Annotated in this window: 54 protein-coding genes (1 of these 54 only partly in view); 43 read left to right on the top strand and 11 right to left on the bottom strand. The window is 60.7% G+C overall.

Annotated features, from left to right (window positions below; all coding sequences use genetic code 11):
• The 35 genes from J5M72_RS18190 to recX all read left to right on the top strand — a co-directional run.
• Window positions 1-1,317, top strand: a 1,317-nt coding sequence (locus J5M72_RS18190) for a phage tail protein (protein ID WP_207866702.1), incomplete at its 5' end; no start/stop codon positions are given.
• Window positions 1,318-1,326: 9 nt separating this feature from the next.
• Window positions 1,327-1,857: a DUF4376 domain-containing protein gene (locus tag J5M72_RS18185; protein WP_207866701.1), complete on the top strand. Its 531-nt coding sequence runs from the start codon at window positions 1,327-1,329 to the stop codon at window positions 1,855-1,857.
• Window positions 1,858-1,970: 113 nt separating this feature from the next.
• A complete protein-coding gene (locus tag J5M72_RS18180) occupies window positions 1,971-2,156 on the top strand; it encodes a hypothetical protein (RefSeq protein WP_085612311.1) in 186 nt (61 codons plus the stop codon).
• A gap of 2 nt (window positions 2,157-2,158) precedes the next feature.
• A complete protein-coding gene (locus J5M72_RS18175; protein WP_064379034.1) occupies window positions 2,159-3,325 on the top strand; it encodes a hypothetical protein in 1,167 nt (388 codons plus the stop codon).
• Window positions 3,325-3,831, top strand: a complete 507-nt coding sequence (locus J5M72_RS18170) for a phage major tail tube protein (RefSeq protein WP_207866700.1) — start codon at window positions 3,325-3,327, stop codon at window positions 3,829-3,831. The genes J5M72_RS18175 and J5M72_RS18170 overlap by 1 nt, the downstream gene beginning before the upstream one ends.
• 195 nt (window positions 3,832-4,026) lie before the next feature.
• Window positions 4,027-4,608 carry a phage tail assembly protein gene (locus J5M72_RS18165; RefSeq protein ID WP_207866699.1) on the top strand — a complete coding sequence of 194 codons (582 nt, stop codon included), beginning with the start codon at window positions 4,027-4,029 and terminating at the stop codon, window positions 4,606-4,608.
• Window positions 4,609-4,736: 128 nt separating this feature from the next.
• Complete coding sequence (locus J5M72_RS18160; RefSeq protein ID WP_207866698.1) at window positions 4,737-6,938, top strand: phage tail tape measure protein; 2,202 nt, start codon at window positions 4,737-4,739, stop codon at window positions 6,936-6,938.
• Complete coding sequence (locus J5M72_RS18155) at window positions 6,935-7,318, top strand: phage tail protein (protein ID WP_085683333.1); 384 nt, start codon at window positions 6,935-6,937, stop codon at window positions 7,316-7,318. The genes J5M72_RS18160 and J5M72_RS18155 overlap by 4 nt, the downstream gene beginning before the upstream one ends.
• Complete coding sequence (locus J5M72_RS18150) at window positions 7,311-7,523, top strand: tail protein X (RefSeq protein ID WP_207866697.1); 213 nt, start codon at window positions 7,311-7,313, stop codon at window positions 7,521-7,523. Before J5M72_RS18155 ends, J5M72_RS18150 begins: the two co-directional genes overlap by 8 nt.
• A gap of 9 nt (window positions 7,524-7,532) precedes the next feature.
• Entirely contained in the window at window positions 7,533-8,561 is a 1,029-nt protein-coding gene (locus J5M72_RS18145; protein ID WP_207866696.1) for a phage late control D family protein, read from the top strand.
• Between the two features lie 64 nt (window positions 8,562-8,625).
• Entirely contained in the window at window positions 8,626-9,210 is a 585-nt protein-coding gene (locus J5M72_RS18140) for a hypothetical protein (RefSeq protein ID WP_207866695.1), read from the top strand.
• Window positions 9,207-9,386 (top strand): DUF2635 domain-containing protein, encoded by a 180-nt coding sequence (locus J5M72_RS18135; protein ID WP_007954893.1) that lies wholly within the window; start codon window positions 9,207-9,209, stop codon window positions 9,384-9,386. The genes J5M72_RS18140 and J5M72_RS18135 overlap by 4 nt, the downstream gene beginning before the upstream one ends.
• On the top strand, window positions 9,386-10,882 hold the full coding sequence (locus J5M72_RS18130) for a phage tail sheath subtilisin-like domain-containing protein (protein ID WP_207866694.1): 1,497 nt from the start codon (window positions 9,386-9,388) through the stop codon (window positions 10,880-10,882). Before J5M72_RS18135 ends, J5M72_RS18130 begins: the two co-directional genes overlap by 1 nt.
• 67 nt (window positions 10,883-10,949) lie before the next feature.
• On the top strand, window positions 10,950-11,297 hold the full coding sequence (locus J5M72_RS18125; protein WP_007908779.1) for a phage tail tube protein: 348 nt from the start codon (window positions 10,950-10,952) through the stop codon (window positions 11,295-11,297).
• On the top strand, window positions 11,294-11,590 hold the full coding sequence (locus tag J5M72_RS18120; RefSeq protein ID WP_003222226.1) for a phage tail assembly protein: 297 nt from the start codon (window positions 11,294-11,296) through the stop codon (window positions 11,588-11,590). Before J5M72_RS18125 ends, J5M72_RS18120 begins: the two co-directional genes overlap by 4 nt.
• 130 nt (window positions 11,591-11,720) lie before the next feature.
• On the top strand, window positions 11,721-13,493 hold the full coding sequence (locus J5M72_RS18115; RefSeq protein WP_207866693.1) for a phage tail protein: 1,773 nt from the start codon (window positions 11,721-11,723) through the stop codon (window positions 13,491-13,493).
• Window positions 13,480-14,715, top strand: coding sequence for a DNA circularization N-terminal domain-containing protein (locus tag J5M72_RS18110; RefSeq protein WP_169429098.1), 1,236 nt, complete (start codon window positions 13,480-13,482; stop codon window positions 14,713-14,715). The genes J5M72_RS18115 and J5M72_RS18110 overlap by 14 nt, the downstream gene beginning before the upstream one ends.
• A 3-nt stretch (window positions 14,716-14,718) precedes the next feature.
• Window positions 14,719-15,762 carry a phage baseplate assembly protein gene (locus tag J5M72_RS18105; protein WP_169429099.1) on the top strand — a complete coding sequence of 348 codons (1,044 nt, stop codon included), beginning with the start codon at window positions 14,719-14,721 and terminating at the stop codon, window positions 15,760-15,762.
• A gap of 157 nt (window positions 15,763-15,919) precedes the next feature.
• Entirely contained in the window at window positions 15,920-16,429 is a 510-nt protein-coding gene (locus J5M72_RS18100; RefSeq protein WP_207866692.1) for a phage baseplate assembly protein V, read from the top strand.
• Entirely contained in the window at window positions 16,429-16,827 is a 399-nt protein-coding gene (locus J5M72_RS18095; protein ID WP_207866691.1) for a phage GP46 family protein, read from the top strand. The genes J5M72_RS18100 and J5M72_RS18095 overlap by 1 nt, the downstream gene beginning before the upstream one ends.
• Window positions 16,817-17,863, top strand: a complete 1,047-nt coding sequence (locus J5M72_RS18090; RefSeq protein ID WP_207866690.1) for a baseplate J/gp47 family protein — start codon at window positions 16,817-16,819, stop codon at window positions 17,861-17,863. The genes J5M72_RS18095 and J5M72_RS18090 overlap by 11 nt, the downstream gene beginning before the upstream one ends.
• Window positions 17,851-18,450 (top strand): putative phage tail protein, encoded by a 600-nt coding sequence (locus tag J5M72_RS18085; RefSeq protein ID WP_169429103.1) that lies wholly within the window; start codon window positions 17,851-17,853, stop codon window positions 18,448-18,450. The genes J5M72_RS18090 and J5M72_RS18085 overlap by 13 nt, the downstream gene beginning before the upstream one ends.
• 11 nt (window positions 18,451-18,461) lie before the next feature.
• Entirely contained in the window at window positions 18,462-19,613 is a 1,152-nt protein-coding gene (locus tag J5M72_RS18080; protein WP_207866689.1) for a phage tail protein, read from the top strand.
• Entirely contained in the window at window positions 19,610-20,125 is a 516-nt protein-coding gene (locus J5M72_RS18075; protein ID WP_207866688.1) for a phage tail protein, read from the top strand. Before J5M72_RS18080 ends, J5M72_RS18075 begins: the two co-directional genes overlap by 4 nt.
• A 128-nt stretch (window positions 20,126-20,253) precedes the next feature.
• A complete protein-coding gene (locus J5M72_RS18070) occupies window positions 20,254-21,345 on the top strand; it encodes a phage tail protein (protein WP_207866687.1) in 1,092 nt (363 codons plus the stop codon).
• A 10-nt stretch (window positions 21,346-21,355) separates the two neighbouring features.
• A complete protein-coding gene (locus J5M72_RS18065) occupies window positions 21,356-21,922 on the top strand; it encodes a tail fiber assembly protein (protein ID WP_169429107.1) in 567 nt (188 codons plus the stop codon).
• 230 nt (window positions 21,923-22,152) lie between these two features.
• Window positions 22,153-22,893 carry a hypothetical protein gene (locus tag J5M72_RS18060; protein ID WP_169429108.1) on the top strand — a complete coding sequence of 247 codons (741 nt, stop codon included), beginning with the start codon at window positions 22,153-22,155 and terminating at the stop codon, window positions 22,891-22,893.
• Window positions 22,894-22,895: 2 nt separating this feature from the next.
• Window positions 22,896-23,327, top strand: coding sequence for a phage tail assembly chaperone (locus J5M72_RS18055; RefSeq protein WP_169429109.1), 432 nt, complete (start codon window positions 22,896-22,898; stop codon window positions 23,325-23,327).
• A gap of 46 nt (window positions 23,328-23,373) precedes the next feature.
• Entirely contained in the window at window positions 23,374-24,573 is a 1,200-nt protein-coding gene (locus tag J5M72_RS18050) for a carbohydrate-binding protein CenC (protein ID WP_207866686.1), read from the top strand.
• 8 nt (window positions 24,574-24,581) lie between these two features.
• Entirely contained in the window at window positions 24,582-24,800 is a 219-nt protein-coding gene (locus J5M72_RS18045; RefSeq protein ID WP_169429111.1) for a hypothetical protein, read from the top strand.
• A 33-nt stretch (window positions 24,801-24,833) separates the two neighbouring features.
• The gene (locus J5M72_RS18040) at window positions 24,834-25,397 is read left to right on the top strand and encodes a glycoside hydrolase family 19 protein (RefSeq protein ID WP_207866685.1); all 564 of its coding nucleotides are present in this window, start codon (window positions 24,834-24,836) and stop codon (window positions 25,395-25,397) included.
• The gene (locus tag J5M72_RS18035) at window positions 25,379-25,909 is read left to right on the top strand and encodes a lysis system i-spanin subunit Rz (protein ID WP_207866684.1); all 531 of its coding nucleotides are present in this window, start codon (window positions 25,379-25,381) and stop codon (window positions 25,907-25,909) included. Before J5M72_RS18040 ends, J5M72_RS18035 begins: the two co-directional genes overlap by 19 nt.
• Window positions 25,910-25,977: 68 nt before the next feature.
• On the top strand, window positions 25,978-26,478 hold the full coding sequence (locus J5M72_RS18030) for a CinA family protein (protein ID WP_085729865.1): 501 nt from the start codon (window positions 25,978-25,980) through the stop codon (window positions 26,476-26,478).
• Window positions 26,479-26,561: 83 nt separating this feature from the next.
• The gene (gene recA, locus J5M72_RS18025; protein ID WP_003222269.1) at window positions 26,562-27,620 is read left to right on the top strand and encodes a recombinase RecA; all 1,059 of its coding nucleotides are present in this window, start codon (window positions 26,562-26,564) and stop codon (window positions 27,618-27,620) included.
• Between the two features lie 8 nt (window positions 27,621-27,628).
• On the top strand, window positions 27,629-28,099 hold the full coding sequence (gene recX / locus J5M72_RS18020; RefSeq protein WP_096819568.1) for a recombination regulator RecX: 471 nt from the start codon (window positions 27,629-27,631) through the stop codon (window positions 28,097-28,099).
• Window positions 28,100-28,155: 56 nt separating this feature from the next.
• Here the strand turns inward: recX and J5M72_RS18015 are convergent, their stop codons facing one another.
• Entirely contained in the window at window positions 28,156-29,274 is a 1,119-nt protein-coding gene (locus tag J5M72_RS18015; RefSeq protein WP_169429114.1) for a TIGR00730 family Rossman fold protein, read from the bottom strand.
• Window positions 29,275-29,629: 355 nt separating this feature from the next.
• On the opposite strand from J5M72_RS18015, the gene J5M72_RS18010 reads away from it, so the two are divergent.
• Entirely contained in the window at window positions 29,630-29,824 is a 195-nt protein-coding gene (locus J5M72_RS18010; RefSeq protein WP_085712901.1) for a hypothetical protein, read from the top strand.
• Here the strand turns inward: J5M72_RS18010 and J5M72_RS18005 are convergent, their stop codons facing one another.
• A complete protein-coding gene (locus J5M72_RS18005) occupies window positions 29,825-30,250 on the bottom strand; it encodes a PA3611 family quorum-sensing-regulated virulence factor (RefSeq protein WP_169429115.1) in 426 nt (141 codons plus the stop codon).
• Window positions 30,251-30,439: 189 nt separating this feature from the next.
• On the opposite strand from J5M72_RS18005, the gene J5M72_RS18000 reads away from it, so the two are divergent.
• The 3 genes from J5M72_RS18000 (at window position 30,440) to J5M72_RS17990 (ending at window position 32,501) form a co-directional block, all read left to right on the top strand.
• Window positions 30,440-31,183: a tRNA-uridine aminocarboxypropyltransferase gene (locus J5M72_RS18000; protein WP_085712903.1), complete on the top strand. Its 744-nt coding sequence runs from the start codon at window positions 30,440-30,442 to the stop codon at window positions 31,181-31,183.
• A gap of 229 nt (window positions 31,184-31,412) precedes the next feature.
• Window positions 31,413-32,063, top strand: coding sequence for a response regulator transcription factor ErdR (gene erdR / locus J5M72_RS17995; protein WP_085647827.1), 651 nt, complete (start codon window positions 31,413-31,415; stop codon window positions 32,061-32,063).
• A gap of 75 nt (window positions 32,064-32,138) precedes the next feature.
• The gene (locus tag J5M72_RS17990) at window positions 32,139-32,501 is read left to right on the top strand and encodes a diacylglycerol kinase (protein ID WP_003222276.1); all 363 of its coding nucleotides are present in this window, start codon (window positions 32,139-32,141) and stop codon (window positions 32,499-32,501) included.
• Here J5M72_RS17990 and J5M72_RS17985 read toward each other — a convergent pair.
• Window positions 32,498-33,424 (bottom strand): LysR family transcriptional regulator, encoded by a 927-nt coding sequence (locus J5M72_RS17985; RefSeq protein ID WP_085729869.1) that lies wholly within the window; start codon window positions 33,422-33,424, stop codon window positions 32,498-32,500. The genes J5M72_RS17990 and J5M72_RS17985 overlap by 4 nt on opposite strands.
• Before the next feature lie 144 nt (window positions 33,425-33,568).
• On the opposite strand from J5M72_RS17985, the gene fpr reads away from it, so the two are divergent.
• Window positions 33,569-34,348, top strand: a complete 780-nt coding sequence (gene fpr / locus J5M72_RS17980) for a ferredoxin-NADP reductase (protein ID WP_003222277.1) — start codon at window positions 33,569-33,571, stop codon at window positions 34,346-34,348.
• 69 nt (window positions 34,349-34,417) lie between these two features.
• On the opposite strand, the gene tsaA is transcribed toward fpr, so the two are convergent.
• The 6 genes from tsaA to rimO all read right to left on the bottom strand — a co-directional run bounded on the left by tsaA (window position 34,418) and on the right by rimO (window position 39,331).
• The gene (tsaA, locus tag J5M72_RS17975; RefSeq protein ID WP_207866683.1) at window positions 34,418-35,116 is read right to left on the bottom strand and encodes a tRNA (N6-threonylcarbamoyladenosine(37)-N6)-methyltransferase TrmO; all 699 of its coding nucleotides are present in this window, start codon (window positions 35,114-35,116) and stop codon (window positions 34,418-34,420) included.
• A gap of 59 nt (window positions 35,117-35,175) precedes the next feature.
• Window positions 35,176-35,946 carry an SDR family oxidoreductase gene (locus tag J5M72_RS17970; RefSeq protein WP_207866682.1) on the bottom strand — a complete coding sequence of 257 codons (771 nt, stop codon included), beginning with the start codon at window positions 35,944-35,946 and terminating at the stop codon, window positions 35,176-35,178.
• A gap of 127 nt (window positions 35,947-36,073) precedes the next feature.
• Window positions 36,074-36,541, bottom strand: coding sequence for a DUF1456 family protein (locus J5M72_RS17965; protein WP_169429118.1), 468 nt, complete (start codon window positions 36,539-36,541; stop codon window positions 36,074-36,076).
• A 73-nt stretch (window positions 36,542-36,614) separates the two neighbouring features.
• Entirely contained in the window at window positions 36,615-37,325 is a 711-nt protein-coding gene (locus J5M72_RS17960; protein WP_207866681.1) for an rRNA pseudouridine synthase, read from the bottom strand.
• A gap of 83 nt (window positions 37,326-37,408) precedes the next feature.
• Entirely contained in the window at window positions 37,409-37,882 is a 474-nt protein-coding gene (locus tag J5M72_RS17955; protein WP_207866680.1) for a GNAT family N-acetyltransferase, read from the bottom strand.
• Between the two features lie 111 nt (window positions 37,883-37,993).
• Complete coding sequence (gene rimO / locus J5M72_RS17950) at window positions 37,994-39,331, bottom strand: 30S ribosomal protein S12 methylthiotransferase RimO (protein ID WP_007954955.1); 1,338 nt, start codon at window positions 39,329-39,331, stop codon at window positions 37,994-37,996.
• A gap of 289 nt (window positions 39,332-39,620) precedes the next feature.
• On the opposite strand from rimO, the gene J5M72_RS17945 reads away from it, so the two are divergent.
• From J5M72_RS17945 to J5M72_RS17935, 3 genes are all read left to right on the top strand, one after another.
• The gene (locus J5M72_RS17945; protein ID WP_207866679.1) at window positions 39,621-41,522 is read left to right on the top strand and encodes a potassium transporter Kup; all 1,902 of its coding nucleotides are present in this window, start codon (window positions 39,621-39,623) and stop codon (window positions 41,520-41,522) included.
• Window positions 41,523-41,695: 173 nt separating this feature from the next.
• Window positions 41,696-41,986 carry a Phd-YefM gene (locus tag J5M72_RS17940; protein ID WP_007954962.1) on the top strand — a complete coding sequence of 97 codons (291 nt, stop codon included), beginning with the start codon at window positions 41,696-41,698 and terminating at the stop codon, window positions 41,984-41,986.
• A gap of 11 nt (window positions 41,987-41,997) precedes the next feature.
• Complete coding sequence (locus J5M72_RS17935; RefSeq protein WP_169429122.1) at window positions 41,998-42,285, top strand: type II toxin-antitoxin system RelE/ParE family toxin; 288 nt, start codon at window positions 41,998-42,000, stop codon at window positions 42,283-42,285.
• Between the two features lie 58 nt (window positions 42,286-42,343).
• Here the strand turns inward: J5M72_RS17935 and J5M72_RS17930 are convergent, their stop codons facing one another.
• Window positions 42,344-43,636: a virulence factor family protein gene (locus J5M72_RS17930; RefSeq protein ID WP_169429123.1), complete on the bottom strand. Its 1,293-nt coding sequence runs from the start codon at window positions 43,634-43,636 to the stop codon at window positions 42,344-42,346.
• Window positions 43,636-45,979, bottom strand: partial view of a bifunctional lysylphosphatidylglycerol flippase/synthetase MprF gene (mprF, locus tag J5M72_RS17925; protein ID WP_169429124.1) — the 3' portion only. 296 nt of this gene lie beyond the right edge of the window; the window shows 2,344 of its 2,640 coding nt (coding positions 297-2,640); its start codon lies off the right edge, out of view — the gene reads right to left on this strand; it ends in the stop codon at window positions 43,636-43,638. The genes J5M72_RS17930 and mprF overlap by 1 nt, the downstream gene beginning before the upstream one ends.

Genomic DNA, 45,979 nt, shown 5'->3' with positions numbered 1-45,979 from the left:
CCTGAGGCGCGTGGGGAGTTCTTGCGGGGTTGGGATCATGGGCGGGGGGTGGATGCCGGTCGGGCGATTGGGTCATCTCAGATGGGGACAGTGACAGCCTTTGACAGCAACCCGAATCCGAACCTTACGGTTGAAGTTGTTCAGGCAACGGTGGCGGCAGCTCAGGCAGATGTATTCATACCCGCTGATTATCCCGGCGTCGCCAGATCGTACACCACTGCAGGTGCTGTATCTTCGCCTGTATTGGTCGATGGCGGTGTTGTGAGACCACGCAACATCGCCGTCATGTGGTGCATCAAGGCCTGGAACGCCCCGGTCAATCAGGGCAACATCGACGTAGCGGCACTGGTCAAGGAAGTCGAACGACTCAAGTCCGCCGTTCCAGTGGGTGCAGTTCTGGCATTCCCGACGGGGATTGTTGCGCCGGGTTATCTGGAGCTGGATGGCAGTGTGCAAAGCATTGCGACCTATCCGGATCTGGCAACTTATCTCGGTACGACTTACAACAAGGGCAATGAGGGCGCAGGTAACTTCCGATTGCCGGAGTCTCGTGGCGAGTTCCTGCGTGGGTGGGATCATGGTCGTGGCGTTGATGCAGGTCGAGCAATCGGTACTGCACAGGCCGAGGAGTTCAAGGCACACAACCATCGTTACTTTGACGGTACTGCCGCGACGATGGATCCCGCCGGAGGATGGCAGGCTGGCACGATCAACGGCGCGGCGGCATCAATCTCCGCCGGTGCATTTCTGTCCAGTGTAGATTCCGGCATCGCCATGCAAATGGTGAATGCCCAGAACACAGTCAACACTGGTGGTGGTGAAACCCGCCCCCGCAACCTCGCCGTCATGTGGTGCATCAAAGCCTGGAATGCTCCGGTCAATCAGGGAAGCATTGATGTCGCAGCGCTTGCCGTGCTCGCACAGCAAGCGTCTGAAACCAATCAAGGCACAACAAAAGTTGCCACCCAGGCGCAAACCAATGCCGGTGCCGATGACAGCGTCATTGTCACGCCGAAAAAATTGACGTGGGGCTTTCAGTTTCAGAAAAGCGGCATCGGTTACTGCGTTTTTCCGTCCTGGCTGGGTGGATTCATTATTCAGTGGGGGGTGTACACCATCGTCTCCAGTACGACTGACCAAACAATCGCTTTTCCTCTCACGTTTCCCTCTACGGCGCTATCAGCCGTCGCGCTCAGTGACTATACCCCCGGTTCCGGGTCAGTCGGATTCGTTGCGATGGGGGCTCTGAACAAGGCTGGTTTTACGGTTCGGTCTTCTTCCGGTACTTCTACTCGATGGCTGGCAGTCGGTTGCTAAGGGGAAAACATGACTAACAAATACATGACATTCGATGCGTCCGGGCATATCAAAGAGCGCCTGATTCAGGGCGTTTGCGACATTCCTGAAGGGGCGTTGCGCATCAGTGAAGAACTCTGGATGCAATCCGCGACCGACACGGCTGGACGTTGGTGCCTGATCGACGGAGTCCTTACCCGGGTTTCTGCTGAGGTCAAAGTTGATTTTGCACAGCGGATAGCCGCTGAGCGTTATCGTCGCGAAAGTTCTGGTGTGCTTTTTGAAGGCTATACAGCCGATACCACACGAGACGGCCAGGCGTTGATTGCCAGTGCAGTCATAGCGGCGTTACTCGACCCGGCCTACAAGTGCGCCTGGAAGTTTGCTCAGGGATTTGTCGAATTGGAGGCTGCGAAGCTCATTGCACTGGCGACATTGGTTCGCACCCATGTTCAAGATTGTTTTGATCGCGAGCGAGCCCTGTTGTCAGCCGTTGAAGCTGGAGAGTGCACAGAGGAAATGGTTCTGCAAGGCTGGCCGGATTCAATCCCGACGCCATAACGTTCCTTTGAATTTCAATTGGCGCCCCGCACCGTCGGGGCGTTTTCTTACCGGTTAAACACCCGCCAAGCCCCTCCCTTTGAGGGGCTTTCCCGTTTATGGAGAAACGAAAAATGGCAACCCGCCAAACCTACACCGTGCTCGTTCCATTCCCCACCGGCGGTGGGCACTGGTCGAGCGTCGGCCAGGAACTCGATCTGCTCGATGTCGAGGCCAGTGCCCTGCACAGCGCCGGTCGACTGGAGCTGAAAACATCTACCACCAAGGCCGTGAAGGCCGCTGCCAAGAAGGCTGACTGACTATGGCTGAGGTTCTGAACTTCGAGCACAACGGCATTACCGTCAATGCCACCGAATCCCCCGAGGCCATGGGTGGCCTGGGCGACAACGTCATCGGTCTGGTCGGCACCGCGCCGAAAGCCGATCCGCTGATTCCGCGTAACGCACCGTTTCGCATCAACAGCTTCACCACCCACGCGCTGCTCGATCCGACCGGTTCGGAAGAGGGCACCCTGTACCACGCCGTTTACCAGATCCTCAAAGTGGTCAAGGTGCCGGTATACGTGGTGATCGTCGAAGCGGGCGCGACCCCGGCCGATACCGTCAACGCCGTGATCGGCGGTGTTGAACCGGCCACCGGCCGCAAGCTCGGTCTGGCGGCACTGGGCAGCGTCCCGGAAGACCTGACCATCATCGGCGCGCCGGGTTTCACCGGCACCAAGGCTGTGGCCAGCGAGTTCGCCTCGTTCGGCAAACGCATCAAGGCCCGTGTGGTGCTGGACGGCAAGGACGTCTCGGTCGCCGATCAGGTGCTGTACAGCCAGGAACTGGGCGGTGCGGATCTGGGTTTCGACCGTTGCCTGGTGGTGCACAACATGCCGGCCGTGTACTCGAAAGCCGCTAAGAAAAACGTGTTCCTCGCGCCATCCAGTCTGGCAATTGCCGCGCTGGCCAAGGTCAAGCAGTGGGAAAGCCCGGGCAACCAGGTGACCTACGCCGAGGACGTGTCGCGGGTCGTTGAATACAACATCCTCGACACCTCCACCGAAGGCGATCTGCTCAACCGCTACGGCGTCAGCTACTACGCCCGCACCATCCTTGGCGGCTTCTCGCTGCTGGGCAACCGCTCGATTACCGGCAAGTTCATCAGCTACGTCGGTCTGGAGGACGCCATCAGCCGCAAGCTGGTGAAGGCCGGCCAGAAAGCCATGGCCAAGAACCTGACCAAGTCGTTCATGGATCAGGAAGTCAAACGCATCAACGACTGGCTGCAGACCCTGGTCGCCGACGAAACCATTCCCGGCGGCAGCGTGTATCTGCATCCGGAACTCAACAGCGTCGAGAAGTACAAGAACGGCACCTGGTACGTGGTCATCGACTACGGCCGCTACGCGCCGAACGAACACATGGTTTATCAACTCAACGCCCGCGATGAAATCATCGAGCAGTTCCTGGAGGACGTTCTCTAATGTTTACCAACCGCGTAAGACAGGCCATCGCGGCCACCCTGCAAGGCCTGCCGCTGTCGGCGACCGTTGAGGAATTCACTCCGCCGAAGATCGACTTCGAGATGGAAAGCATGACGGGCGGGCGCTTCATCGTCGAGGAAATGGCCAAGAGCGCCAAGCCGCTGAACGCCACGCTCAAGCTGCAAGGCACCGGCGCTGAAGTGCTGCTGGCGATGGGCGTGAAACTGGGCGACGACATTCTGCTGAACGTGCGTGAAGCCGGTCAGGATCAGGACGGCAACACCTGGTTCACCTATCACACCATTGGCGGCAAGCTCAAAACCATGGGTGAAGAAGCAATCAAAATGGGTAGCAAAGCCCTGACGACTCTTGAGTTCTCCTGCCGCACCTACAACCGCCTGGAAAACGGCGTGCCGGTGATCGACATCGACGTGCGCACCCAGAAGTTCGTGCTCAACGGCGTCGATATCCTCGGTGATGCCCGTCGTGCGGTGCTGATGCCGTAACGCTGTAAGCAAACCAGGCACTTGCCCCTGTGGGAGCGGGCTTGCTCCGGGTGGCGATCCGACGAATGCGGTGTGACAGTCGCCACACATTCATCTGATAGGCCGCCTTCGCGAGCAAGCCCGCTCCCACATTGGGCCAGTGTGACTGGCCGATGTTTAGCAACACCCCCTCAAGAATCACCAAGGAATTCATACATGTCGTGGATGCCACCCAAGCATGACCTGTTGTCGCCGATTACCGGTGACGACGGCTCGCAGATCGAATCGATTCAGCTCAAGCCGCTGTTCTACGCCGCCCAGAAAGAAGCGCTGGAACGCGCTGGCGACGATGAAGACGATCAGTTCTTCGAACTGGTGCTGCTGGCCACCGGCTTGTCGGTCAAGGAACTCGACCAGCTCAAGCGTCCGGACTACGTGACCATCGCGCAATACGTGCACGAGATGTCGACCCGTCCGGCGTCGTACTTTCTCGACCAGGTCGAAGACGCGGAAAAATCCGACGATCCCGATCAGGTGCAACTGCTGCAACCGCTCGCCGTCACCGGCCGCACCGTGACTTCGCTGAGCCTGGAAATGCCGGCGCTGCGGGCCACCAAAGTGATGAAGAAACTGAAAACGGCCAAGGAACGCGCCGAGTTCATCACCGCCCATTGCACCGGCCTGATGATCCCCGATCTGGCCCTGTTGAGCGTGCCGGACTGGACGCAATTGCAGGTGCGCATCGACGATTTTTTAAACCAGCCGGCGGCCTTCTTTCAGAGCGCGACATCGAAGTAATCCTCGATATCGTGCCGCTCATTTACCCGGTAAGTGAGGCGGAAATTCTGGAGTGGGACGCCGAAAAGGCGTTGCGCCGCTACGACATAGCGATCACTCGCCTTGGCGTGAAAAGGGAGTAGAGCGGCATGGCAGAGAGTAAAAATACGCTCATGAATGCCGGTGACAGCACAAGCGCAGGATTCGGCAGTATCACCCTGAGCACTGCCGCGCTGAACGCAGGAGCCGGGCAGTTTGCCGTGGAACAGACCAGCGGCCTGCGCCAGGCACTGATGACGGCCAGCGGTAAAATCGAGCTGCTGACGACGGCAATCGATGCATTGAGCGTGACACTGTCCGCCTTGCGTGCGTTGCCGCAGGCAGTGAGTGCCGGAGCCAGGAGTGAGTCGTCCGGCGGACAGAAAACACCGGAAAAATCCTCCGGGGGAGCTGAGCTTCCCGAGATGCGCAAGGCCGCGATGGCCATGGATTCGGCGGCGGCCACTCTCGCCAGTGTGGCGCAGCTTTCCCGCGATGGCGGGAAAGACATGGCGCTCACGAGCCTGAAAATGGCCAGTGCCACCCTGGTGGCTGCCGGAGGTACGACCGGGGTCGAACTGGTCAGGATTGAAACCCTGGCAGCCAAGGCGGGAATCGGCAGCGAAGCGGTGAACGAGGAGGGCAGAAAGCACGAGTTGCTGACCTTTGCCAGCGATGCGGCCATCACTGCATCGGCATTCAAGGTTTCGGGGCTGGAAGCCGGCGAAATGTTGAAGGTCTGGCGCACCTCGATGAAGCTCTCGCGCGATCAAGCCCTTGATCTTGCGGATGCGGCCAACCATCTCGGCAAAATGCCCGGAGATGTGCAGACAGCGGATATCGGTACTGTCTTGCAGCAGTCGGGCGAGGCGGCAATCAGCGCAGGCTTGCAGCCTGAACAGGCTGCGGCGTTGACGGCAGCGTTGCTTAACAGCGGCGCGAAAAAAGACGATGCTGGCAATGCGCTGAAGAACATTTCCAGTGCGCTGGGCAAGGGCGATCAAGCATCCATAGCCGAAAAAGGTGCCTGGAAGCAGTTGGGTCTGGATCCCAAGGCAGTGGCCGAAGCCATGCGTGATCCTGACAAACAGAATGCCCAAGGCGCCGTTCTATCAGTGCTTGCGGCGCTGAATGCCAGACCGGTAGAACAGCGCTCGACATTGGCCCGGACCTTGTTCGCGGACAGTGGAGAGGCCGCGTTGTCGCTGTCCCAGGACCTGGGCAAGGTGAATGAAGCCTTTTTCCTTGTGAGCGACAAAAGCCAATACGCGACATCGAAGCTGGGTGACAAAAGCTCGGTAAGACAGTCCGCACTGGCACTTGCCGATACTCAGCAGGGGCAGTGGAACATCAAGAATGCCCGTGAGGAACGTTTGTCGGTCGCCAAAGGCAATGCACTGGCGCCGGATATCGAAAAAACCGGTGAGAGCCATTCGATAGACGCGCTGAGCGATTTGGCCGAAACCTACCCGAAAACCACGGGTGCTGTTCTGACGGCGACGGCCTGGATCAAACCGGTGTTCGACGCCGTGACCGATGCGGTGGTCGGTGAGCTAAAAGATCGGGGAGGTAAATGGATCGTTGATAAAGCTGCCAGTTACCTTCCCGGTCGTTCAAAGCTCGGCTTGTCTGCAGCAACCTCTGCGACGGCCGTGGTTGAAACTCAGGGCTTGGCTCTGGCCAGTCGCAGTGCCAGCGCTGGCAACGGTCTGAAAATACTCGAACAGACTGCAAGGGTTGCTGCCCCGGGGCTGGAGCCTGTGCTCGCATCGGTGCAGCCGGCCTCGCGCTGGATGCCTTGGCAGGCGAAGGCGGCGATTGGTGCTTCGGCTGTCGCCGCAGGTATTGCCAGCGGTGACAAACAGCAGATCGCGCAAGGTCTCGGTGCCGCTGGTGGCGCCTGGGCCGGTGCGGTCGCCGGCAGCTCGATCGGCGCCTCCATAGGAAGTGTGGGGCTGGCGCCGGGCATTGCACTTGGCGGTTTGATTGGTGGACTGGTCGGGGGATGGCTGGGCGCTGAGGGAGGAGGCTTTTTAGGTGAGAAGCTCATGTCCAGCGCGCCGGACAAACTCGCCCCGCCGGCCGAAGTCGCCAAAGACCTGGCTGGCGCACAGACGCAAAACCAGCAGGTTTCCTTCTCTCCGACGATCCAGGTCACCTGTCCTGCCCCCGACACTGCCCAACAGATTCAGTCGATTATCGAGCAACAGATTTCCGGTCAATTCCATGGCCAATTCATGCCGCTGCTGATGGGCGCAAACCCACTCGGGACGCGTCGTGATGCAGCCCTGACTGACGGAGCCGGTACATGAAACAACAAATGGCACTGGGCAGTTTCATCTTCGGCCTGTCTCGGGATTTTGCCTACAGCACGCTGTCGCGAAAATCCGAGGGGGGCTGGACTGACCTGCAGATTCTCAACAGCAAACCCAGGTCCCATCAGACAGGACAGAAGCCTGAAACCCTGACCATCTCCGGCACCTCGATGTACGCCGTGGCGATGGAGCGGCTCGATGAACTGCGTGCGCTGCAAGCGTTGAGAGTACCGCTGCCGTTGATTGACGGCATTGGTCGCAACTGGGGTTTGTGGCGGATCAACAGCATCGACGAAAACCAGAGCGAGGTCATCGATGACGGCACCGCGATGGTGATCAAGTGGGTCATCGGATTGTCGGAGTTCAACAATGCGTAAGGTACGAAGCCTGGCCGGTGATTCGGTGAATCTGTTGCTGTACCGCGAAACCGGTCGCAGCGATGACACCGCCGAAGAAGCCCTGTGGACACTCAACCCGACCCTGGCCGAGCAGGGCCCGATCCTGCCGGCGGGTGTCTGGGTGACGCTGCCGGAACTCGACTCGAAACCCGCCGCGATCAAACCGGTTCTGGCCTGGGATTAAGGAGGCTGCATGGCACAGGGATTTACGCCGGCGATCGAAATCTACGGCGCCAACGCGGCTCTGCTTAATCAGCGCCTGATCAGTTGGGAACACATCGATGCCGCCGGTATGGAGTCCGATCAACTGACGCTGGTGCTCGACCTGGAAGGCCTCGAAGGCTTGCCGACCCTGGGCGGAACAATCGGCCTGCGGGTGGGCTATCTGGAGACCGGACTGGTCGAAAAGGGCCAGTTCAAGGTGACTCGACTGACACCGACGCTGTTCCCGCTGCGCCTGACGCTGGTCGCGACCGCCGCGCCTTTCAGCGGCAAGGACGAGACCCGATTCAAGGAGCGGCGCACGGCCAGTCATGGCCCTACAACCCTTGGCGGACTGTTTCGCGAGCTGGTCTCGAGACACGGATTCTCGCCGCGCGTGGATCCCGAACTGGCGCTGATCAGGATCGCTCATGTCGACCAGTCGAACGAAACCGACATGAGCTTCATCACACGCCTGGCGAAAAAGTACGACGCGGTGGCCAAACCGTTCAACGACCTCTACGTACTGGCGAAACCGGCGCAACTGAAAAACCTGTCGGGCCAGGTGATACCGGATGTCAGGCTGTCGGTGACCCACAACAATCGGCCGGGCGATCACGCCTTCATCAGCGCCACGCTGGAAGAGACTGCCCGCACCCAGAATCAGGGTTGCAAAACCTCATTCTGGGACGGTGCTCTCGGCAAGCTGCGGGAGGTGATCACCGGGTCCGAACCCTACAAGGTCATGCGTCAGAAACTGGCCAGCGAAGAAGAAGCCAAAGCCATCGGCGAGGCCGAAGTACGCAAGATGCTGCGCGAGAAATACAAGCTGAAGGTCACCTGCCCGGGCGATCCGCTGCTGGCAGCCGAAGGCTTGTTGGTGCTCGATGACACCTGGCCGGACTTCATGCGCGGTCGCTGGTCGATTGAAAAGGTAACTGCCAGCGGCAAGCCCGAAGAAAGTTATCGCTGCCTGATCGAAGCAAACGGCCGGGATCCCGAGGCAAAAGCCAAGGACTGATCCCCCCCGGTCTCACCCGCCACACGCATCACTGTGGCCACTCACACATCCTGGAACGCTCCCCATGAAGATCTCCCCGATCCTCACGCAGCTGCGTGCGCAATGCCCAAGCCTTGCCGGCCATATCGCGACAGGTGTCGACCTGGCGCTGCTGCAAGGCGACCCGAATCTGCCGGTGCCCTCGGCCCATGTTTTACCGCTGGCTGACGTAGCCAGCGCCAGCACCGCCCAGAACTCCCCCAGCCAACCGATCCGCGACCGTTTCGAAATCATCCTGGCACTCGATGCCACGGACGGCACAAAAGCGCTGGATCTGTTGCACGACCTGCGCGCCGAACTGTGGCGTGCGCTGGTGGGTTTCAAACCCGATTCCAACGACAGCGCCATCGTTTACGACGGCGGCGAAACGGTCTCGATCAACAGCAGCCGCGCGTTCTACCGGCTGCGCTTTTTTGCCGAGTTCCAGCTGGGCCGCAATCTGCCAAGTCAGCCTGCGGAGAGTTGGCACGAACGCGAACTGGACGGTTTGTCGTCCTTTACCGGGGTCACCGTGCGGGTCGATGCGATCGACCCGGCCGACCCCAATCTGAAACGCCCGGGCCCTGACGGGCGCGTGGAAATGACTTTCTCTGGAGACGTAACCCCATGAGCAACCGCATCACCGTAGTGCCGGCCGCCGGCCGTGCCGTGCCGGACCCTGAAGCCGGCGACCTGCTGCCACTGGAAGGCCGTGAAGTGCTGGACAGCGCCTGGTGGCGCCGACGTCTGGCCGACGGCGATATCACCCTCAAAACCGCAACAGCCAAACAAAAGGGAGCCAAATAATGGCGATCGGATTCAGCAACATCCCTGCGGACATTCGTGTACCGCTGTTCTATGCCGAAATGGACAACTCGGCCGCCAATAGCGCGTCCTCGTCCATGCGCCGCCTGATCGTGGCGCAGGTCAACGACAACATCGCCCCGAGCGAAGTCGGCAAACTGGTGCTGGTCTCCAGCGTGGCACTGGCCAAGAGCATTGGCGGCCAGGGTTCGATGCTGGCCTCGATGTACGAGACCTTCCGCAAGGCCGACCCGATCGGTGAGATCTGGTGCCTGCCGCTGCACAACGCCACCGGCGCCATCGCCAAAGGCGTGCTGACCCTGACCGGCACCGCGACTCAGGCGGGCGTGCTCAACCTGTATGTCGGCGGCGTTCGCGTCCAGGCCACCGTGGTCAACGGTGCCACTGCTGCCCAGGCGGCCACCGCCCTGGCACAGAAAATCAACGCCACCGCCGATCTGCCGGTGAGCGCAGCCGCCGCCGAAGGCGTCGTCACTCTGAGCGCCAAATGGACTGGCGAGAGCGGCAACGACATCAGCCTGCAATTCAATCGCCTGGGCAAGAGCAACGGCGAAGAAACCCCGGCTGGCCTGACCACCGCCATCACCGCCATGACCGGCGGCGTCGGTGTGCCTGACCAGGTTGAAGCGGTTGCGGCACTGGGCGACGAGCCGTTCGAGTTCATCACACTGCCGTGGTCCGACCTGGCCACCCTCAACACCTGGCAAGCGGTGATGGATGACAGCACCGGTCGCTGGTCGTGGGCCAAGCAACTGTTCGGTCATGTCTACAGCGCCAAGCGTGGCACCGTCGGTACTCTGGTGGCGGCCGGTCAGGCGCGCAACGACCAGCACATGACCATTCAGGCGCTGGAGCCGGGCGTTCCGCAACCGGTGTGGGTACAAGCTGCGGCACTGGCTGCGCGCACCGCGGTGTTCATCTCCGCTGACGCCAGCCGTCCGACCCAGAGCGGCAGCCTGCCAGGCGTCGATCCGGCCCCGGCCAGCGAACGCTTCACCCTGACCGAGCGTCAGTCGCTGCTTAACTACGGCATCGCCACCGCGTACTACGAAGGCGGCTACGTGCGTATCCAGCGCTCGATTACGACCTACCAGAAGAACGCTTACGGCCAGGCCGACAACTCGTACCTGGACAGCGAAACCATGCACCAGTCGGCGTTCATCGTGCGTCGCCTGCAAAGCGTGATCACCAGCAAATACGGTCGCCACAAACTGGCCTCCGACGGCACCCGTTTCGGCGCCGGCCAGCCGATCGTCACCCCGGCGACCATTCGCGGTGAGCTGATCGCCCAGTACGCCAAGCTCGAACTCGAAGGCCACGTGGAAAACGCCGAGCTGTTCGCCGAGCACCTGATCGTCGAGCGCGACGTGCAGGACCCGAGCCGCGTGAACGTGCTGTTCCCGCCGGATTACATCAACGGTCTGCGCGTGTTCGCACTGCTCAACCAGTTCCGTCTGCAGTACGACGACGTCGCCTGATCGGCTCGTTTGACACTGTGATTTCAGCCCACCTCGCGTGGGCTTTTTATTTGAAGGGAGTAACACCATGGGTCAACTGATTGCAGGCACCTGCTACGTCAAGGTCGACGGTGCACAACTGACTATCAACGGCGGCTGCGAAGCCCCGCTGATGGCCGTCAAACGCGAAACCGTCGTACCGGGTTTCTACAAGGAAACCGACATCGCGCCATCGTTCAAGGTGACCGCGCTGCACACCGCCGACTTCCCGCTGAAGAAGCTGATCGAAGGCACCGACATCACCGTCACCTGCGAATTCAGCAACGGCAAAGTCTACGTGCTGGCCGGTGCGTACCTGGTCGAAGAGCCAGTCTCCAAGGGCGATGACGCCACCATCGAACTGAAATTCGAAGGCATCAAGGGGACCTGGCAATGAGCGGCGCCGTGAAGCTTCAAGTTGCGATCGAAGCTCACGGCGAGCCCCTGACCGAACTCGTCCTGCGCCGTCCGACGGTGCAGGAGGTGCGAGCGATCAAGGCGCTGCCGTACAAGATCGACAAGAGCGAAGAGGTCAGCCTCGACATGGACGTGGCGGCCAAATACATCGCCGTGTGCGCCGGCATTCCGCCGTCGTCGGTCAACCAGCTCGATCTGGCTGACCTCAACGCGCTGAGCTGGGCCGTTGCGAGTTTTTTCATGAGTGCGGCGTCGGAGCCATCACCGACCTGATTTCGGTCGCCTATGACCTGGCCTGGTTCTGGAAGGTTGACCCCGAACAGATGATGGCCAGGCCACTGGATGTGCTTCGCGAATCGCTGGAGCACGCGCAACGGATCAATGCGATGCAGCAGGTGCAGTGATGGCAGAAGAAACCAAAGCTAAAGCGTCGGTGCTGCTTACCGGCATCGACGAACTGTCACCCAAACTCGGCGCCCTGCGAGTGAAGGTCGATGACTTCAAGAAAAACCTCGAACAGACCGGCCTCGGCAAACTGGACATCAGCGGTCTGTTCAAGGGCGGCAGCGTGATTACGCCGTTCGTGGACGGCATCAAATCGGCTGCGGCGTTTCAGGGCAAGCTTGCCGAGGTCAGCGAGGCGGCGAAAACCGTCGACCTGCCGGAAACACCGAAAGCCGCCGCGCAGAACATGAATGTGTTCAGCGCATCCATGGAGAAGGTGTCCGCTGCGGTGGACGCCGCCCTGGTGCCGGCGGTGGGCGCATTGGTGGTCGGGCTGGAGCCGATGCTGACCCAGGTCGGCAGTCTGCTGGCCGACAACCCGAAACTGGTCGAAGGGCTGGCGGCGGGGGCGATTGCGTTTTCCGCCATGCAGACCGCCGTCACCGGCATGACCCAGGTGATGGACGTTATGAGCATGGTGCTCAAGACCAATCCGATCATGCTGATCGCCATGGGCGTTGCGCTGGCGGCCGGTTTGATCGTGGCCAACTGGACACCGATTTCCGCGTTCTTCACCGGATTGTGGGAGGGCGTGAAAAACGCCGGGGCCAGTGCAATGGCGACGTTGCGCTCGGTGCTCGACTGGCGGCCGCTGGAGGCACTGGCGGCGTTGTGGGAGCCGGTCACGGGGTTCTTCTCGGGAATCTGGAACAAGGTCAAGGTCGTGACCGCGCCGGTGATCGACTTCTTCAAGTCGGTTTTCTCGTGGTCGCCCGCAGGCATGATCCTGGAAAACTGGGGGCCGTTGACCGGTCTTTTTTCGGCGATCTGGGAGCTGCTCAAGGCCTTGAGTGTGCCGATGATGGCGTTCCTCAGAAACCTGTTCGACTTCTCGCCGATGCAGATGATCGCCAGTGCGTGGGGCGGTGTTGTTGCGTACTTCCAGCCGGTGTGGACGACGCTGCAATCGGCCGTGCAAAGCACCCGGGATACGTTGCGCGCACTGTTCGATTTTTTCCCGATGGAAATGATCACCAGCGCCTGGGGTGGTGTCGTCGGATTCTTCGAACCGATCTGGACGGCACTGCAAACGTCAGTGCAACAGGTCAAAGGTTTTTTCACCGGTCTGTTCGAGTGGTCGCCGCTGGAGCAGGTTGCGCAGTACTGGCAGCCGATCGGTGAGGTTTTCTCGGCGCTGTGGGGTGTTGTGCTGGCGCTGTCCGCGCCGGTCGTGGACTTTTTGCACGGCCTGTTCGAATGGAAACCCCTGGATCAGATCATCGAGAGCTGGGGGCCGATTGTCGGGTGGTTCGGCGAGTTGTGGCAAAAGCTGCAAACCGTCATCGCGCCGATCAAGGAGTTGTTCGACGGCGGCTTCGCCGGGCTGATCGCCAAGGTCACCGGCAAGGTCGAAACCCTGACCCAGGCGCAGCGCCAGACCAATGCCGAAGGCAAGGGTGAACTGGCGCCGGCATTCTTCGGTGCCAGCTCGAAACCCGAGGGCGGCAGTGCGTTGCAGGGCGGTTCGTTGCCGCAATCCTCCAGCGCCCTGATCCAGCAAAGCGCCGCCAACAACCGCACGCAACTCGAAGGCGGCCTGACGGTGCGCTTCGAAAACGCGCCGGCGGGGCTGCGCACCGATCAACCGCAAACCAATCAACCGGGGCTGGCGCTCAGTTCGCGCATCGGCTATCGCTCGCTATCGGCAGGAGGTTCCAATGAACTGGCGTGACCGTTTGTTGCCGGCATCCTTTCGTGGTGTCGGCTTCTGGATCGACCAGGCGAAAACTCCGGTCGGTCGCAAGGGGCAGTTGCACGAATACCCGCAACGGGACCTGCCGTTCTTCGAGGATCTCGGCCAGCAGGCCAAGACCCACGATCTGACGGCGTTCATCATCGGTGCCGATTGCCTGGAGCAGCGCGACAAGCTGCTCCAGGCTCTGGAGCAGGGCAGCGGCGAACTGGTGCATCCGTGGCTGGGCCGCCTGCAGGTCAAGGTCGGCGAATGCGACATGACCCACACTCGCCAGGACGGCGGGATGGTGACCTTCACCCTGAAGTTCTACCCGGACCGACCGCTGCCGTTTCCGACGGCGACGGTCAGCACGCAAAAAGTCCTGTTGATCAAGGCCGACGGTTTGCTCGGTTCGGCGGTGGCGCGCTTCGAACAGGCCATGACCCTGATCAAGGCGGCGCGGATCGGCATCGCCAATCTGCGCAACAGCCTTACCGGCGTGTACGACGTGATCAAGGAGCAGCTCAAGCCGCTGATCGCGCAGTACAAGCAGATCACCGAACTGGTCAGGGCCGTCAAGGAGCTGCCCAAGGAAGTGGCAGCGGAGTTCAAGGGCTTGCTTGGCGATATCAAGGAGCTGAAGGCATTCGCGAAGGAGGGCTACCGTGGCGTGATTGCCGACGTGTCCCAACAGATCGAAGCCATCCGCAAGGCCGACGCCCCGAAAATCACCACCGGCAAGGACACCACCGCCGCAGCGCAGGCCCTGGCCAATCTGGTGCAGGACACCCTGATCGTCAAAGCGGCGCAATGGGTAGCCTCGATGCCGGTGGCGTCGACACCGGTGAAACTGTCGTCGACGCCTTCGCTGGACCAACAGTCGAAACAGCCGGTCAGCCGTCAGGAAGTGCCGGTCACCGACGATCTGCAAGCGCTGCAAAAAGAGCTGATCGAAGCGCTGCAAAAGGCCCAGGACAAGGCCGATCCCGCGCACTATCAGGCCATCGCCGATGTGAAGGAAGCGCTGATCGCGCACCTCAAGGCTGTGGCTTCGTCCGGTGTGCGGCTGGTCAGCAAAACCTTCCAGGAAACCTTTCCGGCGCTGGTCGTGGCCTACAAGCAGTTTGGCGACGCCACTCGGGTGACCGAGGTCATTCAGCGCAATGGTCTGTCTCATCCGAGCTTCTCACCCAACGAAGTCAAGGTTTCCAGGGAGTGAGTCATGAACGAGACTGACAACCGCGTGACGCTGACCGTCAACAGCATGGAATACGGCGGCTGGAAAAGCGTGGAGATCACCGCGGACCTGGAGCGCCAGTTCCGCACCTTCAAACTCGACATCACCTGGCAATGGCCGGGGCAGACCGTGGATCAGCGGATCAAGGCCGGTGACCCCTGTGAAGTGAGGATCGGCCAGGATCTGGTGCTCACCGGTTATGTGTTCAAGGCGCCGATCAGTTATGACGGGCGGCAGATCAGCCTGAGCATCGAAGGCAGTTCCAAAACTCAGGACCTGGTGGATTGTGCGGCCCGAAACATCCCCGGCCAATGGCAGGATCAGTCGCTGTTGAACATCGTCCAGGCCCTGGCCGGGGAATACTCGCAGTTTGTGGTCAACGAAATTCCCGAGACTGCACGTCTGAGCAAACACACGATCGTCCCGGGTGAAACAGTGTTTCAGTCGATCGACCGTCTGCTCTCGCTGTACCGGGTGTTTTCCACCGATGACGCCGAAGGCCGGCTGGTGCTCGCCAAACCCGGCAGCGCTGGCCGCGCCAGCGATGCGCTGGAGCTGGGCAAGAACATTCTTTCGGCCAATGCACCGATGGACTTCAGCCAGGTGTTTTCCGAGTACCGGGTGATCGGTCAGCAAAAGGGCAACGACAAGAAGAGCGGGGCGGCGGTCAGCGAAGTTGAATCGACGGCGACGGACCTGAGCTTCAAGCGCCGGCGCACCACGATCATCAACGAAGGCTCGCAACTGACGTTCGAACTGGCCCAGCAACGGGCACAGTGGGAGAGCGCCACGCGTATGGGCCGGGCGCTGACCACCACGTATCAGGTGCAGGGCTGGCGTCAGTCCAATGGCGATCTGTGGCGTCACAACACGTTGGTGCGGGTCAAGGACCCGGTGCTTGGCTTCGATGAAGACATGCTGATTTCCAAGGTGACGTATTCGCTGTCGGCGCAAGGCTCGGTCACCACATTGCAAGTAGCGCCACCGCATACCTTCGACGCGAACCCGACTCCCCCGAAAAAAACCTGAGCCCAAGTTCTGCAAACACCACCGGACACTGTGGGAGCGGGCTTGCCCGCGAAAGCTGTGGTGGCTGCAACACATCTTTGCCTGAACGACCGCCATCGCGGGCAAGCCCGCTCCCACAGGGTTTGCCAGTGTCTGGCCGAGGTCTAGAGGAAACCCTATGAGCCTACTGACACGCCTGCTGGCGCGCGGCACTGTCGTGCTCGCCAGTTCGGCCTCCAAGCTGCAATCGCTGCAAATGCGCCTCACCGCCGGTGAAGTGAACGACGACATGGAGCACTTCGAACCCTACGGCTTCACCAGCCACCCGCTGGCCGGTGCCGAAGGCGTCGTCACGTTTCTCGGCGGCGACCGTTCCCACGCCATCGCCCTGGTGGTCGCCGACCGCCGTTACCGCCTGCAATCGCTGGCGGCCGGCGAAGTGGCGATCTACACCGACGAAGGCGACAAGATCCACTTCAGGCGCGGGCGGATCATCGACATCGAAACCTCAACTTTGAACATCCGCGCCAGCACCGCCGTGAACTTCGAGACGCCGGTGATCAACCAGACCGGCAAGATCGTTTCCAAAGGCGATCAAATGGCCGGCGGCATCAGCCAGATCAAGCACGTGCACGTTGGCGTGCAGGCGGGCAGTGGCCAGACCGGCGCGCCGGCGGGAGGTCAGTGATGCTGTTCAGTCAGAACCTTCACGCCGCGCTGACCCGCTCGGTGCTGATCAGCCTGTTCACCTGGCGCCGCTCCGCCGCCGACGATGCCCTCGACGACGAGGAGCGTTTCGGCTGGTGGGGCGACACCTTTCCCACCGTGGCTGACGACCGCATCGGCTCAAGGCTGTGGCTGTTGCGCCGGGTCAAGCTGACCCGCCAGACCCAGATGGACGCCGAGTTCTATGCCCGCGAAGCCTTGCAATGGCTGATCGACGACGGCCATTGCAGCGCCATCGACATCATCAGCGAACGCCTCGACGCCCAGCGCCTGAACCTGCGCACGGTCCTGACCCTGGCCGACGGCGAGCGCCTGGACATCAACCCCGATAACAGTTGGCAGGTGATTTATGCCGTTTGAAACCCCTTCGCTGCCGGTGCTGATCAAGCGCACTCAAAGCGACCTGGCCGGCGATTCGCTGCGCCAGTCCGATGCGCAAGTCCTGGCCCGCACCGTCGGTGGTGCGGCTTACGGTCTGTATGGCTACCTTGACTGGATTGCCGAGCAGATCCTGCCCGACACCGCCGACGAATCGACCCTGGAACGCATCGCCGCGCTGCGCTTGAACCAGCCGCGCAAACCGGCGCAAGTCGCTACCGGCAGCGTCAGTTTTACCGCGACCGCGGGCGCTGTGCTGGACGTTGATACGCTGCTGCAATCGAGCGATGGCCGTACCTACAGAGTCACCACCGCGCGCACTACCGTCAATGGCAGCAACACCACCACGATTGCGGCGCTGGATGCCGGCAGTCTCGGTAATGCCGATGCCGGACTGGCGCTGGCTCCGGTGCAGCCGGTCACCGGTGTGGTCGGCAACAGCTTTGTCGTGCTGGCGCCGGGCCTCAGCGGCGGCGTGGCGCGGGAAAGTCTGGAGTCGCTGCGTTCGCGGGTGATCCGGTCCTATCGCGTCATTCCTCACGGCGGTTCGGCCAGCGACTATGAAACCTGGGCACTGGAAGTGCCGGGCGTGACACGGGCCTGGTGCCGGGGCGGCCAGCTCGGGCCGGGCACGGTGACGGTGTTCATCATGCGTGATGAAGATCCGCAACCGGTGCCCAACGATGAGCAGTTGGCGGAAGTTCAGGATTACATCGAACCGCTGCGTCCGGTGACGGCGCAAGTGAATGTGCAGCGACCGATTCAAGTGCCGGTGGTGTACAGCTTCAAGAGTGTCAACCCGGACACCACCGCCGTGCGCGCTGCCATCGAATCGCAACTGCGGGACCTGCACAACCGTGAAGCCGATCTGGGTGTGCCGTTGCTGATCAGCCATATCCGCGAAGCCATCAGCAGCGCCGGCGGTGAGTACGATCACACCTTGACCGCGCCGGCCGCTGACGTGCCTGCCGGTAAAAGCGAGCTGCTCACCTTCGGAGGTTGCGTATGGGGGGCATAAGATCCGCGGCTCAATATCAGGCGCAGCTTCGCGCATTGCTGCCCAGTGGCCCGGCATGGGATCCGGAGCGGGTGCCGGAGCTTGAGCAAGTGCTGCAAGGCGTCGCCGTCGAACTGGCACGCCTCGATGCCCGCGCCGCCGACCTGCTCAACGAGATGGACCCGGCCGGCGTCAGCGAACTGGTGCCGGACTGGGAGCAGGTGATGAACCTGCCCGACCCGTGCCTCGGCGCCACGCCGCTGTTCGACGACCGTCGCCTCGCTGTGCGCCGCCGCTTGCTGGCGGTCGGCAGCCAGGCCGTCGGCTACTACCTGGAAATCGCCAAAAGCCAGGGTTATCCCAATGCCACCATCACCGAACTCGAAGCCCCGCGCATGGGCCGTTCGCGCTTCGGTGCGGCGCACTGGGGCACTTGGGAGGCGCAGTTCATGTGGACGCTCAACACCGGCGGCCGCCTGCTGCTCGGCCGGCGTTTCGGCGCGAGCTATTGGGGCGAGCGCTTTGGCGTGAATCCGGGCTCGGCGCTGGAATGCCTGATCCATCGGGCGGCGCCGGCGCACACCAGGGTGCACATCAATTATGACTAGGGAATAACGCAATGGATTATCCGAAGAGTGTGCCCAGCGCCGGTCTGGTGAATGGGAAGTTTATCGATGAAAACCCGCTGACCGGGACACCGGGATCGCTGATCCCCGCTGACTGGGGCAACGGCGTTACGCAAGAACTCATCAATGTGATCAAGGCCGGGGATCTGACCCCGGACGAGAAGAAATACGATCAGTTGTTGCAGGCTATTCAGACGGTGACGGCCAAGGGCTGGAATCTGGATTCGGCGTTGCCGATCGGGTCTTTGCCTGCGGCAACCGTGGCCACAGCGGACGGGCGTCTGGCGGTGACGCCAGCCGCGGTGTCGACCAGTGGCGGCCGAGTATCGATCCCGGCAGGCGTATTGGTCAGCCTCGGACAGGAAGTCGTGGCAGGGCAGTTGGGGCGTTCGCGTACGTTCACCACTCAGGCCTGGAGCAGTGCCGACCTGCTGCCGAGTTCGGGTTACTTTCTGCGCGCTCAGGTGATTGGCGGTGCGCTGACCTTTTACACGCAGCGCGGCACGGTCTATGACGCGACACCGGAAGGTTTGAAGGGCACGGTAAATGGCGCAGCGGGTGGTGGCTTCCAGTCGACGCCCCTGGATATCTGTCTGGCCTGGGTTGTCACCGCCGGCCCCGGTTCGGTGCCGACTGTCAGGCTGATCTACAACCGAAGCCGGTTGTCGTGGACGCAGACGGTCAATGGCAATGGAGTGGTGTATCTGCCGCTGGATCCACATGCGCGAGCGGCGCGTCTGGTGGTGGGCAATCCCACGCCGCACCCGACCGGCATCACCAGTGTGAACTTCGCGCCGGGCGGATGGCTGGGTGGCAACTATTGCTTCCTCAACCCGACCGTGGGCACCTCCAGCAACTGGGATGGCTGGGCAACGGCCGGCGGCGCTGCGCTTATTTTCTCCAGCAACGTGGTCAGCGATACGACGGTTTCGACATTGACCGCCAGCTTCGACCATAACGAATTGCGCTCACTGTGGCAGGCGTATCAGGCCGAACATACCTGGGGCGCGGGCAATGCCGCCAGTGACGAATTGCTGTTCAGCATGGGGCTCAAGAGCGTCGGTCCGGCCGATTACGCCAGCGGCATCGCGGTCAACTTTGCCGCCGCCGTCAATGTAAATTTTTCCTGGGAGTTGATCCGATGATCATCATTCATGAACTGCATCAGTTCGAGGAAGGCTTGCGTCCTGCACAACCCTCCACCGCACATGTCTGGGATGGCGAGAAGTGGGAACTGAGTGACGACAGAGTCGCCGCACTGCAGCAGGAAGAAACTGAACGTCTGTGCGTCAATCTCGATGCAGTCGCCGACAGCGCACGCACCGCACTGGCCGGTGACCCGCTCAAAGCCCTCGAGTACGCCCAGGCGGCGATTGACGCTCAGGCCTATCAGGACGCCGGTTACCCGAAAAAGGAAGTGCCGTTGTCCGTTGCTGCCTGGGTTGCCAAGGGCCGGTCGGCCAAACAGTCGGCCGAGCAGATCCTCGACAAGGCTGCCCAACTCAGCGAGAACCTTCTGACCCTGCGCACCTTGCGCCTGAAAGCCAAGAGCCAGATACGTGCGTACGCGAGCAAGAGCCAGATGGATCAGGCTCGCGCTGCCGCCGATGAGGCGCTGCAGGCCATTCGTCAGCTGACGGCCAACCCGGCTCCGTAATCGCCATTCGCTTCACCCAAGCCCACTTCATTGTGGGCTTTTTATTTTCAGGAACAGAAACGCTAGCGCCGTTGCGAAAGTCTTCGTGCCGCCACGTTTCATTTGTCATTACAGAGGAACAAGCACCCATGGATTACCCAAAAAGTGTCCCCAGCGTCGGCCTGGTCGATGGCCGCTTCGTCGATGAAAACCCGGTGGCGGGAACGCCCGGTTCGTTGATTCCGGCGGTGTGGGGCAACAGCGTTACACAAGAGATTCTCAACGTGATTACCGGCGCCGGGCTGGCAGCCGCCGAGACCGATACAGCTCAGTTGTACAAGGCGATTCAGTCGATCGTCGGCAACACCAGTCCGATGCGATCAGTCATTACACGATTGGCGGCTTCCAAAACATTGTCCGCGCAAGAGCTCGGCCTGGTGCTGATTGACGGCAGTCCCGGAGCCTTGACCCTTTTGTTGCCTCCCGCCGACGTCGCTCTTGGCGTGCGTGACGTGATTGTTCGTCGCGTGGACAACAGCGGAAACCGTATGGTCATCCAGGCCTCCGGCACTGACCGCATACGCTTTCACACCCATCTCTCGCCGAGTGGTTATCCATTCTTCGTATTGATGGGCGGCGGTGACTGGTGGCATTTGCGCAGCGACGGTGCTGGCAGTTGGTGGCCTGTGGGGCGCTTCGACAACACGCCACTGGGGCGGCCGTTTTTTGAAACCACCATCGTGCTCAGTCCTGGTGGATATGGTGCGCTGAACGGCACGCTGATGAATCGTGCCGAATGGCCTTGGCTGTGGGACCACGCGCAGCGCTCCGGAATGCTCAATACCGAAGCCACCCGCGTGGGCAACGAGGGCAACTGGACGCCGGGTGATGGTGCTCTGACATTTCGAGGCCCGGAGTTGCGTGGCGAGTTCCTGCGCGTACTGGACGAAGGCCGCAACGTCGACTCGGGCCGCATGATGGGCAGCAACCAGGCGGGTACGGTGCACTCGTATGCCATGGGGGCTCAGGGCGGGGGAGCCATTGGCTCACGTTGGTCTGACAGTCTGGCGGCGGTCGGCGCGCAGACTCACGAAACGAAAACCTACTCCACGCCTACCAACGGAGGCCCGATCTACCCTGCCGGCACCAGCTATCAGATGGATACGGCCAACACGCTTTTGTATTCCTTCTCATCCCGTCCCCGCAACGTTGCCTATCCCGGCCGCATGAAAGTCATCTGAGGTTTTTTCAATGTTCAATTATCTGGTCGATGACGCTGGCGCCCTGGTGGGGCCGGTGGAGTTTTTCGTGACGCCCGGAATCGGCGTTCAATTACCAGCCAATGCCGTTCAACTGGCTTACGAGTTGCCGGCGGCAGAGCAGGGGCGCACGTGGGCGATGTCCAACGGCGTTCCGCGTGAACTGATTGATCTGCGCGGCATCGTGTACCGCAAGGACAACGGTGCCCAGCAGACCTGGAGCGAATTGGGTGCGCTGACGGATGAGTTCACCGCGCAACCTTGCCCGGACGAGTTTCATGTCTGGCAGGACAACGGGTGGGTGCTCGATGAGCAACGACACCGGTCGGATCTCACTACCAAAGTCCTCAATCAACGCGACACGCTGCTGCGCGACGCCGTCCTGCGCATCGCCCCCCTGCAATACGCCGAAGACATCGGCGATGCCAGCCACGAAGAGCAACTGCAATTGCTCGAATGGAAGCTCTACAGCGTGGAGCTGAACCGCATCGAAAAACAGGCCGGCTTTCCCGGCGAAGTCACTTGGCCGACGGTGCCCGGCGCAAGCGTAACCAACTGATTGCAGCACAGGGAACAGCATCTACGCGATCGACCAACTCTTCGCGCCTGAGTTTGTCGCGGCGATGGTTCCGGTGCCCGAGGGCGTCAACGTTGAAATCGGTGAGCCAATGATCCTGCCGCGAGCCCGTTTCAGACCTTCGCTGAACGGCCGGCGGAGCCAGCAGGGTTCACGGCAGTTTCTGCCTGACGCAACCGGATGCCGATGTATTCACATTCAGGAGACAGGTAATGGATTATCCAAAAAACATTCCCAGCGCAGGTTTGGTGAATGGCAGGTTTGTTGACGAAAACCCTCTGACCGGAACACCAGGTTCGTTGATTCCGGCGAGTTGGGGAAATGGCGTGACGCAAGAGATTCTTGAAGTCATCAAGAGCGCAGGGACGGCCGCCGATGAAAGTGATAACACTCAGCTCAGGGCGGCAATCGATACGCTGATCTCGAAGAAGCAAAGCGACAGTCTGGCCAGTCAGGAAGACGCTGAGGCGGGGATCAGCAACAACCGGTTGATGACGCCGTTACGAGTGTTTCAATCCATAGCGAAAAAGATGCAACAGGCGACAGAGTCGCTGATGGGGATTGCAAAAGTTGCTTCTCAGGCAGAGGTCAACGCCGGTGTCAGTGACACCTCTGTCGTGACCCCTAAAAAACTCAGGCTCGGGTTCATGGTGAGGCTGGGGGCATCGGGTTACGTCGTTTTCCCCTCGTGGATGGGTGGAGTGATTATCCAGTGGATCACCGGGGGGGCCAGCCAGGCGGGGAATAACGGTTACGGCGATCTGAACCTATGGCCGCTGGTCTTTCCCAACGCACTGTTCCTTGCAGTCGCTACCCATGAAGGCACGGCAGCCGGAACGCAGCTGATCTGGAACAACAACGCGACCGTGAGTCGGCAGGCAGGCATCAATGTTCGTTGTCCTGAATGGCCGTCAGGCTCCATTGCCGCTCGTGTCATCGGAATAGGATATTGAGTATGTATTACTTTTCTCCGGCCACTTCCGGCTTTTATCACTCCGATCTACACGGCACCAACATCCCCGCGGACGCGTTTGAATTAAGCGAAGGCGAGTATTGCGCGCTGGTCTCGAACGCTCCAAAAGGAACCGTGCTTGGCCTGACTGCCAACGGACGCCCGGAACGGGTGCTACTGGCTGAACAAACTCTTGATGCCACAGAACGGGCCTGGCGAGACAAGGTATTGGATCGCACTCAGTGGCTGGTTCTTCGCGATGCCGAAGAGCTGGAAATCGGCGAGGGCACCACACTGCGCGCCGAAGAATTCAAACAACTGCTCGCCTACCGACAGGACCTGCGCGACTGGCCCAATGATCCGGAGTTTCCGGATGCGCGTTCGCGTCCGCTAGAGCCGGATTGGCTGGAAGGTGTGCTGCGAGCAAACAACTGAGCGGATTGCCCGATGCGGCAACACCGGACTATCAAGGAAAATCATTATGGACTACCCCAAAAGTGTCCCTGGGTCAGGTCTGGTCGACGGCAGATTCGTCGACGAAGACGCGATCGCCGGCACCCCTGGATCGTTGATACCTGCGAGCTGGGGCAACAGCGTTACTCAGGAAATTCTCGGCGCGATTACCGCCGCAGGCCTTAAGCCTGACGAGCAGCAGACCGATCAATTGGCGCAGGCAATTCGTCAATTGGCAAAGCCCGATCCGCTGCAACAATTTCCGGTGCAGGTGTATCGCCGGAACGTACTGATCAATGGCGGGTTTGATATCTGGCAACGCGGTCCAACCAACCTCGGGCCAAACATTGGCGGCTATGTGGCTGATCGTTTTCGTTGCGACTGGAATGGCAGTGCAGGAGTCGCCATATCTCAGCAGGGTTTTGCACCCGGTCAAACGGAAGTCGCCGACGAGCCGCGGTTTTTCCTGCGGTGGCAACAAACCCAGGCGGGAGCCGGAGCCACCGTACACAGAATCTCCCAAGCTATTGAGTCGGTACGAACCCTGGCAGGTAAAAACGCCACCGTTACATTCTGGGCCCGGTCCGATGCGGCCCGGCCATTAAGAGTGTCGGTTACTCAGAACTTCGGTTCTGCAGGCTCCGAATCTGTTGAAAGAACCATCGATGTTTTCCAGTTGGGCACATCGTGGAAGAAGTACAGCGCAACGTTTCAAGTCTCGGGCATTGCCGGGAAAATGCTGGGCGCCAGCAACTTTCTGAGGCTTGCGTTTGACCTGCCTTTGAATGTGCTGCAGACCGTGGATCTGGCGCAGATCCAAATGGAGGAAGGACCGGTATCCACACCTTTCGAGTATCGTCCAGTGGCTGAAGAGTTGATGCTTTGCCAGCGTTACTTCGAGAAGTCCTTTGCCACTTCGTTGCCGGTACGGGCGAACAATGGCTCTAGCACCTGCATTTCAACGTTCACGCAAGCGGCGCCTGCCAATAGCGGTCAGTTCGCGATGACGACAGGCATGTTGGTGCAAAAGAGGGTGTTACCTACCGTCGTCATGTATTGCCCTGGCAATACCAGCAATCAGGTGTGGAATCAGTCCGTGGGGCCATGTACCGGCAGTATTGTGCAGGGATTGACGGAGCGTGCCATTTCGTTTGCCACCGTTACCCCGGTCGGCAGCTTGCCCGGTCAGACCTTGCAGATCGAATGGACTGCCGACGCCGAATTTTAGGAGAAACCATGAGTTATCAATTGACCGCCAACGGCGTTCTTCGTCTGAGCGACCTGGCATATGTTCCACAGGATCCTGCCAATCGGGATTGGCTGGAATATCAAGCGTGGCTGTTGTCCGGTGGCCAGGTGTTGCCCTCGAATGAAGCATTTGAGGAATCTGCACCGAACAGCACCCTGACAACTCTGGCAAAAAAATGGCTGGGGGGCGTTGGTCGCCAACCGTGATTCAATCGGCGTATCCAGGGAGGATCGAGCATTATGCAAATTACTGAAGACAACCTACTCACCATCATGCCCAACGCCCGCCGCCAAGCGGGCGTTTTTGTTTCTGCACTCAACGATGCCATGTCTCGCCATCGTATCGACACGCCCAAGCGCGTGGCGGCGTTTCTCGCGCAAATCGGACACGAGTCGGGGCAGTTGCAGTACGTGCGCGAGCTGGGTAACAACCAATACCTGAGCAAGTACGACACCGGTACGCTGGCCTTGCGTCTGGGTAACACGCCCGAGGCCGATGGCGACGGGCAGAAGTATCGAGGGCGCGGACTGATCCAGATCACCGGCCGCACCAACTATCGCCAGTGCAGCCTCGGGCTGTTCGGTGACGAGCGCTTGCTGGCGCTGCCGGAACTGCTGGAACAACCGCAATGGGCGGCCGAATCCGCGGCGTGGTTCTGGGCGCAGAACGGCCTGAACGCGCTGGCCGACCGTGATGAGTTCAACAGCATCACCCGGCGTATCAACGGCGGGTTGAACGGATTGCAGGATCGCCTGGAACTCTGGGGGCGGGCGAGGGCGGTGTTATGCCTGCCTTCGGTCTGAGCGTCTGGCGGCTAGTGGGCATGGTGCTGCTGGCCGCAGGTTCGGCGGAGCTGGCCTGGCAGTTTCAGGACTGGCGCTACGGCCGCCAACTGGCCGAGCAGGCCCGACAGCATGCCGAAACCCTCAATCAACTGACTCAGGCTGCCGCCTCGGCGCAGAAGGCCGAGCAGAACAAGCGTCTGGCCCTGGAGCAACGGCTCGCGGCCAGTGAACAAACCCACTACCGAGCACTGAACGATGCCCAACGTGATCAGGATCGCCTGCGCGATCGTCTTGCCACTGCTGATCTGCGCCTGTCAGTCCTCATCGACGCAGGCGACGCTGCCCAAGGCTGCGGTGTGCCAGCCTCCACCGGCGCCAGCAGCGTGGATCATGCAGCCGTACGCGCCCGACTTGACCCGGCGCATGCTCGACGAATTGTCGCCATCACCGGCGAAGGCGACCGCGGACTGATTGCCTTGCAGGCCTGTCAGGCCTATATCAGGGCGCTGGCGCCTGCACATTTTGAATAAGCTTGTGTATTGAAAGCGCAACCGGCTCGTGTACGGTGGTACCCATTCCATCCGATCCGGAGCGCGCCGTGAAAGAAATCACTCAACTGGCGGCCGAACTTGGCCGACGTCTGCAGTTGCTCAATGCCCACGTCACTACGGCCGAGTCCTGCACCGGTGGCGGGATTGCCGAAGCCATCACCCGCATTCCGGGGAGTTCGGCGTGGTTCGAGGCCGGCTACGTGACGTACTCCAACCGACAGAAAACCCAGCAACTGAATGTCCCCGCCGAACTGTTCGGCACGGTGGGTGCCGTGAGTCGCGAAGTGGTCGAAGCCATGGTGCGCGGTGCGCAGAAACACAGTCGAGCGCGTTTTGCCGTAGCGGTCAGCGGTATCGCCGGGCCGGACGGCGGTTCACCGAACAAGCCGGTGGGCACGGTGTGGCTGGCCTGGGGTGTGGGTGATGCGGTTTCCAGCGAGGTTCAGCACTTCCCCGGCAACCGCGATGAAGTCCGCCGACAAACGGTGAAGGCCGCGCTAGAGGGGCTCTTGCGACTAGCGGCACGAGAAATCGAAAATCAGGGGTAGGCGATCCGCGAACGCTGTGGAATAATACTGGCTACTTATACAGGTGTTGGCCGTCAGGCCTTATTGATTACGTGAGGACTTTAATGGACGACAACAAGAAGAAAGCCTTGGCTGCGGCCCTGGGTCAGATCGAACGTCAATTCGGCAAGGGTGCCGTAATGCGTATGGGCGATCAGGATCGTCAGGCGATCCCGGCCATTTCCACCGGCTCTCTGGGTCTGGACATCGCGCTCGGCATCGGCGGCCTGCCAAAAGGTCGTATTGTTGAAATCTACGGTCCTGAATCTTCCGGTAAAACCACACTGACGCTGTCCGTGATCGCCCAGGCTCAAAAAGCCGGCGCGACCTGCGCCTTCGTCGACGCTGAACACGCCCTCGACCCTGAGTATGCCGGCAAGCTGGGCGTCAATGTCGACGACCTGCTGGTTTCCCAGCCGGATACCGGCGAGCAGGCCCTGGAAATCACCGACATGCTGGTGCGCTCCAACGCCGTTGACGTGATCATCGTCGACTCCGTGGCCGCCCTGGTGCCGAAGGCTGAAATCGAAGGCGAAATGGGTGACATGCACGTGGGCCTGCAAGCCCGTCTGATGTCCCAGGCGCTGCGTAAAATCACCGGTAACATCAAGAATGCCAACTGCCTGGTAATCTTCATCAACCAGATCCGCATGAAGATCGGCGTGATGTTCGGCAGCCCGGAAACCACCACCGGTGGTAACGCGTTGAAGTTCTACGCCTCGGTTCGTCTCGACATCCGCCGTACCGGCGCGGTGAAGGAAGGCGACGAAGTGGTTGGTAGCGAAACCCGCGTCAAGGTCGTGAAGAACAAGGTAGCTTCGCCGTTCCGTCAGGCCGAGTTCCAGATTCTCTACGGCAAGGGTATCTACCTGAACGGCGAGATGATCGACTTGGGCGTGCTGCACGGTTTCGTCGAGAAGTCCGGCGCCTGGTATGCCTATGAAGGCACCAAGATCGGTCAGGGCAAGGCCAACTCGGCCAAGTTCCTGGCAGACAACCCGGAAGTCGCGGCCAAGCTCGAGAAGCAACTGCGTGACAAGCTGCTGTCGCCAGCCGTGATCGCTGATTCCAAGGCTTCTGCGGTCAAAGAGACCGAAGATGACCTGGCTGACGCTGACATCTGATTGCACCGATGACAACCGCCGTACTCGATACCCTCGTCGCGGTGCGGCGAACTGCCATGGACCTGCTCGCACGCCGCGAGCACGGTCGAGTCGAGCTGACGCGTAAGCTGCGTCAGCGTGGCGCTCCACCCGAGATGATCGAAACAGCCCTCGACCGATTGACGGAAGAAGGCCTGCTTTCCGAAGCCCGTTATCTGGAAAGCTTTGTTTCTTACCGCGCCCGTTCAGGCTATGGCCCGTTGCGGATTCGAGAAGAACTCAGCCAGCGCGGCCTGCAGCGTGCCGATATCGAACTTGCCTTGCGCGAGAGCGGTATCAGTTGGCAGGAACAGCTAACAGACACGTGGCAAAGGAAGTTCTCTGGACAACTTCCCGTCGACGCCAAGGAGCGAGCCAGGCAAGGCCGGTTTCTGGCATACAGGGGGTTCTCAATGGAGATGATCAACCGCTTGTTCAGCGGCAGAGGGATGGACGATTAAAACGATTCAATAAAAAACGGCCCGCTATTTCGATAGCGGGCCGTTTTTTTTTGCCTTCAGATTACCTTCGACGGTTCGCGGTTGTGCTGCGTCGTTTGAGGCCTGGACTGGGCCCAGTTTTCCGGCAGGTTGATGAAATCCACCAGCTCACGCAGGCGCCCGTGATCCCGGGCGTTGAAGGCGAAAGCCAGCCGGACCAGATGACTGTATTGCGCCTCGTCGTGTTCCTCGCCACTGTAGGCGTGTTGATGGAACCGGTCACTCAGACACAGATCGGCAAAGGCTTCCTGCATATGATCAAGGGCCTGATCGCTCAGTTTGTGGTTCATGCGAATGACAAACTGGCGCTTGAGCCAGCGGCTGGAATGGAAGTTGCCGTAGAACTGATTGATCTGTTCCACCGCCTCATCAACGCTGTAGACCAGCCGCATCAGTTTCAGATCGGTTGGCAGGATGTAGCGGTTTTCCTCCAGTTGCTGGCGGATGAAATCCAGTGCTCCTTGCCAGAACGTGCCCCCCGGCACATCCAGCAATACCACCGGCACCAGTGGGCTCTTGCCGGTCTGGATCAGGGTCAGGACTTCCAGTGCTTCGTCCAGCGTACCGAAGCCACCGGGGCACAGCACCAACGCGTCGGCTTCTTTGACGAAGAACAGTTTGCGCGTGAAGAAAAAGTGAAACGGCAGCAGATTGCCGGTGCCATTCACGGTGGGATTGGCATGCTGTTCGAAGGGCAGGGTGATGTTGAATCCCAGGCTGTTGTCGCGGCCCGCTCCTTCATGGGCAGCCGCCATGATTCCACCGCCGGCACCGGTAATGACCATCATGTCCGATCTCGTCAGGGCTGCGCCCAGTTCACGGGCCATGGCGTACAGCGGATGCTCGACGGGGGTGCGCGCCGAGCCGAATACGGTGACCTTGCGCCGGCCCCTGAACTGCTCGAGCGTGCGGAACGCCTGCTCCAGCTCCCGCAGGGCTTGCAGGGTGATCTTGGCGTTCCAGCGATTGTGGTCTTCCTGGGCCATGCGCAGCACGGTCAGGATCATGTCGCGGTAGATGGGAATATTCGGACTGTTGGGTGAAACCAGGTTGAGTTGTTCTTCGACCTTGCCGGTGAGGTCGTGGCCGCTTTCCTGAAAATGACGGCTGAGCAGGTCATTCGGTTGGTAAGGCATGCAACTTCTCCTTCTGCACAGAGCCTTCGGCCCTGACGTGCGGCGTCAGTGCCGCGCTGCAAGAAAAAACAAACGCCCGGCAGCTCCTTTCCTGCCGTGAAGTGATCAACGTGAATACTTTGAATCTAGACCCTCGAAGCATTTTTCGCTGCATCCAGCATTGCGCCACAAAGTCTTGCCTGGCAACTGCTTATTGTCGTTTTGCGAAGTGCTTTCACCGCTCGTCCGATGTCGCACCGAGGGCAAAATGCTCTGATTTACTAAGTTAAAGGCGCCGTACGACAACTTTGCGTCAGCGAGCGTACGCAAGGTGCATGCGATTCAAGGATTTGCGGGTGGCAAGGAGGCAGGACACATGACCAGAGTCATTCTGGAGATCGATACACAACTGTATCGAATGTTGAAGGCATCGGCCGAGACCAATCATGTGAGTCTCGAAGAGGAGTGCTGCCGACGTCTTTCGGGAGGGGAGCGCCGCTCGCGCTATCTGCAGGCTTTACTGGCCGAACTGCGCGCCGAGGATGAACAGCGGCGCGCCAATTCGCGATGATTACTTTTTCTTCGCCGGAGCCGCTTTCGGGCAGTCCGATTCCTGATAACTGGCCGAACCGATGGCCCTGTTGGTCTTCACTTCGCTGAAGTCATAACGCATGACGGCCCCTTTGGCCATCAACTTGCGGTACGACGGGTTGTTGCAGACCGAAGCACCCAGCTGGAAATACACGGCCTTGGGATCGGCACGCATCTTGTCGGCATGACTTGCCTGGACGCTCAGGTGGTTGATCAGCGTGGTGCCTTCGACGGTGTAACCCTGATCGAGGATGTCTTCGTTGATCGCCCGTGGCGTGCCGACGCTGCTTTGTGCAGCGACGTTTTGCAGCTCTTTGTTCAGGTTCTGCTCTTTCAGGGACGCAGCCTGTACGCTGAAGGACAACGCCAGCGCGATGGCCGCGGTAGGAACGATAAGGCGCAGCATGAAACTCTCCTGATTCAGTGACTGGTGGTTCGACCAGCCCCGGGGCTGTGCGTTCAGTGGCGGCGAATTATAGGGGAGCCGGTCGGGAGGGTACAGGCTTGTGCTCGTTGCTCTGATAAACTGCCGGCCTTTATTGCCTTGCCGAGAGTTGTTCGTGTCGAGTTTTCCTGTCAGTCGGCGTCGCCCGCAATGAACCATGCCCCCAACGCCGTGGCCCGCCTGCGCGATCAGCGCGAGGACGAGGGAATCAAGCCGATCCAGGCCCGTGGTTTTCGCTCCGAGCGTTGCCGCGACTGCCGGGTAATCATCAGCCATTGCCTGTGCGCCTGGCGCCCGACCGTTGAAACCCGCTCCGGTGTCTGCCTGATCATGACCGGCAAGGAAGTGTTCAAGCCAAGCAACACAGGCTGGTTGATCGCCGACATCGTGCGGGACAATCACGCCTTCATCTGGTCGCGGACCGAACCGGACGAGCAACTGCTGGCGCTGTTGAACGACCCGCAATGGCAGCCGTATCTGGTGTTTCCCGGCGAGTACGTCGAGCCGTCGCGGGTGACCAATACCGTGGATCTCGATAGCAGCAAGCGTCCGCTGTTCATTTTGCTGGACGCGACCTGGACCGAGGCGCGCAAGATCTTCCGCAAGAGCCCGTACTTCGATCGCCTGCCGATCCTCAGTCTGCTGCCCGACAAGCTGTCGCGTTATCGCCTGCGCCGCTCGACCCGCAGCGAGCACCTGTGCACCGCCGAAGTCGCGGCGCTGTGCCTGGAACTGGCAGGTGATACGGATGCCGCCTCGGCGCTGGACGCCTATTTCGATGTGTTCAGCCAGCATTACCTGGGCGCCAAGCAGCAGCTTGAGGTGAATGTATCGACACCGGCCCATGCCGAGTTGTTGCCTTTTATAGCAAACCCGCAGCCGGTGCCGGCCTGATCCTGGCCCATACTGCTAAAGCAGTGGCCGTGTTGCTTGACCACCCCGGCTTCGCTGGGCATGCTTGGCGCCGATTGGGGTACGGCCAAGGTTTGAAACGCCGTTTTTGTCCGTGATTGGCGTTGAACGTGCCCCTGTGGATGCCGCCGCACAAGCGTCGGCATCTTGAGTTGCCTTGGCGAGTCCCGAATGCATCGGGTCTGCCATCAAAAACAGGATCATTTGAAAAATGGCCACATACGACATCCTGATTGCCGATGATCACCCTCTTTTTCGTAGCGCACTGCATCAAGCGGTGACGATGGGCCTTGGTCCGGATGTACGAATGGTGGAAGTGGCGAGCATCGCCGAGCTGGAGGCGCGCCTGACCGAGAAGGCCGACTGGGATCTGGTGCTGCTGGACCTGAACATGCCGGGCGCTTTCGGGTTTTCCGGGCTGGTGATGTTGCGCGGACAGTACCCGCAGATTCCGGTGGTGATGGTCTCGGCGCAGGAAGAAGCTTCGGTGATGGTCAAGTCGCGGGAGTTCGGTGCCAGCGGTTTCATTCCCAAGTCGAGCGACCTGAGCGTGATTCAGGAAGCGGTACGCAAAGTGTTGGACGGCGATGTGTTCTGGCCGCCCCAGGCGTTCGAGGCCGTCAGTGTTTCCGACGAGGCCAAGGCTGCCAGCGATGGCCTGGCGAGCCTTACGCCCCAGCAGTTCCGGGTGCTGACCATGGTCTGCGAAGGCTTGCTCAACAAGCAGATTGCTTATGAGTTGAGCGTATCGGAAGCGACCATCAAGGCCCACGTCACGGCGATCTTTCGCAAGCTGAACGTGCGGACCCGCACCCAGGCGGCTTTACTCTTGCAACAACTTGAGTCAATTCCGAGCCAGTAATACCAGGCCTCTTCACGCTTTTTTGACTTTCGTTGAACTAGCTTCCCCACTTCTTTTTGGTCGGTTGTGTATTTTATGTCACCTTTCAAGGGCCAGACGGGCCTCAAACGCATCCTCAACGCTTCCGGTTACTCGCTGGACGGCCTGCGCGCTGCCTTCACCGGCGAAGCGGCGTTCCGTCAGCTGGTGCTGCTTAACGTAGTACTGATTCCGCTGACGTTCTTCCTGAATGTCAGCCGTGTCGAGCAGGCGTTGCTGATCGCCGTGTGCCTGCTGGCGCTGATCGTCGAGCTGCTGAATTCCGCAGTGGAGGCGGCTATCGACCGCATTTCCCTGGAACTGCACCCGCTGTCCAAGAATGCCAAGGACATGGGCAGCGCCGCGCAATTCGTGGCACTGAGCATGATTGCCCTGGTGTGGGCGGTGATTCTGCTTTAAGCGATTGTCGGCAGGACGATCTCGTCGCTGCGCTGGACCCCGGCGGTGAAGGCGCGGCACAGATCGAGAAACTCGCGCATGGCGGAGGTCTGGTACTTCTGTTTGTGCCAGATGAAGTAGAACTGCCGCGCCAGATCCAGATCCGGCGTCTCCACCGGTACCAGACTGCCGCGCCGAAAGGCATCACGCAGCGCCAGGCGCGAAATACAGCCAATCCCCAAACCTGATTCCACGGCGCGTTTGATCGCTTCGGTGTGTTCCAGCTCCAGACGAATGTTCAGCGCACTGCGATGGTGACGCATGGCCTGATCGAAAGTCAGGCGGGTGCCGGAGCCTTGTTCGCGCAGAATCCACGCTTCGTGGGTCAACTCCTCCATCGTCGCGCTACCGCGTTTGGCCAGTGGATGCTGCGGGGCGCAGAACACCACCAGTTCATCCTCGACCCAGCTCTGCACTTCGATGTCCGGATGGCTGCAATCGCCTTCGATTAGACCCAGATCAATTTCGTAATGCGCCACCTGTTGCACGATATTGGCAGTGTTCTGCACGTGCAGCTTTACCTGGCTTTCCGGGTGACGCTGCATGAAGCCGCCGATCAACAGGGTGGCCAGGTAATTGCCAATGGTCAGGGTCGCGCCCACCGACAGCGAGCCGAAACCGGATTTGCCGTTGAGCAGGTCCTCGATTTCCTTGGCCTGATCGAGCAGGGCCACCGCTTGCGGCAACAACTGTTTGCCGAGGGCGTTGAGGCTCAGGCGTTTGCCGGCGCGATCGAACAGCTGGCAGCTGGACTGGCGCTCCAGTTCGGTGATGGAAGTGCTGGCGGCCGATTGCGACAGGTTGAGCAGGCCCGCAGCACGGGACACGCTCTCCTGCTGGGCGACAGCGACGAAGACTTGCAGTTGACGAAGAGTAAATCGCATATCGATATAACCGATAACCCTTATCTTAATAATCCAGTTAACAGATATTGTCGGCGCTATTAGAATGCGATGCAATTGCGCACCGTCGGCATCCTTTAATGCGAGCCGGGCAAGCGCAGATCAATCTCCAGGAGTCCCACGTACATGAGCAACATGAACCACGAGCGTGTCCTCAGTGTTCATCACTGGAACGACACTCTGTTCAGCTTCAAGTGCACCCGCGATCCGGGCCTGCGCTTCGAGAACGGTCAGTTCGTGATGATCGGCCTGCAACAGCCCAACGGCCGCCCGCTTATGCGCGCTTACTCGATCGCCAGCCCGAACTGGGAAGAGCATCTCGAGTTCTTCAGCATCAAGGTGCCTGATGGTCCGCTGACCTCCCAGCTGCAGCACCTGAAGGAAGGCGACGAGATCATCATCTCGAAAAAACCGACCGGCACCCTGGTGCTCGACGACCTGAACCCGGGCAAGCACCTGTACCTGCTGAGCACCGGCACCGGTCTGGCGCCGTTCATGAGCGTGATCCAAGACCCGGAAACCTACGAGCGCTTCGAGAAAGTGATCCTGGTTCACGGTGTTCGTTACGTCAACGAAGTCGCCTACCGCGAATTCATCACCGAGCACCTGCCGCAGAACGAGTTCTTCGGCGAAGCGCTGCGTGACAAGCTGATCTACTACCCGACCGTGACCCGTGAACCGTTCGAGAATCAGGGCCGTCTGACCGACCTGATGCGCAGCGGCAAGCTGTTCAGCGACATCGGCCTGCCACCGATCAACCCGCAGGACGACCGCGCGATGATCTGCGGCAGCCCGAGCATGCTCGACGAGACCAGCGAAGTGCTCGACAGCTTCGGCCTGAAGATCTCGGCGCGTATGCGCGAGCCGGGTGACTACCTGATCGAGCGTGCATTCGTCGAGAAATAATCCCGACGATGCCGATAGAAAAGCCCGCGTTGCCTGAGAAGGCAGCGCGGGCTTTTTCGTTTCCGCGATTCAGTCAGCGGCGGGAATCACTTCCAGAACGCGGATCTGTTCGGGCGTCGGGTAGTGCCAACGAACGTCCAGATCCCAGAACTGCGCGCCGTATTCGCGTTCAGGCACGGGCGTCTGATACGCCGGACGCGGATCCTGGGCCAGGCATTGCTCGATCAACTCGACCAGCGGCTCGGCCAGGCGCTGAGCGTGCGTGTGCGCCTGTTGCAGCGCCGCGTCCGTCCACTGCACGTCGATCAGTTGCGGCGCGGCACTGGCGATGCTGTTGGAGGCGTCAGCAATGATGTCGGCGTACGGCACGTAGGGTTTGATGTCGAGAATCGGCGTGCCGTCCAGCAGATCGATGCCGGAGATGAACAGGCGATTGGCTTCGACCTTGTCCAGTTTCACCACCGACTGACCAATGCCGTTCGGCCGGTGAGTGGCGCGGGTGGCGAACACGCCCATGGACTTGTTGCCACCCAGACGGGGAGGGCGGACCTTCAGTCGCGGCTTTTCCTCCAGCGCCTGATGGAACAGGAACAGCAGCCAGACGTGACTGACCTGCTCCAGCCCCTGCACTGCGTCGCCCTGGTCGAACGGCGCCACCAGCTCCAGCACGCCACGGGCGGCGGGGGCCAGTTGCGGCTGGCGCGGGATGGCGAACTTCTCCTTGAAGCAGGAGCGGACGAAGCCGATGGGGGAGACGCTGTAAGTCATGGTTTGCATTCGAAGCGGAGCAGGGCGGGCATGATAACCCGTCCGGCCGCGTCGCCGATCTAAAGACTGAACCCGCCATCCAGCGGAATGACATTTCCGGTCATGTAGGCCCCGGCAGTGCTCGCCAGGCTGATCGCCAGCGCCGCCATTTCCTCTTCACGGCCCCAGCGTTTCATCGGGATCAGCGCGGTGTCTTCGGCCAACGCCCGCTGGTCGCTGACGATGTGCCGGGTCATCTTGCTCGGGAAACGCCCCGGCGCGATGACGTTGACGTTGATGTGCTGGCTCACCAGTTCACGGGCGAGGATTCGTGACAATTGATGAAGCGCCGCTTTGCTCGGCCCATAGGCGTAGGCCTGTTCGCCGAAGGAAGAGATGCCGGCCACCGAACCGATGTTGATGATCCGTGCCGGATTCGCCGCCGAGCCCGCCTTGCGCAGCAACGGCAGAAACTGCTGGATGCAACTGAACACCGACGTCACGTTGAGCTGCATGACCTTTTCCCAGCCCTTGACCGGGTAGCTCTCCAGCGGCGCGCCCCAGGTGGTACCGGCGTTGTTCACCAGAATGTCCAGATGAGTGATCTGCTCGCCCAGTCGCGCGGCCAGCTCTTTTACGCCTTCTTCCGTCGCCAGATTCGCCGCCATGCCCAGACAAGTGCCCAGAGCACTGAGTTCTTCAGCGGTTTGATGGCAGGCTTCAGCGTCACGGGAGCAGACGTACACACGGGCGCCGGCCTCGACAAACGCCTTGGCGATCATTTTGCCGATACCACGGGTGCCGCCGGTCACCAGGGCGGTGCGGCCTTGCAGGGAGAAATACGGGTGCATGGCGAATCCTGAGGGCTAGGGTTCAGTACACCCTAGTCGCCGGCCGCGAAAAGCGGAGCCACTATTTTTTGAGGGAATGGAGAGGCATGCATGAAAACGGCGACCGAAGTCGCCGTTTTTTCAAGGATCAGCCGCGAATGCGCAGGGTCAGGCCCTTGAGGAAATTGCGCAGCAACTGGTCGCCGCACGGGCGGTAGTTGGTGTGGCCGACCTTGCGGAACAACGCGCTCAGCTCAGGCTTGGACACCGGGAACTCGGCAGCCTTGAGGATCGCGTGCATGTCGTCTTCCTTCAGTTCGAAGGCCACGCGCAGTTTTTTCAGAATGATGTTGTTGGTCACCGGCACTTCGATCGGCTGCGGTGGACGGCTCTCGTCCTTGCCGCGCTTGAAGATCACCAGACCGTCGAGGAAGTGCGCGAGGACTTCGTCCGGGCAGCGCACGAAACCTTCTTCGTCTTCTTCCTTCTTGTCGAGCCAGGTCACCACGTCGGCAAGAGTTACGTCCATGCCACCCAGTTTGATGATTTCGACGACTTTCTTGTCGCTGATGTCGAGCATGTAGCGCACGCTACGCAATACGTCGTTATGAACCATGTTTGCAATCCTGATCGTTCGCTGTGGGCACCGCGCAGGCGCGATGCCGGAATGTATGGCGGCAACGGGGGCCTTAGAACTTCTCTTTACCGGACAGGTAGCGCCATTGGCCGGCTGGCACCTTGCCGATCGATACGCCGCCGATGCGGATACGGCGGATGCCGACGACCTTCAACCCGACCGCTTCGCAGAACTGGGCGATGATCCCCGGCTGTGGGTTCTTCATGGCGAAGCGCAGGCGGTTTTCGTTCTGCCAGCTGGCCTTGACCGGTGGCAGCTCCTTGCCCTTGTGGGTGAGGCCATGCTGCAGGCGATTGAGGCCGTGGGCGACCATGTCGCCTTCGACTTCGACCACGTATTCCTGCTCGATCTTCGCCGCGTCGGCGGTGAGCTTGCGCAGCACCTTCCAGTCCTGGGTGAACACCAGCAGGCCGCTGGCCTTGGGTTGCAGGTCGGCGCTGGCGGTCAGGCGCAGGAAGTGCCCGCGCAGCGGTCGCTTGCCGTAGCGGTGTTCTTCGCTGAGGGTGTCGGCGCTCAGCGACTGCATCGCCGTATCGACATCCATGCCGGCCGGCACGTTGAGCAGAATGGTCACCGGCTCCGGCGCAGTGGCCTTGGCGTCCTTGTCGAGTTCGACCTTTTGGTCGCCGACCTTGAACTGCGGCTCGTCGATGACTTCGCCGTCCACGGTGACCCAGCCGCCCTCGATGAACAGTTCGGCCTCCCGGCGGGAGCAACCGACCAGTTCGATGAGGCGTTTGGAGAGGCGAATCGGGTCAGTCATGACAGGGGCCGTAACAAAAAAGGGGTGGGCATTGTACCTGCCTGGCGCCGGTTAATCGCGATTGCATTTGTACCGTGTGGCTTTTAGCCGCGTACGGCGCGCTGTTCCGGTTGTTTCAGACGCATGTGCAGCAACGGATACGGCTGGCCCATGCCATCGACTTCCGACCGTCCGATCACCTCGAAGCCCTGCTTGAAGTAAAAACCCAGGGCCTGCGGGTTCTGCTCGTTGACGTCCAGTTCATCGGCGTTCAGGTGTTCCATGGCGTATCTCAGCAGCTTTTTGCCCAGGCCCTGGCCGCGATGCTCGGGGTCGATGAACAGCATTTCGATCTTGCCCGCCGCCACGCCGGCAAACCCGGTGATGCGCTGGTGGTTGTCCTTGGTACAGATCAGCATCACTGCGTCGAGGTAGCGGGTCAGCACCAGATTGCGCAACAGCTCGATATAGCTGTCCGGCAGAAAATCATGGGTCGCGCGAACCGAGACCTCCCAGACCCGGGTCAGTTCCTGATAATCGCTGAGTTTCGGTGTGTGGATGACCGAATGGTGACGCATGCCCGTTAGCCTCTTTGTCATCAATGAGGGAGTCCTTCCCCTCACAAACGATAGCCGTAAAAAAGCCCCGCATCTCGTAAAAGAGAGCGGGGCTTTTCGTATTTTTCGCGTTTAGATCTGTTCGGCCCAGAGGTCGTATTCGTCGGCGTCGGTCACTTTGCACCAGACCTTGTCGCCCGGCTTGAGGTTGCTGCCGTTGTCGATGAACACGTTGCCGTCGATTTCCGGAGCATCGAAGAAGCAGCGACCGACCGCGCCTTGCTCGTCGACTTCGTCCACCAGCACTTCGATCTCGCGGCCGATGCGCATCTGCAGACGGGCCGAGCTGATGGCCTGCTGGTGCGCCATGAAGCGTTCCCAGCGATCCTGCTTGACGTCGTCCGGGACGATGTCGAGGTTCAGGTCATTGGCCGGTGCGCCTTCGACCGGCGAGTACTGGAAGCAGCCGACGCGGTCGAGCTGGGCTTCGGTCAGCCAGTCCAGCAGGTACTGGAAGTCTTCTTCGGTTTCGCCGGGGAAGCCGACGATGAAGGTCGAACGGATGATCAGGTCCGGGCAGATCTCGCGCCAGTTCTTGATCCGCGCCAGGGTCTTGTCTTCGAACGCCGGGCGTTTCATCGACTTGAGGACTTTCGGGCTGGCGTGCTGGAACGGAATGTCCAGGTACGGCAGGATCTTGCCGGCGGCCATCAGCGGGATCAGCTCGTCGACGTGCGGGTACGGGTAAACGTAGTGCAGACGGACCCAGACGCCGAGGGTGCTCAGTGCTTCGCACAGTTCAGTCATGCGGGTTTTCACCGGCGCGCCGTTCCAGAAACCGGTGCGGTACTTGACGTCAACGCCGTAGGCGCTGGTGTCCTGGGAAATCACCAGCAGTTCCTTCACGCCGGATTTGACCAGACGTTGAGCTTCGTCGAGCACGTCGCCGACCGGACGGCTGACCAGTTTGCCGCGCATCGACGGGATGATGCAGAAGCTGCAGCTGTGGTTGCAGCCTTCGGAGATCTTCAGGTACGCGTAGTGACGCGGGGTCAGCTTGATGCCTTGCGGCGGCACCAGGTCGATCAGCGGGTTGTGATCCTGTTTCGGCGGTACGACTTCGTGGACGGCGTTGACCACTTGCTCGTACTGCTGCGGACCGGTGACGGCCAGCACGCTCGGGTGCACGTCACGGATGTTGCCTTCTTCCACGCCCATGCAGCCGGTCACGATGACCTTGCCGTTTTCCTTGATCGCTTCGCCGATGACTTCCAGGGATTCGGCCTTGGCCGAGTCAATGAACCCGCAGGTGTTGACCACGACCACGTCGGCGTCCTGATAGGTGGACACCACGTCATAGCCTTCCATGCGCAGCTGGGTCAGGATGCGCTCGGAGTCGACCAGTGCTTTCGGGCAACCCAGAGATACGAAGCCAACCTTTGGATTGGCCGGCGCAGGAGTGGTGGACATGTCTAACCTCGGTGTTTTGTGACGTCGCTTGCCTGGTTCGGAAGCCGACGGACGGGCGCTTGAAACGCGCCTCTGATCAAAAAGTGCGCAATTCTAGCGATGAGCAACGCACTTGACCAGCTTTATGCAGGGAAATACGACGAGTGCTGCGCTATGCTTCGCGCCGTGAAGCTTTACCGATTTTTTACAGTCAACAAAACGTCTGTAACAACAGGTAAAACAGCGCATGCTGCACCACAAAGCATAGTGCTTCATTCAAAGAAGCCGGTTCGAGAATCAGGAGTGTTGGATGGGTCAGGCAAGTAGTCAGGCGGCGGGCGCCGAGCATTCGGCTGCAAAACCGCTGAGCATGCTGGTCGCGGCAGTCGGGGTAGTTTACGGCGACATCGGCACGAGCCCGTTGTACACCCTCAAAGAAGTGTTTTCCGGCGGTTACGGCGTACCAGTCAATCACGATGGAGTGCTGGGCATTCTGTCGTTGATCTTCTGGTCGCTGATCTGGGTCGTATCGATCAAGTACATGATGTTCGTCCTGCGCGCCGACAACCAGGGCGAAGGCGGGATCATGGCACTGACCGCGCTGGCACGGCGGGCGGCGGGCAAGCGCAGGACGTTGCGTTCGCTACTGGTGGTTTGCGGCCTGATCGGCGCGGCGCTGTTCTACGGCGACAGCATGATTACCCCGGCAATTTCCGTGCTCTCGGCCATTGAAGGTCTGGGACTGGCGTTCGATGGCATCGACCACTGGGTCGTGCCGCTGTCACTGGTGGTGCTGGTGGGCCTGTTCCTGATCCAGCGTCACGGTACGGCGCGGATCGGCATTCTCTTCGGGCCGATCATGGTCACCTGGTTCCTGGTGCTCGGAGCCCTTGGCGTCTATGGCATCAGCCATTCCCCGGAAGTGCTGAAGGCACTGAACCCGATCTGGGCCGTGCGTTTCTTCATGGTGCATGCCGGCATGGGCGTGGCGATCCTCGGCGCCGTGGTGCTGGCGCTGACCGGTGCCGAAGCGCTGTATGCCGACATGGGCCACTTCGGGCGCAAGCCGATTGCCCGGGCGTGGTTCCTGTTGGTGCTGCCGGCGCTGGTGCTCAATTACTTCGGTCAGGGCGCCTTGCTGCTGGAGAACCCGGACGCCGCGCGCAACCCGTTCTACCTGCTGGCCCCGAGCTGGGCGTTGATTCCGCTGGTCGGTCTGTCGACCCTGGCCACGGTGATCGCCTCCCAGGCGGTGATCTCTGGCGCGTTCTCGCTGACCCGTCAGGCGATCCAGCTCGGTTACATCCCGCGCATGTACATCCAGCACACCTCCAGCGATGAGCAGGGCCAGATCTACATCGGCGCGGTGAACTGGTCGCTGATGGTGGGCGTGGTGTTGCTGGTGATCGGTTTCGAGTCCTCGGGCGCACTGGCCTCGGCCTATGGCGTAGCTGTGACCGGGACCATGCTGATGACCACGATTCTGGTGTCGGCCGTCATGTTGCTGCTGTGGAAGTGGCCACCGGTGCTGGCGGTGCCGGTGCTGATCGGCTTCTTGCTGGTGGACGGTCTGTACTTCGCCGCCAACGTGCCGAAAATCGTCCAGGGCGGTGCGTTCCCGGTGATCGCCGGTATCGCCTTGTTCATCCTCATGACCACCTGGAAGCGCGGCAAGCAATTGCTGGTCGAGCGCCTGGACGAAGGCGCACTGCCGCTGCCGATCTTCATCAGCAGTATCCGCGTCCAGCCGCCGCATCGCGTGCAGGGTACAGCCGTGTTCCTCACCGCCCGCTCCGACGCGGTGCCGCACGCGCTGTTGCACAACCTGCTGCATAACCAGGTATTACACGAGCAGGTTGTGCTGCTGACCGTGGTCTATGAAGACATTCCGCGCGTTCCACCATCACGACGCTTCGAAGTCGAAGCCCACGGCGAAGGCTTCTTCCGGGTGATCCTGCACTTCGGCTTCACCGACGAGCCGGACGTGCCACAGGCGCTGAAACTCTGCCATCTGGACGACCTGGACTTCAGCCCGATGCGCACCACGTACTTCCTCAGCCGCGAAACGGTCATCGCCTCGAAACTCGAAGGCATGGCCCGCTGGCGTGAAGCGCTGTTTGCGTTCATGTTGAAGAATGCCAACGGCAATCTGCGGTTCTTCAATCTGCCGCTGAACCGGGTGATTGAGTTGGGGACGCAGGTGGAGATGTAAACCGGCGTCATCAAAAAGCCCCCGTCAGCCTTGCGGCTGGCGGGGGCTTTTTTGTGCGTGTTCGGTTTACGAGGGCTTGGTCGGATAGTGGAAACAGCAAGTTGCACTATGTTTAATTCAGCACAATACTCTGTGCATTAACGTACGCATCAGCATGTGAGTGAGAGGTGATTATGACGGCATTATTAGAGCGTGCTGACCAGGCAATTTCCGTGACTGCCATGGTCAGGAGCTTCAGCGCGAAGCTCAAGGAGATTTCCAGTCGTGCCACTGAGCGTCTGGTCATCTTCAAGGACAATCAACCGGCAGCGGTCATCATCAACGTGCAGGCCTATCAGGAAATGCTGGATGAACTTGAGAACCTTCGCATCGAAGCGGCTGCCCGTGAACGTCTGAGCAATTTTGATCAGACCAAGGCTGTCAGCCATGAGGATATGCGGGCAAGGTACGCTCGGAAGGATTAAGGGAGCGCTGGATGGTTTGGGGAGTGATTTATCATCCGGAAGTCCAAGGGGATCTTGATCAATTGGGATCAGTAGCTGCCAACCGGATATTGGATGTGATCGAAGAACGGATCATCCATGGCGAGCCAGACAAAAGTGGTAAGCCTCTGCGAGCCAGTCTTGCGGGTTGCAGACGAATTCGAACGGGCGACACGCGAATCGTTTATCGAGTCGATGGTCGGGAAATCCAGGTGTTGATCGTTGCGGTGGGGGTTCGACGTGACAAAGAGGTGTATGGCGCTGCTGAAAGGCGCCTTTAAACAATAAGCCCCCGTCAGTTTTGCGACTGGCGGGGGCTTTTCGTTGGTGCGCTTCAGATCACTCTGCCGGCTGATCCTTGGTCTGACGCTTCTCGATCAGATCCACCAGACGCTTGGCCAGCGCCGGGTAGTTTTCGTCGAAGTGGTGGCCGCCGGGCAGTTTCACCGCTTCGCCCACTGCCGTCTTGTCAGTGCAGCCGCTCTCATCGGTTTCTTCGGCGCCGTAGATGCACACAACCTTGGCCGGTGGCAGCTTGGCCATTTCCGGGCCGGTGGCGGCTTCTTTGCCGGCGTTGCCGAGCCAGCCTTCGACTTCGATTTCGAAGCTGCCGGTGCGGGCGAAGGCCAGCAGGATGATTGCGTCGACGCGTTGCTGCTCGGTTTCCGGCAGGCGGTTGTAGATGGCCGGCAGGACGTCGGCACCGAACGAGTAGCCGGTCAGTATGAAGCGCTTGGTACCCCACTTCTGGCGGTAGTGCTGCATCAGTTCGGTCAGGTCCAGCGCGCTCTGTTCCGGGCTCTTGTGCTGCCAGTAGTAGCGCAGGGTGTCGATGCCGACCACCGGGTAGCCGATCTTGGCCATCTCACCGGCCACATCGCGGTCGAGATCTCGCCAGCCGCCGTCACCGGACAGGAACAGCGTCACGGTGTCCTTGGCCTGGCCGGCCGGGACTTCCACGACCGGGATCTGCAGGCCGCCGGCCGCCTTGTCACCACCGACAAGAATCTTGCGCAGTTCGTTGTTCAGCACTTGCGGCAGGTTGATGTCGTAGTCGCTGATGCTGGTTTCGGCGTTCGGTTGGTCGCGCACGAAACCGGCGCTGGTGTCGTCCGGGTTGTCGTTCCAGGCCACCAGCCAGTGGCCGTGGGCGGCGGATTTTGGCAGCAGGTGGGTGCAGCCACCTTTTTCCAGCGCCAGGTCGACCGACACGGCCTGGGCCTTGTCGTCCTTCTGTTCAGACAGCCAGCGCCAGGCCAGCACTGCGCCAGGGCCGATGCCGCTGACCAGGGTCGCCGGGCCGTTCAGTTCGCGCAGACCGCTTTGCAGTGCGCGGCTCTGCAGCAGGCAATCCTTGGGCAGAATCACCTGAACGATCTGCGCCGAGGCGCTGCGGCTCAGGGTGGTCAGTTGATTGTCGGTGAGTTTCTTGTCGTCCTCGACCGCCACAAGCACCTGGGCCTTGGGCTTGGTGCCGGGGATGAGCCGGGTCATGACGGTGCCGTCAGCCGGCGTGAGCTTTTCAAGGGTCGGTTCCGGTGCCGGGCGTTTGAGGTACCAGTAACCGCCGCCGGCAATCACGGCCAGCACGATCAGTGCGGCCAGGATGTACTTCAGGGAGCGTTGAATCATCAGCGTTTCACCAATCCAGTCAAGCCGCCCGCGATCAGGGCAGCAGTATCGGCCAGTGCCACCAGCGGATCGAGTCCGGCGGGCACCGCCATATAACGGGGTTCCCAGTCAGGCTGGAACTTGTCTTTGAAGCGGCGCAAGCCTTGGAAGTTGTACAGCTGCTCACCACGGCGGAAAACCATCGAGCCCAGACGCTGGGTCAGCGGTGCACCACGACGGGGTTGCAACCCCGACAGCGGCACCATGCCCAGGCTGAAACGCGCGTATCCGTGACTCTTATAATGTTGAATCAGGCCGACCATCAGAAACTCCATGGTCAGCTTGGGGGCGTCCGGGTGCGAGCGCATCAGGTCGAGACTGGCCAGGTCATGGCTATAAGTCTCGAGCAGGTTGGCGAACGCCACCGGACGGCCTTCGAAGCGAATCACCGCGATGCGGAAATGCTTCAGGTAATCGTCGCTGAAACGGCCGAGCGAGAAGCCTTTCTCGCGTACGTTCTTGCCGGTCAGCCAGGCATCGGAAATCACCTTGAGCTCATCCATGGGTGCCTGGCCCGGCTCGTGGATTTCCAGCGACAGGCCGTCGCGGGTGCCGCGGTTCCAGGTGTAGCGCAGGTCCTTCATCTCCTTGCCCTTGGCATCCAGGTCAAAGCGATGCAGGTCGACCCGGGCTTCCTCGCCCAGTTTGATCGCGGTCAGACCAATGTCCATGTAGTACGGCAGGTTCTCGGCACGCACTTGATAGAACACGGGACGGGCGTGGTGGATGTCGCACAGGTCGCGGAACTGCCAGATCATTTCCGCGCGTTGCTGACCAGGGCCGATCGGGTCGTACAGCGCCACCAGGCTGCGGCCGCGACGGGCGTACATCAGAAAGGCTTCGTCGTTGGGGTGGAACAGCAGCGCCTTGTCACCGGTCAGGGCCAGGCCGCCGTCCGGTTGCGAGGAGGCCATCAGGATCTTCGTGGCGCGCTCCAGTTCGTCCGCTGTCGGCAGATGAATCACCGGGCGGGCGGTACGCAGCAACCAGGTCAGGGCGATCACCAGCAACAGCACCGCCGCACCCAGCAGCGAGCGCAGACCGCGCGGGGCGTCGGCGTCGAGGGTGAACTGCCACCACAACTGATGGCTGTACGGCACGTCCTGGTAAGCGAACAGCAGCAGCCAGGTCGAGGCGCCGAGGACACACAGACTGGCCACCAGATACAGCGGCGAGAACGGTACTTCGGTCAGGCGGCTCGGGCGATAGAACGAGCGGCGGAACACCCCCAGCAGTGCGGCGGTGAGGGTCATCAGCGTGGCTTCTTCCCAGTCGAAACCCTTGAGCAGCGAGAGCAGGGCGCCCACCAGCAGCAGAATGGTGGTCAGCATCCACGCAGCCGACAGTCGGCGACGCAGGCCCTGTGCGAGCATCAGGCACAGCACGCCGATCAGGCTGGCGCCGAAGTGCGAGGCGTCGACGAGGCGATGGGGAATCAGGTAGGCGATGTGTTCCAGGCGCGTGTCGATTTCAGGTGTCGCGCCGGAAAACAGCAGCACCACGCCGGACAGGAACACCAGCACCGCGAGGATCGGTGCCGCCAGACCGGAAGCGGCGCGCATGGTCTGGGTTTGAAACAGGCGCTGACCTTCATTGATCAGCAGCAGCACGCAAGCCACCAGCAATGGCAGCACTACATAGATCATGCGATAGAGCAGCAGGGCGGCGGCCAGTGGCGCCGCGCCGAGCTTGTCGGCGAACGCGGCCAGAAGAATCGCCTCGAAAACCCCGACCCCGCCCGGCACGTGGCTGAGCACGCCGGCAGCAAGGGCCAGCAGATACACCAACAGGAACGCGCCGAATGGCGGTGCTTCCGGCAGCAGCATGTACAACACGGTAGCGGCAGCGGCCACGTCGAGGGCGGTGATGACCAGTTGCAGGAACGTCAGGCGTCGGCCCGGCAAGCGCAGGGTGCGGCGGCCGACCTTGACCAGCAGGTTGTCGCGATAAGGCTGCTCCGGCAGGCGCCGACGATAGATACCGACGGCCAGGATAGCGCCGAGCAGCAGCACGGCAGAGGCAATTGTGGCCAGCAGGCCCTCGGACAGGCCCAGGGCTTGGGAGGCTGCCGGCAGGTCACTCAGGGTAGCCAGCGCCGCCAGTGGCGGCAGCGCACAACCCAGCGACAGGCTGGCGAACAAGGTCATGTGCGCAACTTCCGAAGCGCCCAGGCCAAGCCGAGCATATAAACGGTAGCGCACCGAGCCGCCGGACAGCATCGACAGACCGATGGCATTGCCGATCGCGAATGCGGTGAAGCCGCCGAGCGCCAGCGTGCGCGGCGGGATGGTCACGCCGGCGTAG

The sequence above is a fragment of the Pseudomonas sp. 58(2021) genome, assembly GCF_017491585.1.
GTDB classification, from domain to species: Bacteria; Pseudomonadota; Gammaproteobacteria; order Pseudomonadales; family Pseudomonadaceae; genus Aquipseudomonas; species Aquipseudomonas fluorescens_BT.
The sequence above is the reverse complement of the archived record's forward strand: the minus strand, read 5'-3'. Positions and strand labels throughout refer to the sequence as shown.

Excerpts from the sequence above, each read along its gene's own strand:
- J5M72_RS18185 (WP_207866701.1), top strand. The coding sequence starts at position 1,327 with ATGACTAACAAATACATGACATTCGATGCGTCCGGGCATATCAAAGAG.
- J5M72_RS18180 (WP_085612311.1), top strand. The coding sequence starts at position 1,971 with ATGGCAACCCGCCAAACCTACACCGTGCTCGTTCCATTCCCCACCGGC.
- J5M72_RS18175 (WP_064379034.1), top strand. The coding sequence starts at position 2,159 with ATGGCTGAGGTTCTGAACTTCGAGCACAACGGCATTACCGTCAATGCC.
- J5M72_RS18170 (WP_207866700.1), top strand. The coding sequence starts at position 3,325 with ATGTTTACCAACCGCGTAAGACAGGCCATCGCGGCCACCCTGCAAGGC.
- J5M72_RS18165 (WP_207866699.1), top strand. The coding sequence starts at position 4,027 with ATGTCGTGGATGCCACCCAAGCATGACCTGTTGTCGCCGATTACCGGT.
- J5M72_RS18160 (WP_207866698.1), top strand. The coding sequence starts at position 4,737 with ATGGCAGAGAGTAAAAATACGCTCATGAATGCCGGTGACAGCACAAGC.
- J5M72_RS18155 (WP_085683333.1), top strand. The coding sequence starts at position 6,935 with ATGAAACAACAAATGGCACTGGGCAGTTTCATCTTCGGCCTGTCTCGG.
- J5M72_RS18150 (WP_207866697.1), top strand. The coding sequence starts at position 7,311 with ATGCGTAAGGTACGAAGCCTGGCCGGTGATTCGGTGAATCTGTTGCTG.
- J5M72_RS18145 (WP_207866696.1), top strand. The coding sequence starts at position 7,533 with ATGGCACAGGGATTTACGCCGGCGATCGAAATCTACGGCGCCAACGCG.
- J5M72_RS18140 (WP_207866695.1), top strand. The coding sequence starts at position 8,626 with ATGAAGATCTCCCCGATCCTCACGCAGCTGCGTGCGCAATGCCCAAGC.
- J5M72_RS18135 (WP_007954893.1), top strand. The coding sequence starts at position 9,207 with ATGAGCAACCGCATCACCGTAGTGCCGGCCGCCGGCCGTGCCGTGCCG.
- J5M72_RS18130 (WP_207866694.1), top strand. The coding sequence starts at position 9,386 with ATGGCGATCGGATTCAGCAACATCCCTGCGGACATTCGTGTACCGCTG.
- J5M72_RS18125 (WP_007908779.1), top strand. The coding sequence starts at position 10,950 with ATGGGTCAACTGATTGCAGGCACCTGCTACGTCAAGGTCGACGGTGCA.
- J5M72_RS18120 (WP_003222226.1), top strand. The coding sequence starts at position 11,294 with ATGAGCGGCGCCGTGAAGCTTCAAGTTGCGATCGAAGCTCACGGCGAG.
- J5M72_RS18115 (WP_207866693.1), top strand. The coding sequence starts at position 11,721 with ATGGCAGAAGAAACCAAAGCTAAAGCGTCGGTGCTGCTTACCGGCATC.
- J5M72_RS18110 (WP_169429098.1), top strand. The coding sequence starts at position 13,480 with ATGAACTGGCGTGACCGTTTGTTGCCGGCATCCTTTCGTGGTGTCGGC.
- J5M72_RS18105 (WP_169429099.1), top strand. The coding sequence starts at position 14,719 with ATGAACGAGACTGACAACCGCGTGACGCTGACCGTCAACAGCATGGAA.
- J5M72_RS18100 (WP_207866692.1), top strand. The coding sequence starts at position 15,920 with ATGAGCCTACTGACACGCCTGCTGGCGCGCGGCACTGTCGTGCTCGCC.
- J5M72_RS18095 (WP_207866691.1), top strand. The coding sequence starts at position 16,429 with ATGCTGTTCAGTCAGAACCTTCACGCCGCGCTGACCCGCTCGGTGCTG.
- J5M72_RS18090 (WP_207866690.1), top strand. The coding sequence starts at position 16,817 with ATGCCGTTTGAAACCCCTTCGCTGCCGGTGCTGATCAAGCGCACTCAA.
- J5M72_RS18085 (WP_169429103.1), top strand. The coding sequence starts at position 17,851 with ATGGGGGGCATAAGATCCGCGGCTCAATATCAGGCGCAGCTTCGCGCA.
- J5M72_RS18080 (WP_207866689.1), top strand. The coding sequence starts at position 18,462 with ATGGATTATCCGAAGAGTGTGCCCAGCGCCGGTCTGGTGAATGGGAAG.
- J5M72_RS18075 (WP_207866688.1), top strand. The coding sequence starts at position 19,610 with ATGATCATCATTCATGAACTGCATCAGTTCGAGGAAGGCTTGCGTCCT.
- J5M72_RS18070 (WP_207866687.1), top strand. The coding sequence starts at position 20,254 with ATGGATTACCCAAAAAGTGTCCCCAGCGTCGGCCTGGTCGATGGCCGC.
- J5M72_RS18065 (WP_169429107.1), top strand. The coding sequence starts at position 21,356 with ATGTTCAATTATCTGGTCGATGACGCTGGCGCCCTGGTGGGGCCGGTG.
- J5M72_RS18060 (WP_169429108.1), top strand. The coding sequence starts at position 22,153 with ATGGATTATCCAAAAAACATTCCCAGCGCAGGTTTGGTGAATGGCAGG.
- J5M72_RS18055 (WP_169429109.1), top strand. The coding sequence starts at position 22,896 with ATGTATTACTTTTCTCCGGCCACTTCCGGCTTTTATCACTCCGATCTA.
- J5M72_RS18050 (WP_207866686.1), top strand. The coding sequence starts at position 23,374 with ATGGACTACCCCAAAAGTGTCCCTGGGTCAGGTCTGGTCGACGGCAGA.
- J5M72_RS18045 (WP_169429111.1), top strand. The coding sequence starts at position 24,582 with ATGAGTTATCAATTGACCGCCAACGGCGTTCTTCGTCTGAGCGACCTG.
- J5M72_RS18040 (WP_207866685.1), top strand. The coding sequence starts at position 24,834 with ATGCAAATTACTGAAGACAACCTACTCACCATCATGCCCAACGCCCGC.
- J5M72_RS18035 (WP_207866684.1), top strand. The coding sequence starts at position 25,379 with ATGCCTGCCTTCGGTCTGAGCGTCTGGCGGCTAGTGGGCATGGTGCTG.
- recA (WP_003222269.1), top strand. The coding sequence starts at position 26,562 with ATGGACGACAACAAGAAGAAAGCCTTGGCTGCGGCCCTGGGTCAGATC.
- recX (WP_096819568.1), top strand. The coding sequence starts at position 27,629 with ATGACAACCGCCGTACTCGATACCCTCGTCGCGGTGCGGCGAACTGCC.
- J5M72_RS18015 (WP_169429114.1), bottom strand. The coding sequence starts at position 29,274 with ATGCCTTACCAACCGAATGACCTGCTCAGCCGTCATTTTCAGGAAAGC.
- J5M72_RS18010 (WP_085712901.1), top strand. The coding sequence starts at position 29,630 with ATGACCAGAGTCATTCTGGAGATCGATACACAACTGTATCGAATGTTG.
- J5M72_RS18005 (WP_169429115.1), bottom strand. The coding sequence starts at position 30,250 with ATGCTGCGCCTTATCGTTCCTACCGCGGCCATCGCGCTGGCGTTGTCC.
- J5M72_RS18000 (WP_085712903.1), top strand. The coding sequence starts at position 30,440 with ATGAACCATGCCCCCAACGCCGTGGCCCGCCTGCGCGATCAGCGCGAG.
- erdR (WP_085647827.1), top strand. The coding sequence starts at position 31,413 with ATGGCCACATACGACATCCTGATTGCCGATGATCACCCTCTTTTTCGT.
- J5M72_RS17990 (WP_003222276.1), top strand. The coding sequence starts at position 32,139 with ATGTCACCTTTCAAGGGCCAGACGGGCCTCAAACGCATCCTCAACGCT.
- J5M72_RS17985 (WP_085729869.1), bottom strand. The coding sequence starts at position 33,424 with ATGCGATTTACTCTTCGTCAACTGCAAGTCTTCGTCGCTGTCGCCCAG.
- fpr (WP_003222277.1), top strand. The coding sequence starts at position 33,569 with ATGAGCAACATGAACCACGAGCGTGTCCTCAGTGTTCATCACTGGAAC.
- tsaA (WP_207866683.1), bottom strand. The coding sequence starts at position 35,116 with ATGACTTACAGCGTCTCCCCCATCGGCTTCGTCCGCTCCTGCTTCAAG.
- J5M72_RS17970 (WP_207866682.1), bottom strand. The coding sequence starts at position 35,946 with ATGCACCCGTATTTCTCCCTGCAAGGCCGCACCGCCCTGGTGACCGGC.
- J5M72_RS17965 (WP_169429118.1), bottom strand. The coding sequence starts at position 36,541 with ATGGTTCATAACGACGTATTGCGTAGCGTGCGCTACATGCTCGACATC.
- J5M72_RS17960 (WP_207866681.1), bottom strand. The coding sequence starts at position 37,325 with ATGACTGACCCGATTCGCCTCTCCAAACGCCTCATCGAACTGGTCGGT.
- J5M72_RS17955 (WP_207866680.1), bottom strand. The coding sequence starts at position 37,882 with ATGCGTCACCATTCGGTCATCCACACACCGAAACTCAGCGATTATCAG.
- rimO (WP_007954955.1), bottom strand. The coding sequence starts at position 39,331 with ATGTCCACCACTCCTGCGCCGGCCAATCCAAAGGTTGGCTTCGTATCT.
- J5M72_RS17945 (WP_207866679.1), top strand. The coding sequence starts at position 39,621 with ATGGGTCAGGCAAGTAGTCAGGCGGCGGGCGCCGAGCATTCGGCTGCA.
- J5M72_RS17940 (WP_007954962.1), top strand. The coding sequence starts at position 41,696 with ATGACGGCATTATTAGAGCGTGCTGACCAGGCAATTTCCGTGACTGCC.
- J5M72_RS17935 (WP_169429122.1), top strand. The coding sequence starts at position 41,998 with ATGGTTTGGGGAGTGATTTATCATCCGGAAGTCCAAGGGGATCTTGAT.
- J5M72_RS17930 (WP_169429123.1), bottom strand. The coding sequence starts at position 43,636 with ATGATTCAACGCTCCCTGAAGTACATCCTGGCCGCACTGATCGTGCTG.